50 protein-coding genes and 5 pseudogenes (1 of these 55 running past the window's edge) are annotated in these 56,081 nt (G+C 63.5%); 27 read left to right on the forward strand and 28 right to left on the reverse strand.

From position 1 onward, the window contains the following. Positions 1–273 precede the first annotated feature (273 nt). A complete protein-coding gene (locus tag ACSVIK_RS17595; RefSeq protein ID WP_442445538.1) occupies positions 274–735 on the forward strand; it encodes a BRO-N domain-containing protein in 462 nt (153 codons plus the stop codon). A 49-nt stretch (positions 736–784) separates the two neighbouring features. Here the strand turns inward: ACSVIK_RS17595 and ACSVIK_RS17600 are convergent, their stop codons facing one another. The 10 genes from ACSVIK_RS17600 to ACSVIK_RS17645 form a co-directional block, all read right to left on the reverse strand. Continuing rightward, a complete protein-coding gene (locus ACSVIK_RS17600; RefSeq protein ID WP_442445539.1) occupies positions 785–1,324 on the reverse strand; it encodes a hypothetical protein in 540 nt (179 codons plus the stop codon). Further along, the gene (locus ACSVIK_RS17605; RefSeq protein WP_442445540.1) at positions 1,324–1,836 is read right to left on the reverse strand and encodes a hypothetical protein; all 513 of its coding nucleotides are present in this window, start codon (positions 1,834–1,836) and stop codon (positions 1,324–1,326) included. The genes ACSVIK_RS17600 and ACSVIK_RS17605 overlap by 1 nt, the downstream gene beginning before the upstream one ends. 92 nt (positions 1,837–1,928) lie before the next feature. Next, positions 1,929–2,351, reverse strand: coding sequence for a DUF4952 domain-containing protein (locus tag ACSVIK_RS17610; RefSeq protein WP_442445541.1), 423 nt, complete (start codon positions 2,349–2,351; stop codon positions 1,929–1,931). Between the two features lie 48 nt (positions 2,352–2,399). Further along, on the reverse strand, positions 2,400–3,170 hold the full coding sequence (locus tag ACSVIK_RS17615) for an Imm52 family immunity protein (protein ID WP_442445542.1): 771 nt from the start codon (positions 3,168–3,170) through the stop codon (positions 2,400–2,402). Positions 3,171–3,181: 11 nt separating this feature from the next. Then, positions 3,182–3,757 (reverse strand): Tox-REase-5 domain-containing protein, encoded by a 576-nt coding sequence (locus ACSVIK_RS17620; RefSeq protein ID WP_442445543.1) that lies wholly within the window; start codon positions 3,755–3,757, stop codon positions 3,182–3,184. Between the two features lie 292 nt (positions 3,758–4,049). Next, on the reverse strand, positions 4,050–4,415 hold the full coding sequence (locus tag ACSVIK_RS17625) for a hypothetical protein (RefSeq protein WP_442445544.1): 366 nt from the start codon (positions 4,413–4,415) through the stop codon (positions 4,050–4,052). Further along, positions 4,408–4,920, reverse strand: coding sequence for a DUF4123 domain-containing protein (locus ACSVIK_RS17630; protein WP_442445605.1), 513 nt, complete (start codon positions 4,918–4,920; stop codon positions 4,408–4,410). The genes ACSVIK_RS17625 and ACSVIK_RS17630 overlap by 8 nt, the downstream gene beginning before the upstream one ends. Positions 4,921–4,967: 47 nt before the next feature. After that, positions 4,968–5,369, reverse strand: a complete 402-nt coding sequence (locus tag ACSVIK_RS17635) for a PAAR domain-containing protein (RefSeq protein ID WP_442445545.1) — start codon at positions 5,367–5,369, stop codon at positions 4,968–4,970. Further along, positions 5,366–6,022: a hypothetical protein gene (locus tag ACSVIK_RS17640; RefSeq protein WP_442445546.1), complete on the reverse strand. Its 657-nt coding sequence runs from the start codon at positions 6,020–6,022 to the stop codon at positions 5,366–5,368. Before ACSVIK_RS17640 ends, ACSVIK_RS17635 begins: the two co-directional genes overlap by 4 nt. Before the next feature lie 187 nt (positions 6,023–6,209). After that, a complete protein-coding gene (locus ACSVIK_RS17645) occupies positions 6,210–6,545 on the reverse strand; it encodes a hypothetical protein (protein ID WP_442445606.1) in 336 nt (111 codons plus the stop codon). A gap of 406 nt (positions 6,546–6,951) precedes the next feature. Here ACSVIK_RS17645 and ACSVIK_RS17650 point away from each other — a divergent pair, with 406 nt between their 5' ends. From ACSVIK_RS17650 to ACSVIK_RS17660, 3 genes are all read left to right on the forward strand, one after another. After that, positions 6,952–7,698 carry a substrate-binding periplasmic protein gene (locus ACSVIK_RS17650; protein WP_442445547.1) on the forward strand — a complete coding sequence of 249 codons (747 nt, stop codon included), beginning with the start codon at positions 6,952–6,954 and terminating at the stop codon, positions 7,696–7,698. 112 nt (positions 7,699–7,810) lie between these two features. Then, positions 7,811–8,506 carry a GNAT family N-acetyltransferase gene (locus ACSVIK_RS17655; RefSeq protein WP_442445548.1) on the forward strand — a complete coding sequence of 232 codons (696 nt, stop codon included), beginning with the start codon at positions 7,811–7,813 and terminating at the stop codon, positions 8,504–8,506. Positions 8,507–8,645: 139 nt separating this feature from the next. Continuing rightward, positions 8,646–9,194 carry a hypothetical protein gene (locus ACSVIK_RS17660; protein ID WP_442445549.1) on the forward strand — a complete coding sequence of 183 codons (549 nt, stop codon included), beginning with the start codon at positions 8,646–8,648 and terminating at the stop codon, positions 9,192–9,194. A gap of 37 nt (positions 9,195–9,231) precedes the next feature. Here ACSVIK_RS17660 and ACSVIK_RS17665 read toward each other — a convergent pair whose 3' ends face one another. The 3 genes from ACSVIK_RS17665 to ACSVIK_RS17675 all read right to left on the reverse strand — a co-directional run bounded on the left by ACSVIK_RS17665 (position 9,232) and on the right by ACSVIK_RS17675 (position 10,584). Further along, complete coding sequence (locus ACSVIK_RS17665) at positions 9,232–9,864, reverse strand: hypothetical protein (protein ID WP_442445550.1); 633 nt, start codon at positions 9,862–9,864, stop codon at positions 9,232–9,234. Between the two features lie 205 nt (positions 9,865–10,069). Further along, positions 10,070–10,363 (reverse strand): hypothetical protein, encoded by a 294-nt coding sequence (locus ACSVIK_RS17670; RefSeq protein WP_442445551.1) that lies wholly within the window; start codon positions 10,361–10,363, stop codon positions 10,070–10,072. Next, a complete protein-coding gene (locus ACSVIK_RS17675; protein ID WP_442445552.1) occupies positions 10,360–10,584 on the reverse strand; it encodes an addiction module protein in 225 nt (74 codons plus the stop codon). Before ACSVIK_RS17675 ends, ACSVIK_RS17670 begins: the two co-directional genes overlap by 4 nt. A 230-nt stretch (positions 10,585–10,814) precedes the next feature. Here ACSVIK_RS17675 and ACSVIK_RS17680 point away from each other — a divergent pair, with 230 nt between their 5' ends. From ACSVIK_RS17680 to ACSVIK_RS17690, 3 genes and pseudogenes are all read left to right on the forward strand, one after another. Beyond that, the gene (locus ACSVIK_RS17680; RefSeq protein WP_442445553.1) at positions 10,815–11,672 is read left to right on the forward strand and encodes a DMT family transporter; all 858 of its coding nucleotides are present in this window, start codon (positions 10,815–10,817) and stop codon (positions 11,670–11,672) included. 327 nt (positions 11,673–11,999) lie between these two features. Beyond that, positions 12,000–12,572: pseudogene (locus tag ACSVIK_RS17685) on the forward strand (PAS domain-containing protein); the annotation flags it as partial. 153 nt (positions 12,573–12,725) lie between these two features. Further along, positions 12,726–13,154 (forward strand): annotated as a pseudogene (locus ACSVIK_RS17690) (methyl-accepting chemotaxis protein); the annotation flags it as partial. Between the two features lie 1,101 nt (positions 13,155–14,255). Here the strand turns inward: ACSVIK_RS17690 and ACSVIK_RS17695 are convergent. The 3 genes and pseudogenes from ACSVIK_RS17695 to ACSVIK_RS17705 form a co-directional block, all read right to left on the reverse strand. Beyond that, positions 14,256–14,621 (reverse strand): annotated as a pseudogene (locus ACSVIK_RS17695) (methyl-accepting chemotaxis protein); the annotation flags it as partial. Between the two features lie 555 nt (positions 14,622–15,176). Further along, a pseudogene (locus tag ACSVIK_RS17700) lies at positions 15,177–16,310 on the reverse strand (FIST signal transduction protein); the annotation flags it as partial. Between the two features lie 76 nt (positions 16,311–16,386). Continuing rightward, the gene (locus ACSVIK_RS17705; RefSeq protein WP_442445554.1) at positions 16,387–16,656 is read right to left on the reverse strand and encodes a DUF2798 domain-containing protein; all 270 of its coding nucleotides are present in this window, start codon (positions 16,654–16,656) and stop codon (positions 16,387–16,389) included. Positions 16,657–16,758: 102 nt separating this feature from the next. On the opposite strand from ACSVIK_RS17705, the gene ACSVIK_RS17710 reads away from it, so the two are divergent. The 3 genes from ACSVIK_RS17710 (at position 16,759) to ACSVIK_RS17720 (ending at position 19,181) form a co-directional block, all read left to right on the forward strand. Further along, entirely contained in the window at positions 16,759–17,724 is a 966-nt protein-coding gene (locus tag ACSVIK_RS17710; RefSeq protein ID WP_442445555.1) for a LysR substrate-binding domain-containing protein, read from the forward strand. 111 nt (positions 17,725–17,835) lie between these two features. After that, entirely contained in the window at positions 17,836–18,183 is a 348-nt protein-coding gene (locus ACSVIK_RS17715) for a cupin domain-containing protein (protein ID WP_013716543.1), read from the forward strand. 176 nt (positions 18,184–18,359) lie between these two features. Then, positions 18,360–19,181 (forward strand): HDOD domain-containing protein, encoded by an 822-nt coding sequence (locus tag ACSVIK_RS17720; RefSeq protein WP_442445556.1) that lies wholly within the window; start codon positions 18,360–18,362, stop codon positions 19,179–19,181. A gap of 73 nt (positions 19,182–19,254) precedes the next feature. Here ACSVIK_RS17720 and ACSVIK_RS17725 read toward each other — a convergent pair whose 3' ends face one another. Beyond that, positions 19,255–19,677: a transcriptional regulator gene (locus tag ACSVIK_RS17725; RefSeq protein WP_442445557.1), complete on the reverse strand. Its 423-nt coding sequence runs from the start codon at positions 19,675–19,677 to the stop codon at positions 19,255–19,257. A gap of 119 nt (positions 19,678–19,796) precedes the next feature. On the opposite strand from ACSVIK_RS17725, the gene ACSVIK_RS17730 reads away from it, so the two are divergent. The 5 genes from ACSVIK_RS17730 (at position 19,797) to ACSVIK_RS17750 (ending at position 26,396) form a co-directional block, all read left to right on the forward strand. Next, positions 19,797–20,258 carry a BRO-N domain-containing protein gene (locus ACSVIK_RS17730; protein ID WP_442445558.1) on the forward strand — a complete coding sequence of 154 codons (462 nt, stop codon included), beginning with the start codon at positions 19,797–19,799 and terminating at the stop codon, positions 20,256–20,258. A gap of 113 nt (positions 20,259–20,371) precedes the next feature. After that, positions 20,372–22,522: a type VI secretion system tip protein TssI/VgrG gene (tssI, locus tag ACSVIK_RS17735; RefSeq protein ID WP_442445559.1), complete on the forward strand. Its 2,151-nt coding sequence runs from the start codon at positions 20,372–20,374 to the stop codon at positions 22,520–22,522. 35 nt (positions 22,523–22,557) lie between these two features. Next, complete coding sequence (locus ACSVIK_RS17740; protein WP_442445560.1) at positions 22,558–25,029, forward strand: M23 family metallopeptidase; 2,472 nt, start codon at positions 22,558–22,560, stop codon at positions 25,027–25,029. After that, the gene (locus tag ACSVIK_RS17745) at positions 25,029–25,754 is read left to right on the forward strand and encodes a hypothetical protein (protein WP_442445561.1); all 726 of its coding nucleotides are present in this window, start codon (positions 25,029–25,031) and stop codon (positions 25,752–25,754) included. Before ACSVIK_RS17740 ends, ACSVIK_RS17745 begins: the two co-directional genes overlap by 1 nt. 240 nt (positions 25,755–25,994) lie before the next feature. Then, complete coding sequence (locus tag ACSVIK_RS17750; protein WP_442445562.1) at positions 25,995–26,396, forward strand: hypothetical protein; 402 nt, start codon at positions 25,995–25,997, stop codon at positions 26,394–26,396. A 129-nt stretch (positions 26,397–26,525) separates the two neighbouring features. Here ACSVIK_RS17750 and ACSVIK_RS17755 read toward each other — a convergent pair whose 3' ends face one another. Continuing rightward, on the reverse strand, positions 26,526–27,167 hold the full coding sequence (locus tag ACSVIK_RS17755) for a YecA/YgfB family protein (RefSeq protein ID WP_442445563.1): 642 nt from the start codon (positions 27,165–27,167) through the stop codon (positions 26,526–26,528). Between the two features lie 78 nt (positions 27,168–27,245). Further along, positions 27,246–28,931, reverse strand: coding sequence for a 2-isopropylmalate synthase (gene leuA / locus ACSVIK_RS17760; protein ID WP_442445564.1), 1,686 nt, complete (start codon positions 28,929–28,931; stop codon positions 27,246–27,248). 324 nt (positions 28,932–29,255) lie between these two features. Between leuA and ACSVIK_RS17765 the strand changes: the two genes are divergently transcribed. Then, positions 29,256–30,041 (forward strand): AraC family transcriptional regulator, encoded by a 786-nt coding sequence (locus ACSVIK_RS17765; protein WP_442445565.1) that lies wholly within the window; start codon positions 29,256–29,258, stop codon positions 30,039–30,041. A gap of 28 nt (positions 30,042–30,069) precedes the next feature. Here the strand turns inward: ACSVIK_RS17765 and ACSVIK_RS17770 are convergent, their stop codons facing one another. Genes ACSVIK_RS17770 through ACSVIK_RS17795 form a run of 6 tightly spaced genes read right to left on the reverse strand, consistent with a single transcriptional unit; the run spans position 30,070 to position 41,335 of the window. After that, a complete protein-coding gene (locus tag ACSVIK_RS17770) occupies positions 30,070–31,374 on the reverse strand; it encodes an MFS transporter (protein WP_442445566.1) in 1,305 nt (434 codons plus the stop codon). A gap of 1 nt (position 31,375) precedes the next feature. After that, a complete protein-coding gene (locus ACSVIK_RS17775) occupies positions 31,376–33,373 on the reverse strand; it encodes a TonB-dependent receptor (RefSeq protein WP_442445567.1) in 1,998 nt (665 codons plus the stop codon). 36 nt (positions 33,374–33,409) lie between these two features. Then, entirely contained in the window at positions 33,410–35,152 is a 1,743-nt protein-coding gene (locus ACSVIK_RS17780; RefSeq protein WP_442445568.1) for an ABC transporter ATP-binding protein, read from the reverse strand. Further along, complete coding sequence (locus tag ACSVIK_RS17785) at positions 35,149–36,897, reverse strand: ABC transporter ATP-binding protein (protein ID WP_442445569.1); 1,749 nt, start codon at positions 36,895–36,897, stop codon at positions 35,149–35,151. The genes ACSVIK_RS17780 and ACSVIK_RS17785 overlap by 4 nt, the downstream gene beginning before the upstream one ends. Next, positions 36,894–39,599, reverse strand: a complete 2,706-nt coding sequence (locus ACSVIK_RS17790; protein WP_442445570.1) for an AMP-binding protein — start codon at positions 39,597–39,599, stop codon at positions 36,894–36,896. Before ACSVIK_RS17790 ends, ACSVIK_RS17785 begins: the two co-directional genes overlap by 4 nt. Positions 39,600–39,610: 11 nt before the next feature. Continuing rightward, a complete protein-coding gene (locus ACSVIK_RS17795) occupies positions 39,611–41,335 on the reverse strand; it encodes a CoA transferase (protein WP_442445571.1) in 1,725 nt (574 codons plus the stop codon). 296 nt (positions 41,336–41,631) lie between these two features. On the opposite strand from ACSVIK_RS17795, the gene ACSVIK_RS17800 reads away from it, so the two are divergent. From ACSVIK_RS17800 to ACSVIK_RS17850, 11 genes are all read left to right on the forward strand, one after another. Beyond that, positions 41,632–42,567 (forward strand): helix-turn-helix transcriptional regulator, encoded by a 936-nt coding sequence (locus ACSVIK_RS17800; RefSeq protein WP_442445572.1) that lies wholly within the window; start codon positions 41,632–41,634, stop codon positions 42,565–42,567. 83 nt (positions 42,568–42,650) lie between these two features. Then, positions 42,651–43,709, forward strand: coding sequence for an aminotransferase class I/II-fold pyridoxal phosphate-dependent enzyme (locus ACSVIK_RS17805; RefSeq protein WP_442445573.1), 1,059 nt, complete (start codon positions 42,651–42,653; stop codon positions 43,707–43,709). Positions 43,710–43,711: 2 nt separating this feature from the next. Beyond that, positions 43,712–44,911, forward strand: a complete 1,200-nt coding sequence (moeB, locus tag ACSVIK_RS17810; protein WP_442445574.1) for a molybdopterin-synthase adenylyltransferase MoeB — start codon at positions 43,712–43,714, stop codon at positions 44,909–44,911. Between the two features lie 10 nt (positions 44,912–44,921). Further along, positions 44,922–45,329, forward strand: coding sequence for a Mov34/MPN/PAD-1 family protein (locus tag ACSVIK_RS17815; RefSeq protein ID WP_442445575.1), 408 nt, complete (start codon positions 44,922–44,924; stop codon positions 45,327–45,329). A 30-nt stretch (positions 45,330–45,359) separates the two neighbouring features. After that, positions 45,360–45,653: a MoaD/ThiS family protein gene (locus ACSVIK_RS17820; RefSeq protein ID WP_442445576.1), complete on the forward strand. Its 294-nt coding sequence runs from the start codon at positions 45,360–45,362 to the stop codon at positions 45,651–45,653. 11 nt (positions 45,654–45,664) lie between these two features. Further along, complete coding sequence (locus ACSVIK_RS17825; protein ID WP_442445577.1) at positions 45,665–46,495, forward strand: tryptophan 2,3-dioxygenase; 831 nt, start codon at positions 45,665–45,667, stop codon at positions 46,493–46,495. A gap of 17 nt (positions 46,496–46,512) precedes the next feature. Then, the gene (locus tag ACSVIK_RS17830) at positions 46,513–47,859 is read left to right on the forward strand and encodes an FAD-dependent oxidoreductase (RefSeq protein WP_442445578.1); all 1,347 of its coding nucleotides are present in this window, start codon (positions 46,513–46,515) and stop codon (positions 47,857–47,859) included. Further along, complete coding sequence (locus ACSVIK_RS17835; protein WP_442445579.1) at positions 47,856–48,713, forward strand: alpha/beta hydrolase; 858 nt, start codon at positions 47,856–47,858, stop codon at positions 48,711–48,713. Before ACSVIK_RS17830 ends, ACSVIK_RS17835 begins: the two co-directional genes overlap by 4 nt. Continuing rightward, positions 48,710–49,120 (forward strand): GlcG/HbpS family heme-binding protein, encoded by a 411-nt coding sequence (locus ACSVIK_RS17840; protein WP_442445580.1) that lies wholly within the window; start codon positions 48,710–48,712, stop codon positions 49,118–49,120. The genes ACSVIK_RS17835 and ACSVIK_RS17840 overlap by 4 nt, the downstream gene beginning before the upstream one ends. 158 nt (positions 49,121–49,278) lie before the next feature. Next, complete coding sequence (locus tag ACSVIK_RS17845; protein WP_442445581.1) at positions 49,279–51,288, forward strand: peptidase U32 family protein; 2,010 nt, start codon at positions 49,279–49,281, stop codon at positions 51,286–51,288. An 81-nt stretch (positions 51,289–51,369) separates the two neighbouring features. Then, on the forward strand, positions 51,370–52,578 hold the full coding sequence (locus ACSVIK_RS17850; RefSeq protein WP_442445582.1) for a hypothetical protein: 1,209 nt from the start codon (positions 51,370–51,372) through the stop codon (positions 52,576–52,578). Between the two features lie 2 nt (positions 52,579–52,580). On the opposite strand, the gene ACSVIK_RS17855 is transcribed toward ACSVIK_RS17850, so the two are convergent. The 3 genes and pseudogenes from ACSVIK_RS17855 to ACSVIK_RS17865 all read right to left on the reverse strand — a co-directional run. Continuing rightward, a complete protein-coding gene (locus ACSVIK_RS17855; RefSeq protein WP_442445583.1) occupies positions 52,581–54,635 on the reverse strand; it encodes a patatin-like phospholipase family protein in 2,055 nt (684 codons plus the stop codon). A gap of 276 nt (positions 54,636–54,911) precedes the next feature. Beyond that, on the reverse strand, positions 54,912–55,469 hold the full coding sequence (locus ACSVIK_RS17860) for a methyl-accepting chemotaxis protein (RefSeq protein WP_442445607.1): 558 nt from the start codon (positions 55,467–55,469) through the stop codon (positions 54,912–54,914). Further along, positions 55,449–56,081, reverse strand: a pseudogene (locus tag ACSVIK_RS17865) (PAS domain-containing protein); its annotated part runs 144 nt beyond the window's last position; the annotation flags it as partial. The gene ACSVIK_RS17860 and the pseudogene ACSVIK_RS17865, both read right to left, overlap by 21 nt.

The raw sequence follows: 56,081 nt of genomic DNA on the forward strand, positions 1-56,081 counted from the left end.
TTCATTGAGAAACTCGGGCAACGGGATTGGCCTATTTCACCAGAAACGGGAAGTCTTCTTCAGACTTTCCTTAGGCGGATATAAATGTGAAATTAAGCAAACACCCCGGACGACCGCTGATGGCGGATGAAAAGCGTCATCCAACCTACGCCCCATACGCCATTGACCACCCACAATCACACATCTACCCTGAACCACAGCGCCTAAGAAACGCTTCACGCAGCGGCAAAACTGCTCCCGAAAGCAGCGGTGTATTCCATTGAGGTAATGGATATGCCTACCCAATCCGCATCCTCCGCTATAACCGCCCTTGCCGGCGAAATCCTGATCCCGCAAACCTTCACCCGCCACCGCCGCCAACTACGCGCGCTGCTGATCGAACGGCAATGCTGGTTCTGCGCAATGGATCTTGGCCGGCTGATCGGCCAGCCGCATCTGGACGAACGCGCTATACGCACGCTCGACGCCGACCAGCTACTCGATGCCGTGGTGCTCAACACCCACGGCCAACCGGAGACGACAAGGCTGATCAGCGAATCCGGCGTCTATGCCGCGCTGATCCACTACTACCACCCGGAAAACCGCTGCATCCGCCGCTGGATCACCGCCGACGTGGTGCCGATGCTGCGCGATATCGCACAGCCCGGCGAGCGCCGACCGAGGCGCGAGAATCGCCAGGGGCTGTCATTGCTGCATTGGCAAGGTGATACCTGGATGCCTTATCGGCCAACGTAACCAGCGCCACTCAGAGGGTGGATGGCCACAGGGTCATTCACCTGACGTGCTACTTATCCAGCTCGCGCAGGATATCGGCGCTGGGTATCCGTAAAACGCCCGAGCGATAGGCTTTGAAGCCATAGGCAGTAGCCCGATAGACACAGGGCACTGACTGCCTGGCGCCCAGCAGCTCACGCAGCTCCTGCGCCTGCAAAACGCGCTCGCTACGCCCCTCATTGAGGTTCTCAACGAACATGATCGAGGAGTGAAAGACGAAGGGGGAAACAGCCGGCCCTGCCGCAAGAGAGGAAATCAACCCGCTGGACACATAGCGCCCATCGTCGTATCTGACAGGCGCCTCATCGCTAGTGAGCGCACAAAGCAACAGCCCACCCACCGGAGAGTCTTCGGGTTTGAAAATATTCAGAAGGTCGGCATCAGCAGTAAAACTGACCTGATAGCCATAGGCACTTTGCCTAGAAAAGCCGAGATAACCCAGTTCGGCAGGTGGGATTTGATGATCCTTGGCGCAGCCCAGAAAGAACGGCAACACGGCCAGCCACAAGAACTTGCTTTGCCATCTTGCCTGCTTACGCACTGCCAACATCATTGATCCAGCTCACGCAAGATATCGGTGGTGGGTACCTGAAAGGTTTCAGAGTGATAGGCCTTGGCGCCATAGATGGTCGCCACGTACTGGCAAGGTATGGAGCGCTTGTCTGCAACCAGCGACCGAATTGCTTCGTCACTCAACGCTCGCGTTGTCGTGCCTTCATCGAGGGTCTCGCTGAAAGACAAGGCAGCCACGAATGCAAAGCCATCACCGCCTTCATGCTGGGCATCGTGCTCGACGAAGCCAGAGGCCAACGTCTTCATGAAATGGCCCACCGAAAAATCCACATCATCACCCGGGGCGCAGTACATCATCCCGCCCACGGGCCCCTCTCCTGGCCCAAACAGACTGAGCAAATCGACATTCGAGCTGAACCGCAGATCATAGAATCCAGCGTCGGTTCGAGCACCAATCGACTCATAATTCAGGATGGCAATCGGCTTGCCATGTCCCTTGGCACAACCACTACTCAGAAGTACCAGCCCAATCAGAAATAACCTGAACATCCTGCCGCCTGATGCAGTCAGTAAACCGTCCCCCACCTACGGTGGCTGAAACATTGCCATCTACCGGATTTAACAACTCACTCACGAAACGATCATGGATCTTCAGTCGCCAGAGAAACATTGATGTAGAAATATTTTATCTCTGGCCAAGCGTCACGTTTATTTATAGGCGTTTCCTCAGACCCCATGCCTAGCATGTAACCCTGCCCTGTCGCTTTATCGCGATAAAAATAAGGCGTTGAGTCCCAACCGCAGCAGATGAATTGAAGCGTTGGCAGACCGAAGCTACGGCTCATGTACTGCTCGGCCTCACGTGCATCAGAGCCTTTCACGCGATAGCGGGCGACAAAAGGTTTCCCTTGCGCATCGACATCTTGAGTACACCCTTGAAACTCAACGAAATCAGGTTTATCGCTGAGCTGCGCAAGAAAATCTCCGCAGCGTAGCTCCGCTTTCGCACAACCGGCCAACGCAGATAATACTGCGAAGAAAAGTACAAAAATCAACCGACTCATTCACTTTCTCACAGCCAACTCGTCAAAATATCGCCCTCGCGTCATATATTAATGCCGAAACATTGGTAAATACCCAAGCTCCACCAATTTTGCATCTATATCTCCCACACGCTCATAGTGCTCTCTATTTTTCTCATTCATCACCTCCGAGCTACTGACGATGATACTGCCACGCCCTGGAATGTCGACAACTTCCTCAGCATTTGAAAAATCCGCATTCTTTAGCGGATACGGACAATAACCGATCCAGCCAGCTGTCAACCTCTCAGTGAAAACCCTATACTTCAGGTAATAGTCTTCAGGCGCCACAACCCCCCATTCAATCTCAGGCCAAAATTCCACTGCAGCTCTCATCATTCCCACCAGCACGTCCTTGACGTCAGGCAGAGCCATTACCAAAGCGCCTGCATCTTCAAACTCCATATAGGCAGGCATCATCTCGATATCATGTGCGAAGTAACTAAGAGATAGGCCTCCCTTAAAGATATCTTCCTCGCCATTCCATAGGCTGTATTGTGTTGCACGGCTCATGTCTCCATCCTGATCGTTCACCCAGTCCATTACTTCCTTGCTCAGGTATTCGGGGCTATCGACAACATTGAAGCGCTTCGCTGACTCGGGCGAGTCGCCACAGAGATACCAGTCTTTCAAAATCGGGCTCAAACCGCCTATCGCCTTGAGAAAGGAAACGCTACGTTCAACCTGCTCGTCGCGAGCAACCGATGCAATTCGGGCCTTATTGAACCGCATTCGAAATGTAAATTTCCTGAATGCCTTGGCCTTTTCCCTAAACTCTTCTGAGCTGTAGTAATCACTCATGCTTCTCTCCATTAGGCCCGCAGGCTAGGATTATCTCGATAATATTCATCAAATTCGCGCTGTTCTTGCTGCCTCATCTCGTCATACTCCTCTTTTTCAGGAGTTCCTGGCATTGGATTCCAGTAAGCAAATAGGTTGGGATAACCAGCCTTTTGATACGCAGAGGAACAGTACTCATAGACTATTTTTTGCAAGAAATGCCACTCAACAGTTACGGGCGGTGTAGGCACAGCCTTAGCCGCATGAGCATAGGCCTTGAGAATCAAATCCTTATTGACAGATTTTCTAAACCAGATCTTTGGTGTATTCAAAATAGGCATGAACATAAATGCATAATTCGCCTTCGCCTCCAGCAAGGTGCAGCGGCTCTTATCGAATCCATCCCACCAGGTTCCGCTCCACCACCATTCATGGGGGTACGGAAAGTTGGTCACCCACTGCTGATACTGCGCCGACAGCTCGGACATGCTGTGCCCCTTACCCGCATTGGCAATGGCCATGACACCTTGCTCAGGGGGGCATTCGACGCAGTCCTTGTCCTCGGCCTTGCAGCTATCTTCGCCTTCCCGCGTTTGCTCGCGCGTCATAGGTGGTGCATCGGTCTGTTGCTGGGTCTGTGGCTGCACCTGCGGTTGTGGTAACGGCTGAGGCAACGGCCTGGGCTGTGCTGAGGGGGCGGGCATGGGCCGGGGAGCGGGCGGAGCGACAGGTGCGGGCCTGGCCGGCGGCATCGGTAATCTCGTAGGGGGCACCCTCATCCCCTCTATCGGCAAGCGAAAACCTCCCCGAGGCAGAGGGCCGCGAAACGCCAGTTGATCAGCCGAGCCAGTTCCACCTGACGGTTTGAATGGGTTACTCATGGTCGATCACTCCCTGTTCTCACTTGGCACCGGGCCATTCCTTCAATACGCGCAGATACTGCATGATGCTGTCGTAGTCACGGAAACGCTGATCGGGGCTGTCCGCGACAGGTCGCTGCATCCACTTGATGAATTGTGGATCCTTCTGAAAACCAGGCGTCATCAGGCTGTAGCGCATGAAAAGCTCGACCATCTCGGGATCTTTGATTCCAAAAGCCCAAGCCTCTTCACGCTGCTCTTTGAGATAACGATAAGCAGGCCATTCGCCCACTTCTTTGAGCCAGGCAGGATCATGCTCACGGACTTCGAGCAGTAGTTTTTCAATGACCTCGTCCTCGCGCACCCTCTCCAGGCGTTCGAGTTGCTCCGCTGTGAACTCAAGCATCGCCAACCTCCATGGCTTGGGCGGACGCAAAGGTCAGATAATCGTTTTCCAATGGCTGCCAGACTTGCCAATAAGCGACAGGGCGCATCAGTTCCGCATGCTGCGCTTCGCTGAGTACGCCTTGCAGAGCCCGGCGCACGGTCGGGTTGTAGTAGCGAAACAAGGCTCTTCTGCCATCAGGCAGACGTGTGAACAGGTTGCTGCGCAGATGCTCGGCAAGAGACTCGAAAGGTTTTTCACTCCAAAGCCAGGACACCAGCGGTGAGGTAACGTCCCGACTTATCAACCACTCCAGCAGTTCGTCGCTTCTCGCCTTGTCTTCTGTGAATGCCACCAGAGCCGGGCCAGCGTGCTTGATGCCATCGAGCTCCGTGCCTTCCAGCAGCCACTGCCATTGCAGCGCATCACCTGCGTTGGAGAAACGCTTCCCCAAGGTCAGGTAACTCGACCCATCGACCAAGGCGTAGTGCCTGAGCTGCGGATTGTTGATTCGACGTTGCCGCATCGCTTGATAAAGTCGCTGCGCTTGCCCACGCGCCTGAACGACCGTATTCATTTGGCAGCCCCCAGATTTTCCAGGGGCACGAAGGTCGCGTTGCGCTTGGCGGCCAGCAACAGGCACGGCAAACAAAGGGCCGGCGCCTTGATGACAGGCGGGACGAAGGCCGCACCACCGCCTGACATCCCAATAATGACGGTACCGGAACCACCGACCACCACGTTCCCATGACTTCCTACGGTTCCAATGGTGGTAGCCGGCAAGCCGTTGATCAGTACGTTCGAAACGACATTGCCGGCCAAAGCACTACCACAGGCCGTGCTATCGGTTTGCCGGGCAGCGCTCAGGCCGTCAAAAATCACATCCGGCGAGCCGCTGACGATTGGATTGGTGCCATGCCCTGGCAATGGGCAGGCTGTCGGGTCGCTCACTCGAGCGGCGGGTTTTCCACTCATGACAATGCTCCTTGAAGTTGAATCCTGGTGTGCGACTCGTGCACATCCATGTTCGAGTTGGCAAAACACCAACGACACTCAACTGCATCGAACAACGCGAACTGAGAAGGCGTTTGCTGGGAAGAAAGAGGTGGCGGCATGGCATGTAGGGCTTCATATGTATGCCAACGCATCTCGGCAGCACAGACATCGTCCCACTTGTTGAGCAGGGCGTTGTAATCGCGTAGCCCTACTCGGTCGTAACAGACCTGCAGTTGCTGAGGCAGTTGCTGCCCCCAAGCCAGATAATGCGCTGAAGTCCATTCGCCGATATGCGCCTGAGCCAACCAGCCCATGGGAATCAAGCGCTGCTCCGCCTCTAGCAGACGCCGGCTATGCGCCGCGAACCCACAGCAAATGTGCAGGTTCAACCAGCCCTGGTGATCACGAAGATAGGCATTGGGATCGAAGCATTCGGATAGCAGGCGAGCCTGATATCCCTCTATGCCACAAGAGCGGATAACGATCTCGGCATCCAGACGCGAAACGAAAGCCCAAACGGCATCGCAGCCCTTGAGGCTGTGTACACACGCAATCTGGCCGGTCTGCTCACCTGAGCCATTCCTGAACAAGCCATAGAGCCGAATAGAAGATTTGAACGTGGGAACACTCATCCTGACTCCCTTGCACTATCCTGTGGCGGCTGCTGCGCTCCGTTGCCGATCCTAGGCCAGAGTGTGTTGCACTTGGAGCAGGCATGTCCGGAATGCATGTCACAAAAAATGACGGCATGAGATGCATGGCGCACTTGGCAAGCAGTGTTTGATCAAGGTGGAACAGGTATTCGTGACACAGGGATTCTCAATCTCCTTGGCCACGCCTGCCCCTTGTCGGCTGCTCGACCGAGAACACAACATGGGCGGCGATATCGGCAAGGCTGATGCCCACTTCATCGAAAGCAACCTGCGTCAGCGCCAGCATTCGCGCCTTGTCCGAGCTGGCGAGCGCCCGCGCTCTGTTCGCCTCGCTGTCGAACATCCAGGTCACCACAAGGCTCTGCGGGAATTGCTGGTAGTCCACCTCATGGGTCAACCACTGGAAGCCGACGATCTCACTTTTGGCCGTTTCGCAGGCAGCCGTGAGGGTGCGGATCAGCTCGCGCTCGATGCCTGAGTATTTTCGTTTCGGCGATGCCATAAAGCCCTTCTGAATCCGAGTTCGCTGCAGGGCCATATTACCCGAGGGTTTCAGCGCCATGAGCTACAGTTTCATTTGAACGTCACGGCATGCTGTTTCGTCGAGTCGCTGCAGCGAGACCTGAATACGTTGCCGATGCCGCGGGCAGGCGGAAAGGTATGACGCAGGCCACAGGCTATCCATCTGGCTGCTGCAACCCAGGCGCGCTTGCTGGACAATGCCTGCCCCCGACCGGAACCACCCCGCTTCCTACGAATGACAACTGAGCTCGCTGATGGCCATTGCCCCCGGGGCAGTGGCCGCATCGAGCCAGGCGTGGTGTGAGTGAGATACCAACGAAGCCATTCGGGCGAAGACCAACCAGAGCGTTCGCGTCATGAAAAACAAAGGTCACAAGGAGTTGCCCATGTCCAACAACATAATCTGCCGAGTCATGCTTTCCCTGCTGCCGCTGCTTACTGGCACTGCTCAGGCGTCCGATGTCATTCAGATTCTGACCCAGAATTACCCGCCCTTCAGCATGTCGGCCAATGGCAAGAACTTCGAGCGGGAAGACGGGATAGTGGGGATCGACAAGGAGGTGGTGGTCGAGCTGTTCAAGCGCGCCGAGATTCCCTATCAGATGACGCTGCGGTTCCCATGGGGCCGCTTGCAGGAGATGGCCGAACAGCAACCCGACTTTGCCGTGTATTCGCTCAGCCGTAACGCCGAACGCGAGTCGCGCTTCAAGTGGGTTGGGCCATTGAGCGAGATTCAGTTGGTGCTATTGAAGATGCCAGGCAACCCGATCGAGCTGAACAGCCTCGACGATGCTCGCCAATACAGCATTGGCGCAGTCGCAGGCACTAGCGTCAGCCAGTACCTGGAAGAGCGGAACTTCAGCCTCAAGACCACCCTGAACAACGCCCCCGCCAAGCTTCAAGCCGGTGAGTTCGATCTGTGGGCCACCACCAATCCGGCTGGTGACTATGAGTCCAGGCAGGACGGGGTCGGCAAACTGGAGGTGGCCCTTTCCATCAGCAGCACTCAGCTCTACCTGGCGCTGAACAAGGAAACACCGGATGAAATCGTGCAGAAGCTGCAAAGTACGCTGGATCAGATGCGTCAGGAGGGTTTCATCGATCAGGTAACGGCTCGTTATCTGAGCGAATGATCGAGCGGATCGCGCCGGCGCGCTGCACAGGCCATTGCGCAGGAGCAGGCCCCATGCAGCGCACAGGTTACAATACCCAGCTCACGCCCTTGCCCAGCGGAGCCGCCGCCCGATGTTCACCCTAACCCACCTCAGCAACCCGCCGCCCGAGTCTCTGAAAAACCAGGTGTTGCAGATGGTGGTGGATTACTTCGCTGACCTCAGCGCGGTGCCGCTGCTACCGAGCAACCCGCTGTATCAGCTCTACCAGTACGTGATCGGCTATGAGGTGCATCTGCACCTGCAAAACATGAACGGCGAGGCTGAAGGCCCCGCACAGTTGCTGCTGGCGCTGGACGATGAAGATCCGTCCCGCGTGCTGGGTTTTGCCCTTTACCTGCCAAGCCCCGACGATAGCGCCGCCTGCACCCTCGCCTACCTTGCCGTGCAGGCCGAGCATCGCGGCAAGGGCATTGGCCGGGCGTTACTGCAGCGCGTGCAGGAGCGGCGCCCTCATCTGGAGCTGGCCTGCGTGGCGAGCAAGGTGCCACTGTTCGAGGCCCTGGGCCTGCAGGTGCTGGCCGCCCAAGGCGCGCAGGTGCTGATGAACAGTCGTGACTATCGCTCCAGCGGCATGGTGGCAATCGCCGACCTGGCGCCGGTGTTCGCCTCCACGGAGGTCAGGCAGATTCACACCTATCTGCTCAAGCAGCACGGCCAGCGCGCCATGCAGCAGGCGGAAAAGCAGCGCGACGCGCACCTCGACATGCTCGCTTTGCAAGCCCAACAGCTGGTGGACGAGCGCCTGCCTTCCCGCTCGTTGCACTGAACCGGGCTGGTTCACCGCTCGGCTCTGACGAAACCTGCATCATCGATCCTTCTCAGGCTGCCTGTGAGCCCCTCGAAGCCACTCGCGCATGGCGTTGCGCTATCATCGGCAACCTCACCACCACCAAGAAGGGATTCACATGCTCAAGCGCATCGTTCTATTGGCCAGCGTGGCTGCCGTGCTACAGGGTTGCGGCGTAACCATGCCGCGTTACGAACCCAGTTACGACAACGTGCAATTGCTCAAGCAGCATGCGCCCTTGAGCCGGTTGGATACGCCAAGCGTGATAGCGGACAAAGGGCAGGATTCGATTGCGGTTCGCGCCAACCCTCTACGCAGCCCCGAAGGCTCGTTGAGCAAGCATGTGCAACAGGCGCTGGAGAGTGAACTGCGCCTGGCCGGGCTGCTGGATCCTGCCGCCAAGCGTCATCTGGACGTTCGCCTGCGGGAAAACAGCATGACCGCCGGCATGGGTAGTGGAAATGGTTCGATCCGTGCCGACTTCGAGCTACGCGAGGGCAATACCTCGCTGTATAGCGCCAGCAAGACGGTGACCAGCGTCTGGGATAGCAGCTTCATCGGAGCCATCGCCATTCCATCCGCCGCCAACGCCTACAACCCGCTGGTGCGCAAGCTGCTGGCCGAGTTGTATCAGGACCCGGCCTTCATCGCGGCCTTGAAGGAGTGATGCGAAGGACGGCGCGCCTGGGGCGCGCCGCTGGGTTTCAGCCGCGCATCAGCAGCGAGCGGCCCTGAGCGTACTTGAGCACCTGCTTATCCAGCAGTTGCTTGAGCAGGGCATTGAGCTGACGGCTGAAGCTGTCGCTGACGGCATCGGCCGTGGTGTGGCCCATCATGGGAATGAACACCAGGCCCATCCAGGTACGCACCGAGTCATGGTTCTCGCCCACCTTGAGGGTCTGGCCCTGTTCGTCGATGACCTGCAAGGTCATGGTGTACTCGTCCTTGCCACTGCCCGGGATGATGCCCAGGGTCAGGCCAGTGATGAAGCCACTGACCGCTGCGGCCCCATCCGAGCCGTCGTTGTAGACATCCAGCTTGAGGGTGTAATCACCAGGCTGCTTCTGGAACTGATCGAGGGTATAGCGGCTGAACAGGCCCGAATCACGCAACACGGCTTCGAGGCGCGGCTTGAGCATGTCCCGCGCCTGCGGGACTTCGACCGCCTTGGCGCTGCCGGCCTCGCCACGGTAGAAGTTGAAATCCACGAATACACCAGGGCGCTGCTGATAGTTCGCCATCGAAGGCAGCTTGGTCGCCGCCACCTCCTCACCTGGGAAACTGGCACAACCCGCAAGCGCCAGTACCATCGCCATGCCTATCATCTTCAACTTCATAACTGCTCATCCTTGTTGAATTGAAAAGTGCCGCACTCATGGCAGCGCCGACACTCTATGCAAAGCCAGGGAAAGTGGCAATTGGCCATCCACCATTACTCTCTCCCACGCTCCGGGGGGTAACGCCTCCCCGGATGCTCCAGCATCCAAACTGCTGGCCGCCCGCAGCCTAGAGGCGGTGTGCACACGCAGAGTGTGGCCACTATCAGCGCCTACCCAGCCAGAATTGCGGGCGGCGACGGTGATGAGCGAGGGCCAGTACCTGAAAGCCTTCAGTCGTTTCCCGGTAGAGGATGGATAGGGGAAAACGGCGTAGCGGAGCACTGCGAATGTCCGGCTCGAGTGCAACGCGCCAGGCTCTGGGGGATTCGCCAATCAGTTTGGCCATAGCCTCGAACTCCGCAACGAGAGCCCCACCCAAGCCAGGAATCTTCGATTCGTAATAACCGACCGACTCCAGAAACTCGGCCTCCGCTGCCGGGTGGAAAGAATATTTCATCGAATCAAGGCTTTGGCCTTGTTCATCACGGCATCACCTGGCACCGCCTGCACCGAGCCACTGTCGAGCTCTTCCACGCGCTGTCGTGCTTCAAGCAACCAGTCTGCTCGTAGCTCTTCTTCCGAGGGGGCTTCAAGGCTCAAGACCAGACGCCGAATCAGTTGCGCGCGCTCCTCACGGGAAAGGTGCAGGGCTTCATCTTCGATCTTCTGCAGATCCATGGCATGACCTCTCGCTTGTCTACCGACAAATCTTGGCACGGATGCTTGGCAGGTGCCATGGCCACGCTTCGGATGGTCGCGACACCTCGCCAGGGCAGCAGGTCGCTAACCGCAGTGCTCGGGGCGTTTCTGGGCAGGTTCTCGGTTAGCAGCGCGGCCATCATCGGCCTGACATCTGGCGGCGCTCTGCTCGCCCCAGGCCAGGACAACAGGCCCCCGAGGACACAGGGATGAAAGATTCAGCACGCGGCTTATGGCTCGTCACCAGCGGTATCGTGGTACTCAGCTTCGATGGCCTGCTGGTGCGTCTGGCGCATACCGATGGCTGGAACATTCTGTTCTGGCGCGGCCTGCTGATGTGTCTGGCGCTGGGGGTGTTCTCACTGTCGGCCAGAAGCCGCGCCAGCATCCGCGCACAGCCGTTGCTCAGCGCCACCTCGGCCCTGTTGCTGGCGTTGATCTCGATCTTCTTCGTGCTGGCGATCCTGCATACCCAAGTCGCCAACGTGGTGATCATCCTCTGCACCGCGCCATTGTTCGCGGCGCTGTTCACCCGCTTCTTCCTCGGCGAGCCGGTGGCCTTGCATACCTGGATGGCGATTGGCGTGGCCGCGCTGGGCATTCTGGTGGTGTTCGCCGGCGCCTTCCAGGCAGGCGATCTGGCCGGCAATGGCTATGCCCTGCTGTCCTCGGCAGCGGTGGGCGCCAACCTCACGCTGCTGCGCCGCCACCCGACCCTGGAGCGCATGCCGCTGATCGCCCTCGGTGGCCTGGCCGCCGCACTGATCGCCTGGCCGAAAGCTCAGCCGTTCGGCCTGGAGGCTTCGAGCTACTGGGTGCTGGCGATCATGGGGCTGGTACAGATGCCGCTGGCCACGCTGTTGATCAACAACGCCACACGCTACCTGCCCTCGGCCGAGGTGGCGCTGTTCTACCTGCTGGAAAGCGTGCTGGGTACGTTGTGGGTCTGGTACTTCCTGCAGGAAACGCCGACTCACTCAGCGCTCTACGGCGGCGCGCTGGTGATCGCCACCCTGGTGGTGCATGCTGGCCTGACCTTGCGCCCGCGATCCGCACTGCCGGCCTGAACGTCGCCTCAGGCAGGGTGACTTTGCGAGCCGGAAGCCCGCGCGTGCATGCCTCTCAGGGCGAATTGCACGGCAGCCCATGCAAACCCGAGCAATAATGTACGTCAGTACTAAACTCAGATCTCGGATGGCCGAAACAATGGCTAGGGACATTTCAGCGAGATCACCCTCATGTTCAACACCCGCTTGCAGCAAGAGATACAGGCGCTACGCGAGGATCTGTCCTCGGTAGAGCAGGTACGCGCCAGCCTGGATGGCGAAATGCTTGGCCTCATTCTCGACCCACAAGGTCGAGTCATGCATGCCAATGCCAACTTTCTCAAGGACATGCACTACACGGCCGAACGCTTGCAGGGCCACTCCTTACTGGAGTTGATCCCCGAGCATGTACGCAATCTCGACTTCCATCACCGCGTGCGTCGGGCACTGGAGCGCGGCGAGCACCTGGCCGGCGTCATCCGCCTGCTACGGGGTAACGGCCGCGAAGCCTGGCTTCGCTCGATCCTGCAGCCGGTGCGCAACAGTGCTGGCGGCATCCGCTTCTTCTCCCTCTATGCCAGCGACCTGACCCGCACCATCGAAACCTCGCGTGAGCACGAGAACCTGATCAAGGCACTGCAGCGCTCCACCGCCGTGATCGAGTTCAACCTCGACGGCGAGGTGCTCACCGCTAACCAGCGCTTCCTCGACGCCATGGGCTACAGCCTGGAGCAGATCAAGGGCAAGCATCACCGCATGTTCTGCGATACCAGCGAGGTCAACTCGCCGGCCTATCAACAGTTCTGGGAAAAGCTGCGCCGTGGCGAGTTCGTCGTCGACCGCTTCAAGCGTATCGACAGCCATGGCCGCGACGTCTGGCTGGAGGCCTCCTACAACCCCATCACCGATGCCCATGACCGCCTGTACAAGGTGGTCAAATTCGCCACGGTGGTCACCGATCAGGTGCAGCGCGAAGAGGCCGTGGCGCAGGCCGCCGGCATCGCCTTCGATACCTCCAAGGGCACCGATGCCAGCGCCCGCAACGGAGCCTCGGTGGTGCAGCAAATGCTCGACGCCATGGCCGAACTGGCCGGGCGCATGCAGGAGGCGGCACAGGGCATCGAGGCGCTGGACAAGCAGTCGCAGCTCATCGGCTCCATCGTCAAGAACATCAGCAGCATCGCTGATCAGACCAACCTGCTGGCGCTCAATGCCGCCATCGAGGCGGCACGTGCCGGCGATCAAGGCCGTGGTTTCGCCGTCGTGGCCGACGAAGTACGCCAACTGGCCTCGCGCACCAGCTCGGCCACCGTGGAGATCACTTCGGTGGTCGGGCAGAACCAGCAGTTGGCCGAGCGTGCCGTGGAGATCATCGGTCGAGGCAAGAGCCAGGCCGAACTGGGCCTGGAGCTGTCCAAGCAGGCCGGCCAGGTGATCGAGGAAATCCAGGATGGCGCACGCCGCGTAGTGGCCGCCGTGGAGAGCTTCGCCACCAAGCTGTGAGGCAATGCTGCAGAACAACGGCGCCTGCGGGCCATGCGCCCAAACCCTGCAGGAACGAAGGGGGGCGCCTCGCTTTTATTCGCGATGGGGTTTGGCCCAGTGCCCGCCCCTGATCGCGAATAAATTCGGCTCTTCGCGGAATCTCGGGAAAGTCAGTATTGACGCCGGACTGGCAAGTTTGTGTGAGTGCTTGTTGCTTGTTCAGGCTCTTGTTCCGGATTGCCGCGTTTTTGTTGATGTTTTTGGTTTCGCCCTCCCGGGCGAGTCACTTTTGCGGGCAAAAGTAACCAAAACCCTCCGCCCGGTCATCCGGCCCTGGCTGCGCCAGGGTTCGCTCACTCCATCGCCGCTCCAGAGGCCCGCCGCGGTGGGCCATCCATGGCCCATCGCGGCTCTCGCGACATCCATGTCGCTCGACCTCTTCCACGACGATTCCGTTCGCCCTCCTGGGCGGGCTCTGCACGCGCCTGAACCCGAGGTAACCCAGAAGTAGCACGGAGTGCTTGAACATGGGTCAGCCTTAGGGCTGACCTGAATGCCGGCTGCAAGCCGGCAAGCTGAAACTACACGGATGAAAGTATTGGTTTAACTCGACGACCCAATCGCGACTTCATCGCTACCAGAACACGCCGCGCATGCTCGGAACAACTGTACGTTCAGGCGCGCAAATGCCCCCCTTCAGGAGGCCGAACGTAGACATTGCGCAGGGGGCGAGTGGCATGGATGCCACGAGAGGCGTAATGGGCCAGGGATGGCCCATATACGCCGACCCCGGAGCGGTGCCGGAGTGAGGGAAGTCGAGCGCAGCGAGACCCGGATGGCGGGGGTGCGTTTCTTTTGCTTACTTTTCTTTGCGCATTTCAAAGAAAAGTGAGTCGCCCGAGGGGGCGAAACAAGAAGTTTCTGAATATACCGAAGCGGCGTCCAGAACACCTACCAGCACACAAAATTGCCAGTCCGGTGTCAACCAGGCATTCCCCCTGAAAATGCGATGATCCTTTTATTCGCAATTGGGTTTAGCCCAGTGCCCGGCCCTGATCGCGAATGAATTCGCTCCCGTAGGAACCGGGAAACGGGCTCCTACGGGCGTGGACGACAGCCTCACCCGACAGTGCCGGTCAGCCCCGTCAGGGTATCGGCCAGCTCGCGCGTACGCAGCGAGGTCTGCTCGGTCAGTTGCGCGGAATCACGCAGCGAATCGATCATCCCGCCCAGCGCCGACACCTCGCTCACCTGCTGCTGAATATGCCCGGACACCGCGCTGATGGCCTGGGATAGCTGATCGACGTCGGTGCCGATCTCGGCGGCGTTCTTGTGGGTGATCTGCGCCAGGTTGCGCACCTCGTCGGCCACCACGGCGAAGCCACGGCCCATCTCTCCGGCGCGTGCTGCCTCGATGGCGGCATTGAGCGCCAGCAGGTTGGTCTGCCCGGCGATCTGCTGGATGACCTGGACGATGGACTGGATACGCAGGCTGGAGCTCGCCAGTTCGTCCGCGCTGCGCACCACCGAGGCGCCCTGCTCGCTCAGGCTGCGCACCACGCCCTCGGCCTGCCCGGTGACCTCGCCCTGGCGCGCGATGTTGTCGGTCAGCGCATCCATGCTCTGGTGCAGCTCATGGGCATGCAGATGCAACTGCTCACCGATCTCGCGCTGCCGGGCCTCGGCCGCCTGCAGCACCCGGCCCAGATCGGCGAGCCCCTCGAATACCGGGCGAATGTGCTCGTCGAGCCCCTCGCTGTCGATGCAAATGCCGTAGTCATGGCGTTTGAAGGCATCGATCTGACTGACCACCACCTGGCTGAGCCCAGCCAGCTTCTTCACCTGCCGGCGCAGGAAGAAGGCCTTGAACTCGCCGTAATGGATGGGGAAACGATCGATGTAGTCGTCGCTGAACGCGGTCCCCGGCGGCACCTGGAAGAAAAAGATCGCCGTCAGCGTCTGGTTGAGGTTCAGGCCAAGGATTTCACCGAAGGTGGAAAAGCCGATGACCGGCACCCGACCGAACACCCCTTCCATGCTCCCCAGCTCCGCCGTGTTGTTCAGCCGGCGCAGGATGCAGTCGTTGAGCAGGCCGATCAGCGGTGTACCGCCCTTGCCGCGCAGGAACTGCTCGAAGTCGCGCCGCGTGCTCTCCACCAATGGCGTGCGTTTGACCAATACCAGCTCCTCGCCCGGCGCCACGTCGCAGAACAGGTGCACCACCTCCTGCTGCAGATCGATGCGTGCGATAGAGCGCACGAACAGCTCGCCGCCGACGCGAATGGCAAAGGAATAATTGGCCAGTTTGCTCTCCAACTCCTGTGGCTGACAGTGCAACTCGGCGCACAGGGCGGCGACCATGCTGAGGATATTGCCGCGCGCATCGACCACCTGGCGGATGCTGCGCGCCTCCAATGAGGCAGTCAGCACGCTCAGGCTGATGGACGTGGGCTCGAAGTTCTGGCTCTTGAACACACCGAAGCGCACGTTGGGCGCGCTCTTGAGAAAGACCACCAGAGCATGGTTTTCGTAGCGGCGCTGACCGTCGTGCAGGAAGGTCTGACGGAAGTCACCCTTGCCCCCGGCCGAGCCACCGACGAACAGACAGGGGAAGCGCCCGGATTCGTACAGCGCCTCCATGAAGAACGACTCGGAGGCCGACAGGCCGTCGAACAGCACGTAGGCTAGGGTGTCGCGGGCATCGATCGGCGTCTTCACCTGCAGCGCCTGCAGAGAACGGGTCAGTTTGGCGATGCGCTCGCGCAGCGGCATGTGCGCCCCGCCCGCGCGGATGTCCTGGCTTTCCAGCGGCACGCTGACCACCTCGGCACTGGCCACCACCCGACTGTCGAACAAGGCCAGCACCACCCGATCCCATTGCTCGCCGGTGTCGCAATACAGACGGCCTCCGCCACCGCACAGCTCGCCGGCACTGCTGGTCAGGCTCAGGGGCACACCAGGAAAGCGTTCAGTGATCTGCCGTGCGATGCGTTCGATATCCAGATGCGGGGACACATAGCCGGTGATGAAGCTGGGGCGTATCCGCACCGCTGCCAGCGCGGCGGCAAGTTCGGCCGCTCGGCAGCCGATGGGAACGGCAGCCCCCTGCGGGGCTTGGGTGAACTTTTCACGCTGGAAGAGACCCATGGGCGCCTCTCTCGTTGGCCTTATCATGGCTTTCAGACTAGTAGCAAAATGGCGCCAACGCTCTCGTTCTTTGGGCGTAAAAATGCCGCATCCCAGCAGGCTCTCAGGGCGCCCGCACAGTCAGGCTCACCAGCCTGATCACGATGGGCCGCACCAGCATCACGCAGACGAAGGCCACCGGCATCGCCAGGCTATAGGCACTGAGCACCGCCTGCAGATAACCCTGGCCCAGGCCACGGTTGGCAGCGGTGATCACCAGCGACATGAGCATGGCCATGATGCCCGACATGAAAAAGGCGAAGGCCACCGGCATGGCGCGGGCGGGCAACTTCCAGCTACGCGTGGCGGCTGGTGTGAGGTCGAGATCTGACATGTTGAAACTCCCGGTTGGTTGAGGGTGTTGGCACTCTAGCGACGAAGGCGATTGCGGCGGTAGAGGCCGCCAGGTAAGTTGAATATCAAGTTCAACTTACGAATGGCCATCCCATTGGAAAGTAAAAGCACGGACACCCTGCGCGGTCTGGAAAGCTTCGTGAAGGCCGTGGAGAGCGGCAGCATCGCCGCGGGTGCACGCCTGCTGGGCATCAGCGCGGCAGCCGCGAGCCAGAACATCGCCCGCCTGGAGCAGAGCCTGGGCGTGCGCCTGCTGACCCGTACCACGCGCCGCCTGGCGCTCACCGATGCCGGCGCGTCGTACTTCGAGCGCGTGCAGGGCGCATTGCAGGAGCTGGAACTGGCCCGCGCCGCCGTCGCCGACCTGCAGGACGAACCGCGCGGTCTGCTGCGCATCGCCGCCAGCGCCGCCTTCGGCCGTCACGTGCTGGCTCCGCTGATTCCGGGTTTCATGGCGCGACACCCACGCATTCGCTGCGAACTGCTGACCACCGATGGCAGCGTCGACCATATCCAGGAGGGCGTGAATCTCAGCATTCACATTCAGCAGCAGCTACAGGACGGCCTGGTAGCCCGGCGCATCGCCACCGCGCAGACCCGCTTCTGCGCGGCCCCGGCCTATCTGCAGCGCGCCGGGCGCCCCAGCGAGCCGGAGGAGCTGCGCGATCACGACTGCCTGTTGTTTCGCATCCCCTACGATGGGCGCTTCCTGCGCTGGGGCTTCGTCCGCGAAGGCGTGCACTTCGAGCCCCAGGTTCGCGTCAGCATGAGCAGCAACGACATCGACGCCCTCGCCCAATGCGCCGCGGCCGGTGGCGGCATCACCCGGCTGGCGTCCTTCGTCGCCGATCCCTACCTGGCCCGCGGCGAACTGGTGGAGCTGTTCTCCTCGTCCACCCCCACCCATGGCCGGGCAACCAGCGCCCCATTGGATTACTACCTGTGCGTGCGCGACCGCTACGAGCTGACGCCCAAGGTGCGCCTGTTCATGGACTACCTGCAGCAACACCTGCCTGCCGAGCTCAAACCACGCGGCGGAGCCAGCTGACCAGGCGGCAGCACAGCGCAAACGGCTAGCCAGAGGTCGAGCCCAGACAATTTCCCCGTGCCCACGCAGCCTATGGTGAAGGCCCTTTTTCATTCGCACCGGGAGCCAGACATGGCCAACAAACCGATCACCGTCCTGCGCGACACCCAGCCGATGCCTGTCGTCGACGCCTGCAAATGGGAGCGCATCGAAGGTGACCCGCACACCGTCAACCTCAACGCCTACACCTCCGATGACGGCAGCAAGATCATGGGCACCTGGATCTGCACCCCCGGCAAGTGGCGCGTCGAGTACGTGAAGTGGGAGTACTGCCACTTCCAGGAAGGCTACTGCATCATCACCCCGGACGGCATGGAGCCGATCCACCTCAAGGCCGGCGATATCTTCGTGGTCGAACCGGGCATGAAAGGCACCTGGGAAGTGGTGGAAACGGTGCGCAAGTACTTCGTCTTCGCCTGACCCCCTGGCGGGTGCCGAGGCCATCGCCCCGGCCCCCGCTGGACGGCAGCGGACTGCCACCTCCCCGTCTGATCGACAACCTTCTCTGCCTCTGAACGACGCCTCGAGACTGGCATGCGCGTGGGGCCTGACTATGCTCAAAGCATTGTCCACAGCGCGTCCGAGCGGAGTCATTCATGAATATCGAAAGCCTGTTTGCCGAACTGCACAGCCTGCCCAGCATTCCCAAGGTGGCACAGGAGCTGATCCAGCAATTCGACAACCCCACCTCCAACCTGGAAAGCGTGGCACGCAACATCGAGCGCGACCCGGTGATCGCCGCCAAGGTGCTGCGCCTGGCCAACTCGGCGCGCTTTCGCGGTGCCCGCGAAGCCACCAGCGTCGAGGATGCGGCCATGCGTCTGGGCTTCAACACCCTGCGCACCCTGGTGATGGCCTCGGCGGTCACCGGCGCCTTCAAGGTGGACACCGGCTTCGACCTCAAGAGCTTCTGGATCCACAGCTTCCGCGTGGCGAGCATCGCCCGCACCCTGGCCAAGCAGCTCAAGCTCGATGCCGACGCCGCCTTCACCTGCGGCATGATGCACAACATCGGTGAATTGCTGATCCAGGCCGGCGCGCCGGACTTCGCCCGCAAGCTCAACAGCCAACCACAGCGCGAAGCGGCCGCCCACGCCGCCGAGGAAACCCTGCAACTGGGCTTCGGCTACCCCGAAGTAGGCGCCGAGCTGGCGCGCCGCTGGCAACTGCCCAAACTGATCCAGAACGCCATCGCCTATCAGGCCCGCCCCAACGCCGCACCGGACGATGGCCGTTACGCGCGCCTGGTGGCCCAGGCCGTGGCAGTCGGCGAAGCGCTGGAGGCGGAGGGTCTCAGCGAAAAGGCCCAGCAGAGTCTGGAAGGCCCGCTGTTCGAGGAAGTCGATCTCGCCGCCCTGTTCGCCGCCCTGCCCGCCGTACTGGAAGCGGACAAGGCCTTCGCCGAATTGCTGAGCTGAAGGTTTTTTGCTGCTGTAGGAGCGAAAGGAGGCGCCTAGCCTTCATTCGCGCCTACACAGGTTTGCAGAACGCTCAGCCCTTGCCGCCAGGCTTCTTCCCGCTATCGGCCTTGGCCGCAACGGCCAGGGCCATGACCACCTCGCGCGCCACCTTGCGCTGCACGGGCGGCAGCGCCAGAAAGGCCTCGATGACCTCACGCTCCTGATAGTGCTTGGGATCCTCCCAGCGGCCGCGCTGCTCGCGCACGGCCAGCGCGGCCTGTTCACCGAAGCGCAGCACCTGCGGCTCGATGCGCAGCCACTCGGCCAGCACCTGCAACTTCTCCTGAGAGGGAATGGCCTCGCCGCGCAACCAGCGCGACACCGCCTGAAAGGTCACGGAGCGCCCCCAGTAGCGTGAGTTGAACTCACGTTCGAGCACGGCTGGGCGATCAGGATAGCCGGCTGCAAGCATGGCACTGCGCAGGCGTTGGGCGAATTCGATTTTCTCGGTCATGGACGCGGACGTTAAATTCCGCTTCCATGCTTGATTGAACAGTCAGTTGTATTTTAAATGAAATTCATGGTTTCATCGCCCTTTGACAGGCTGTTGTACCACGCACTAGGGAGGGCGCCATGACCAGTCCGATCCACCCGGTTTTCGAAGACATCCGCTTCACCGTGCAGCGCGCGGCCGATGGTCGCTTCTGGTTCGCCGCGCAGCCCGTCTGCCAGGCCCTGGAACTGAGCGACGAGGATGCCGCCCTGCTGCTGCACTGCCGCCCGGAGGGCATCCTGTTCGGCAACGAGGAAACGCCCCAGGCCATGATCGACCTGGAAAACCTGCTGCGCCTGAGCCTCAACGGCTCCAACGCACGTAGCAGGCGCCTGTTCGCCTGGCTCTGCCAGAGCCTGCTGCCCTACCTGTTCAGCAGCGCCAACCTGCCCAGCTACCGCCAATTGGACATGGCCGACAAACGCCTGCGCGCCCTCAAGTGGCACCACGACTGGTGGTTGTCGATGGACGATGTGATGCAGGTATTCGGCAGCCGGCCGGAGTTGCTGACAGCGCATGGCAGTGAGCTATTGCGCACTTGATCGAAACGACCGCTAGCGTGACCCACATCATGCTATCGCCCCGCCAGCATTGAATCGCCGCCTCGCTGCGTGCAGTCTGCATGGCACTCACTTCACGGAGGAAGGATGACGGCATGTTCAACCCGGCCAACGAAACCCATTTCAGCCTGAACATCGAGGGTGTCGAGCACGACCTGCAGGTGCTCGAATTCAGCGGGCGAGAGGCCGTCAGCCAGCTCTACCGCTTCGACGTGGAACTGATCAGCGAGCGCCCCGACCTCGACCTCAAGGCCCTGCTGCAGCAGCGCGCCTACCTCGCCTTCAGCCCCAACGGCGACGGTATCCACGGCATCATCCACCGCGCCGAGCAGGGCGAATCCGGCAAACGCCTGACCCGCTACCGCCTGAGCCTCGTGCCGCAGCTCAAGCTGCTCGAATACCGCATCAACCAGCGCATCTTCCAGCATCTGAGCGTGCCGCAGATCGTCGCCCAGGTGCTCGAAGAACACGGCATCGTCCAGGGCCGCTACGAATTCCAGCTCGGCCCCACCGTCTACCCCGAACGCGACTACTGCGTGCAATACGACGAGAGCGACCTGCACTTCGTCCAGCGCCTGTGCGAAGAGGAAGGCATCCACTACCACTTCCGCCACAGCGAAAGCGGCCATGTGCTGGTGTTCGGCGACGACCAGAGCGCCTTCGCCAAGCTCGGCCGGCCCACGCCCTACATCCAGGACAGCGGCATGACCGCCGACGACCCGGTGCTCAAGCGCCTGGCCCTGCGCCTGGAAACCCGCACCCGCCGCACCACCCGCCGCGACTACGACTTCGAGCAACCGCGCCTGTTGCTGGAGGCCACCTACCAGGGCGAAAAAGCCGGCGAGCTCGACCACTTGCCCGCCCTGGAAGACTACGACTACCCTGGCCGCTACACTGATCGCACCCGCGGCAAGCACCTGGCCAAACGTGCCCTGGAACGCCACCGCAGCGACTACCAGCAACTGCAAGGCAAGAGCGACCAACCGCGCCTGGTCAGCGGTCACCTGCTGGAAATCTCCGAACACCCACAACGCGAATGGAACGCTCTGTGGTTGCTCACCGAAGTGATCCACGAAGGCAAGCAACCGCAGGTGTTGGAAGAGTCCATCACCAGTGATTCAGCCCTGCGCCGAACGGCTCCCTCGCCCCTTTGGGGAGAGGGCTGGGGAGACGACTACAGGGATGTAGGAGGTAGAGCGACGCAGGATGCCAAAGCCGAGGGGGACAAGAGCGACACCGACTTTCACCAAGGCTACCGCAACCGCTTCCTCGCCACCCCCTGGGACGTGCCCTTCCGCCCGCCGCTGAAACACCCCAAACCCAAGGTACTGGGCAGCCAGACCGCCGTGGTCACCGGCCCTGCCGGCGAGGAAATCCACTGCGACCAGTATGGCCGGGTGAAGGTGCAATTCTTCTGGGATCGTGAAGGCCAGGCCGACGACAAGACAAGCTGCTGGCTGCGCGTCAGCTCCAGCTGGGCGGGTGATCGCTACGGCGCCATCACCATTCCGCGCATTGGTATGGAAGTGCTGGTCACCTTCCTCGAAGGTGATCCCGACCAACCGCTGGTCACCGGCTGCCTGTATCACGCCGAACACGTGGTGCCCTACGACCTGCCGGCGAACAAGACCCGCAGCGTGTTCAAGACCCTCAGCAGCCCCGGCGGTGGTGGCTACAACGAACTGCGCATCGAGGATCGCAAGGGCGCCGAGCAGATCTACCTGCACGCCCAGCGCGACTGGGACGAAAACATCGAGCACGACCAGAAGATCCGCGTCGGCAATGAACGCCACGACACCGTGGAGAAAAACAGCTACACCGAACTGCTGGCCGAGGAACACCTCACCGTCACCGCCGAGCGCAAGGTGGAAGTCAAACCGCAGGATCACCTGACCGTGGGCACCGACCAGCACATCAAGCTGGGCACCGCGCAACTGACCAAGGCAGGCCGTGAGATCCATCTGAAGGCCGGGCAGAAAATGGTCATCGAGGCAGGCATCGAACTGACCATCAAAGCCGGTGGCAGCTTTATCAAACTCGACCCCGGCGGCATCACCATCAGCGGCCCGCTGGCCAGGCTCAATGCCGGTGGCTCGCCGGGCAAGGGCTCGGGCATCAAGATCAAACCGCCCGTACTGCCAGGCGCGGCGGATAGCGACAAGGCGGGGAGTTTGTTGGAGCAGGCGTTGGCGAATGAGTCTGTAGAGCCCAAAAAACTAGTCAAGGACTATCCGTTCTCGCTCTGAGTCGAGACGAACACCAAAGGACTTAGGTAAGCGTTATGTTGATTAGCCCTCCATTTCTCCCAGCCTCTATAGACGGCGAGAGCGACGAAGCCTACGTCAACCGTGCCATGCAGGGTGGAATCCCCGGTGACGGAGGCTTCCCGTTGAGCTTCGATTTGAATTGGCATGGCGGTATCCACTTGACCGCCCCACAGGAAGGAACCACGCATCTTCCCGTCAGAGCAATAGCAGACGGCACCCTGGTTTACGTCCGCCAGCCAACGGACGAGGCTTCTGCTCCAGCGGATCATGGGCTGCGCTACCGCGATCAATGGACCGACAACGGCTGTATCGTGCTCAAGCACGAGACGGAGATCGGTGAGGGAGCCGGCGCCTCTGTAGTCTTCTACTCCATCTACATGCACCTCGCGCAAATCACTCTCGCGAGTCCGACCAAAGGAGCCAAGGTTTACCGCAAGGATGAGCTGGGAAAAGCCGGGCGAATCTATGGCCAGAATCACCGCATTCATTTTGAAATCATTGCCGATCAGAGCCAGATCGCGAAGCTCGTAGGGCGTAACGAGCGCCTGCTCGATCATCAGTCCGGCAATGGCCGAACCGATAGCTGTTGGGGAGACATGTATTTCTTCATTCCCCCCGAAGTGCTTGTCTACGAAGCGGCCCCCACTAATCGGCTACAAAGCGAAAACAGCGCCCCCGTTGCCTATCGTTGTCCTGCCATGCCTACCGGAGCAGCTCCTGTGGTGGAGGGCGGGTCTGCTGAAGGAAGAACAGAGTCCACGCCGCTGATTCAAGGCTATGAGTGGGCCGTCGCCTCACAACTACAGGAAGGCATTTTCGTGCGTATGCGCTACGAGCGTGGTCAATGCACACTGACCTCCTTCCTCGTTTCGGGAGAAGAAATCGGCAGCCACCAGGAAGAGACCGATTACGAATACAACCTTTACAGAACTGCAACCAGTCTTTATCCACAGCGCCCCAGTGCCGGGTATGAGCTGCTCCGCTTCGGGCGAGTATTGGGGCCGGACATCTTGCAACCCGCAGAGGCCGCACATTGGCGCCAGATAGCACTACCCAGTCGCACAGGAGAGCCAGAAACAGGTTGGGTAAACCTCAACGCAACGACAGTCGCAAAGTTCAGCGATGCGGACTTCCCACATTGGCAAGGCTGGCAACTGATCGACGATGACACCGACTCCGATAGTCATTGCCAGTCACCATTCATCCGCCGTTTGCTGCGCCTGGATGATGGCAAGGTGGTCTCTGATCAGGTCGATGCAGTGAGCATCGCATTATCACCTACTTATGCAGGAATGTCGGAAGAAGAAAAGCTAAAGCTGTCGGAGCGCTATGAACGTGAGCGTGTACAGAACGAAGCTGCCTTGCGAGACGCGGTTGCGCAAAAACAACTCAAGCGCCTTATCTGCAAGTTTCCGAGTGAATGGGTCAAGAATGATTTCGACACTCGTTATGACTGGCTTAAAAAGGTAGCGCCAGGTGGCCCGGTGCCCGAAGAAAGTTACAATCGTTTACGCAACCATCATCAAGAGTTGGCGTTTTGGGAAGTTGCAGCGTTAGAAGGAATTGAAGCCAAGCATTGGCATTTTCCGCCAAGAGAGTTTGTTAGGCACTTTAGAAAGTGTGGCTGGCTGAGCCGGAACGAGTTGATTCAACTACTCCCAACGAACTCTTTAAGGAGAGCTAATATTTGGCAGTGGGAAGATGTTAGCCTAGGCAGCGCCTATACATTGCTGCACCCCTCTAGTGAAAGTGCCAAAACGCGAAGAAATGATCTAAATAAAGCAATGCAGAAATATCTGATCACGACACCAGTTCGCCAGAGTTGTTTCTTTGGTAATGCAACGCAAGAAACTCAGTGGTATCAGAAATTTCACGAAAACAGTCCGTACTGGTATAAGCCGTGGGATGGAAGAGGTTTTCTGCAACTGACTCATGCAGCAAACTACATAGAATACTGGGGCTTCCGCGGAATTCCTGTAACTCAGCAAGTAAAAAACACACTAAGAGATCATACAGAAACAGCAAAAAACAATCGCCCCATAAACAATGGGCAGCGATCAATGTATGATCCAACAAACTCTCTGAGTGACGCATCGACAGCTATACCCCAAGAGATAATTAACAGAAGAAACTCAGTAAAGGAATCATTCGATGCAGCTAATAGTGCTGGGGCTTACTGGTCTTGGTCTGGCGCTGCTAAACAAGCTGATAGCTATTTTAATACGCCTGCAAGCAACATCAGAGCTGTGAACACAAACCATGGAACAAAACACTACTACGAAAACCCTGCATTCGGAAGAGTCGCCGCAACAGTTAACATCGGATCTCCCTCGACAAATTATTCTTCAATATGGGGAGTCCAAGCAAGATTTATGGCTTTTGCTAATGCACAAGTAATTCTAATGGACTGGCTATACTTCACACACGCAGATGGTACGGTTCACCCTACGCCGCAAGACTTTGTATATCGCCGAGCGCCTGAATAATGAAACTCAATATCTTGTCAAAAAATATATTTCAAATTGCTTTTTTTACTTCAACCACCACATTAGCTTTTGCTGGCGGTGAAATAATAGGCAATGGTTCTGGAGAGTCTTTAAGCGCCAGCGGCCCAAAAAACATTCAGGTAAATTTATTTGAATGTAAATTCACTATCAACCTAGAGCGCAACCAACACATAGTATTCAATGACCCTGATATCATAATTTACGAGAATGACTCGAATGCCAATGCAAAGCCCCCTGCCCACCTCTGGCAGGCAGAAACGACATCAGGATATAACTGGCAATTCAAGCTTGATGGCGCTCCTGACACATACTGGTTTGGGAGTATGTGCGCTGACACAGCTGAGTTTCCTGAAGAGTTCATTGACAAAAAAACAGAAGAATCACCCCCAGGGCTAGATCTAATAAGAGAAAGCAATGAGACACATTGCCCGGCAAAATATATGGATGACGCTTGGCACCCAAGCCCCTATGCAACTAATTTTCACAACTATATCTTCCAAGATATGGCTGGAGAAAATTGGAATGGATTCGCGATGGGATTGAAGTCCAGTGATGATAAAAAAATTACCTCTCTAAAATTTTGTTTAGTTCATAAGAATAAGGTTCTAGTTGGCGCATCAGAAAGTGATACTCCTTTATCTATCCCCAAGGATGACTTCCAGAAACTAATTCTAACTTTGTCAGGAATTAAATTTATTGATTAACTTATCTAGTCTTTATTCAGGAAAAAGGCAGAGGCTTTTGCATCAGCACACATTACTGCTTCGGCAGTTGAAGGCGATTGAGTGCTACCTCGCCAGGCCTGCCCTGCATGTCTCATTGCAGCAGTTTTATAAGCTCAAGAAGAGACAGGGAGATTGAGCCCCTTACAAATAACTCAGCCACTAGAACCCAGACATTACTACCAATGGATTTTCAATCCACCCCCTACATGGAGCGTATGCATGAAAAAACAAAACCTTCTATTCATATTGACTTTTTTCGTGATCGCCTTGGTTGCCATCACGTTTTTTGGTGTATCCGACGTACTAGGTATCATCCTCACTAGCTGTATTGGAGGTTTGATGTCTTCCTTGATTACAGGCCGTCGCAAAGTCTATGACTGGGAAGCTTTCGGAAACCTCAAAGTCGTACTGTTACCTTCCACCATCTCCGCTGCCATTATGGCTGTTTTACTAGCGGCCAAATTCTATATATTGACAATGGCCGTTGGAATCACAGGTTCGCCATACGAGGTTTATCAAATCAACTTCTTCAGGGTTGTTCTGATCACCTGGTCTCTCTCTTTCGTATCCCTAGCGCTGACTCTGATGGCTCACGACAAACTTGGCGGTGACAGAAGCTGAGTGCAGCAGCCATTCCTTCCGGTACGGGGCCACTCATTCCCCATGTCATCAATCCAGGAAAAAACAGTGTCCTGCTCAGCTTGTCCGTCATCGGTGAATGCGCGCCTGATATGAGCAGGCTCGCTGAACTCACATGCAGCACTGCTTGTATTTCTTGCCACTGCCGCAGGTGCAGGGGTCGTTGCGCCCGACCTTGGCCTGTTCGCGGCGTACCGGCAGCAGCGGATCCAGGTTCTGCTGCCAGTACTGGTACAGCTCGACGGCGGCCGGCTCGATCATCGCCGTGCAGGCGTCGTATTCGGCATCGGACATGGCCTTGAGCGCCTCGCGGCCGCTTTCGTCGCCGTGCAGGATGATCAGATTCAAGGCCACGGCAACCGGGTCCGGCAGTACCGCATCCAGCCAGCCGGCCACCGCGGCGCCGCGCAGGTAGCCCGCGCACCATTCGGAGACGATCAGCTTCTCGCCCTTGCCGTTGTCGTCGGCGAGGAAGATCGCTTCGTATTCGTCGGGCTCCTCGGCAAGCATGTAGGCCGCCTCGCTCATCAGCTCGACGGCCAGCTTCATGAAGCGCTCGCCCTCCTTGTCGCTGGGCCACTGCGGCGGCTGGTCGGCCCAGATGGCCGAGTACCAGACGGCCGGCGCGACCTGGCGCGGGGCGGAAACGATGGCCGCGAAGAAGCCGTCCAGCTCACTGGCGGACAGGATCGAGTGATCGTTGCCGTACTTGAGCAGCCATTGATCGAGCTTCTCCAAGCCTCTGTTGTCCATCGCCATGTCCCCCTGAAAAAGGGCGCTACTTTCCCACAGATGGCCAGCGACAAACAGCCTGAGCTGAGCGACTGGCAGTCAGCCCCGGCGGCTCTGCAGCGACTGCAGGGCAGGCGCGAAGCGCGACACCGCCGCCAGCAGCGCCTGTAACGAGGCGCGCAGCAGGTTGCCGTCACGACCCGCGCCGAAACGCGAACCCGGCTGCCCCGGCCAACTGACTTCTACCAGCGCCAGCGCGCAGGCATCGGCGCCGCCCCCCAGGCTGTGCTCCTGGTAGTCGTCGATACGCAGCGGCAAATCCAGCGCGGCTACCGCAGCGGCCAGCGGGCCATTGCCTTCGCCACGCAGGCTCAGCCGTTGGCCGACCACCTCGACATCCAGCTCGATCACCTGGCGCTCCCCAGAGTCCTGCAGGCGGTGACCAATGTAGGCCAGTGCGCCGCCCGATCGCGCCGGGGCCAGGTAAGTGCACTGGTAGAGTTGCCACAGCTCGGTGCTGGACAGCTCGGTTTCGCTGCTGTCGGCCTGTTTCTGCACGATGGCGCTGAATTCCACCTGCTGGCGGCGCGGCATCTGCACGCCATGATCGCGCTGCAGCAGGTAGGCGATGCCGCCTTTGCCGGACTGGCTGTTGACCCGCACGATGCTGTCATAGGTGCGGCCCAGATCCTGCGGGTCGATCGGCAGGTACGGCACCTGCCAGAAGCCCTGCGGATCCTGCGCGGCGAAGCCCTTGGCGATGGCGTCCTGGTGCGAGCCGGAAAACGCGGTGAACACCAGATCACCGACATAGGGGTGACGCGGGTGGATCGGCAAGCCGGTGCAGGCCTCGGCCACCCGTGCCACGCCGGCGATATCGGAGAAATCCAGGCCGGGGTCGATGCCCTGGGTGTAGAGGTTAAGCGCCAGGGTCACCAGATCGAGGTTGCCACTGCGTTCGCCATTGCCGAACAGGCAACCCTCGACCCGTTGCGCGCCGGCCAACAGCGCCTGCTCGGCACAGGCCACGCCGGTGCCGCGATCATTGTGCGGGTGCACCGACAGCACCACGTGCTCGCGCCGCGCCAGGCGCCGGTGCATCCACTCGATCTGGTCGGCGAAGACGTTGGCGGTGCTGACCTCGACGGTGGTCGGCAGGTTGATGATGATGGGCCGCGAGGGGCCGGCGTCCCAGGCCTTGATGGCGGCGTTGCAGATGCGCAGCGACACCTCCAGCTCGGCCATGCAGAAGGTTTCCGGCGAATACTGCAACACCCATTCGGTCTCGGGATAGGCCGCCGTCAGCGTCTTGAACAGCTGGATATGGCGCACCACCAGTGCTTCGACCTCATCCACCGAGAGCTTGAACACCACCTCACGCCACAGCGGCGCGATAGCGTTGTACAGATGCACGATCACTCGCCGCGCGCCGGCCACGGCCTGCACGGTCTGCTCGATCAGGTCTTCACGCAGTTGGCTCATCACCATGGGGGTAACGTCGTCGGGAATACCGCCCTCGTCGATCAACTGACGGATGATCTCGAAGTCGGTGCGTGAAGCGGCGGGAAAACCCACCTCGATTTCCTTGAAGCCCAGGCGCACCAGCTCGTCGAACAAACGCAACTTGCGCTCGCGGTTCATTGGCTCGAACAACGCCTGGTTGCCGTCGCGCAGGTCGGTGGAGAGCCAGATCGGCGCCTGCTGCAAGCGCTGCTGCGGCCAACGGCGGTCAGCCAGGGCGACGGGGGGAAACGCGCGGTACTTGGTGTGCGGATTGCGCAACATGACAAAGCCTCGATGGGGATACGGAGAACGGCGCGATCTCCCCTGCCTGCATGACAGGCTGTTCGAGGCCGGGATCGGGGGAGATCAGCGGCGCGTGACAGTCACGCACCGGGTCGGATCCCGGCCTGGGCTCAGGCGTAGTGCGCGTAGGTCAGCAAGCGAGGTCATGGTGGCGCCTCCGTGAAGTGAGCGCTCAGACTAATGCCTACCACCTCGACCACCTCACGCCAAATGGCCGTTCATTGTCGTGAAATGGACAATCTGCCGAGGCGGCGCTAGGGTGGCCGCCTGTCCTCTACAGAATCTGCCCTCGCCAAATCCGCCATGGTCGATCACACCGAACTGCCCTACGAATCGATGGCCATGCCGGTCACCGGCGTGGCCATCGACTACCCCAGCGGCCATCGGGTACCGCCGCACAGCCACCCACGCGCGCAACTGATCTACGCCATCGAGGGCGTGCTGGTAGTCGATACTCCGGCCGGGCGCTGGGTCACTCCGCCGACCCGTGGCGTGTGGCTGCAGGCCGGCTGCGAGCACAGCCTGCAGATGCGCGGGGTCACCCGCGTGCGCAGCCTGTTCGTCAACCCCGATGCGGCGCCAGGCCTGCCCATCGACAACTGCGTGATCGACGTCAGCCCGCTGCTGCGCGAGCTGATCCAGGCCGCCACCCTGGTGCCTGCGCAATACTGCGCCGATAGCCGCGACGGCCGCCTGATGCGCTTTCTGCTGGATGAGCTGAGCAGTCTGCCGGTGCTGCCGCTGCACCTGCCCTGGCCGGACGACGCGCGCATCGCCCGAGTGTGCCGGAGCCTGGCAGACAACCCGGCGCAAAACGAGCCAGCCGAACACTGGGCGGCGCAACTGGCGATGAGCAGCAAGACCTTTCACCGCCATTTCCAGCGCAGCACCGGCATCACCTTCGGCCGCTGGCGCCAGCAAGCGCGCCTGCTGCTTTCGCTGGAGGCCCTGGCGCAAGGGCTGCCGGTGCTGCAGGTGGCGCTGCAGCATGGCTACGACAGCCAGAGCGCCTTCGCCGCGGCCTTCCGCCGCCAGTTCGGCGTGCCGCCCTCGGCCTTCTATCGCCAGGCCAGCCGAGTGGCGGACTGAGCAGCACCGCCAGCCAGCAAGACCAACCTCATGGCCGTGACGCGCCGGGCGCGGCAACCTCGCAACCTGGGCCAGCGCGCCGTTCAGGCTCGGCGGCGCCACTGTCTGGATCTGCATCAGTCAGTGATTGCAGTGCGACGAAACGCCGACTCCAGGCCCAGACCCCGAGCATGCAGAGGATCAGCCCCACCAGCATGCCCGGGTAGCCCAGGCGGTCGAGCAGGATGCCGGCGAGCATCGGCACCAGGGTGCGGGTGAGCACGAACAGGCTCGATTGCAGGCCGTAGTCCACGGCGCTCAGCCCGGCGCGGGTGTGGTTCATCATCATGCCGAACAGCAGGCCAGCCGCTGCGCCCATGACCAGGGCGAGCAACAGGGTACAGGCCACCAGCCAGGCCACGCCGGCCTGGCTGATCACCGCGCCGGCCAGAGCGCCGAGCGCCGCGACCCCGACTAGCGCACAAGCCGGCAGGGCATGCTGCAGCCCCTTGCGTCGGGCCAGGTAGCCACCGAGTGCGCTACCAACGGCCCCCAGCACGCCGCCGAGCACACCGGCAATCAGCGCCACCTGCTCCGGTGGCAGCCCCTGATCGAGCAGCAGGGGCTTGAGGTAGACCCAGGCTGCGCCGATGAAGGGGAAATAGAGCATCAGCATCACCACCCAGCGGCGCCGCTCGGCGCTGCCGAAATAGGCCAGCCACTGGCCGACGCCGACCCGGCTGGCCTGGGCGGTATCCGCTGCGGCGAGGATCGCCCGGGGGATCAGGCACAGGCCCAGAGCGGCCAGCAGCAGACCAGCGCTGAGCACCCAGAACGGCAAAGCCCAACCGGCACGCGTATGCAACATCAGCATCACACCACCACCCACCACGGCACCCAGGGAACTGGCTGCAGAGCGGATGGAGCCGGCCCGCAGGCGTTCGTCCGCTGGCAGGCAACGAATCGCCAGGGCGTTGACGGGTGCGTCAGCCCAGGTGCCAAGCAGGCTCGCCAGCATGGCCAGGGCGAACAGTGGGGCAAAACCGCCCTGTTCGATGCCCAGGCAGGCCAGACCGAGCAGACTCGCAGCGTAGCCGGCCATCAGCGCCAGGCTCCAGCGCCGGTAGCCCACGGCGCCCCGCGCCCAGCGATCCACCGGAGCGCCGAGCACGAACTTGAGCACCGCGGGCAGCCCGGCCAGTTGGAACAGACCGATTTCCGTGCCGCTCCAGCCGTGCTGGCGCATCACCAGCGGCAGGCCGAGGTAGAGGTAAATGACCGGCGCCGTCATGGCGAAGTTGACCCAGCCGAGCAGCAATTGCAGGGGCCAGTGAGAAGGGGTCGAGCGAGCCATGTCAGAGCTTCCAGGTCACGCGCACCCCGAGTTCACGGGGTGGGCTGTAGACGGTGACGAAACCGTTCTGGTAGCCGACGGCGTCGTATTCGCGATCGGCCAGGTTGTTCACGTAGCCGCTCAGTTCCCACTGCTCGTAGCGCACGCCTGCACTGAGGTTGACCAGGGCATAGCCCGTGCGCTCGTACTGGTTGGCGGCATCCAGATATACCTTGCCGCTACCGGTCAGGTTGCCCTGCACGTACCAGCCTTCGGGGTCGTCGTAGCGCAGGCCCAGGTAGCCGGTGAGGTCGGGAGCGAAGGGGTTGTGATGGCCGTCGTAGTTGGCGCTGCCATCGCGGAAGCGGTCGAAGCGCGTGTGGTTCCAGGCCACCCCGGTCTGCACGCTCCAGCGCGCGCTGAGCAGGTATTCGGCATCCAGATCCAGGCCCCTGGAGGTGGCGCTGGCGGCACTGGTGATGTACTGCACGCCCGGAAGCGGCATCTGCATCACCTGCATGTCACTGATATCCATGTAGTAGGCCGCCAACGAGTAGCGCAGGCGCTCGTCGAGCACGCGACCTTTGACGCCCAGCTCGTAGGACCAGACCTCCTCCGGCTCGAACGCCGCGTAATGAGTGGCGGCGGAGAGCACGTTGAAGCCGCCGTTGCGCACACCCTTGCTGGCGCTGAGGTAGACCTGATTCTGCTCGGCGAAGGCGTACTGCAGCGCCACCTTCGGCGAGAACGAGGACCACTGCTTGGACTGGTTGGCGTCATTGCGCGGGTCTATGCCCACCCGGTAGCGCTCCACCCGCGCGCCCAGCGAGAGAGTCCAGTCCGGCGTCAGGTGCAGGTTCCAGTGGCTGAAGGCGGCCAGCGTGCGGCTGTTTTGATCAAGGCGCAGTTCCTGCACGAAGGGGCCACGCTGGCTGACGTTGCGCAGGTCGTTGTCGCTGCTGTCGACGTAAACCCCGGCCAGCCAGTCGGCGATGCCCCACTGCCCTTCCAGGCGCAGTTCCTGGGACAGGGTGCGCAGGCGCAGATCGCGAGCCAGCATCGAGAGACTGGCCGCAAGGAAGTCGGTGTCCTGCTGGATGCGGTCATGGAAGTCGTTGTAGGCGGTGATGGAGCGCAGCCTCAGGCTGTCGCTCAACTCGTGGCCGATGTTGAGCGACAGGGTCTGGCCCCAGGAGCGGTTCCAGCTATCTGTACCCGAGGCCACATGAGCGCGCCGCGCCGTGGGCGCGCCCCACAGCGAGGCATCGTCGTCATAGGCCTGGCGCGTGTAGCGCAGCACCAGGTCGGTGCCATCCTGGGGCACCAGGCGCAGGCCGGCATTGAGGTTGTAGCGCTCGCGATCATCGGCCCGCTTGCCATCGGTATCGTTATGGATGAAGCCATCCTGGCGCTGCCACTCGCCGGACAGGCTGCCGAACAGGCGCTCGTCCACCAGTGGGCTACTCAGGGCGAAGCGCGTGGCGCGCTTGTCGCGGCTACCCGCTTCGGCCGAGACGCTGGCCCGCGCCAGTTCGTCCATCGGCTTGCTGTACACCGCGATCACCCCGGCTTCGGCATTGCGCCCATAGAGGGTCGACTGCGGCCCACGCAGCACCTCGATGCGGTCGACATCGACGAAGCGGTTCTCGAAGCCCTGGGCGGTCAGGGTCGGCACGTCGTCCACCAGCATCAGGGTGGAGGTGGACAGGGCATTGAAGTTGGCGGTCAGGCCACGCATCACCGGGGAGTTGATGCCCGATTGGCCAAAGGGCTGGAACGACAGCCCCGGCACCCGCCCCTCCAGTTGCTCGAAGCCGCTGATGTGCTCGTCCTCCAGGGTCTGCCCGTCGATCACCTTGACGCTGGCCGGCACCTCATCGAGGCTGCGCTCGACCTTCTCGGCATTGACGCTGACCTCCGGCAAGCTCAGCACCTGAGCGGCCTGGAGCAGCGGGCTGGAGAGCAACAGCGCAGTGCTGAGCCAGGTGCGAGTGTGGCAACGACGACTACTTCTTTTCATGGTGGATCTTCCTTGCTGGGCGCTGGGCGCCGATGGTTACTGAGTGGGTTGAGCCAGCAGCCGCGCGTAAGCGTCGCAGCGTGCCAACAGTGCCGTGTGGGTGCCCTGGTCCTGCACCTGGCCGTCTTCGAGCAGTACCACCCGGTCGGCCTGGGCGATGCTGCTGGGGCGGTGGGCGATGAGCAGCAGCGTGCGTTGCCCGCGCAGGTTCAGCAGGGCCTGCTGCAAGGCGTGCTCGCTGTGGGCGTCGAGGCTGGAGGAGGCTTCGTCCATGACCAGCAGCGGCGCCCGCGAGAGCAATGCGCGAGCGATGGCGATGCGTTGCCGCTGGCCGCCGGAAAGGCGTGCCCCACCCTCCCCGCAGCGGGTCTGATAGCCCTCCGGCAGGGCCTGGATGAAGTCGTGGGCCTGGGCCTGACGCGCAGCGTTCTCGATTTCCTCGACGCTGGCGTCGGGACGCGCCAGACGCAGATTGCCCTCGATGCTGTCGTCGAACAGGTAGGCGTCCTGGCCAACCCAGGCAACGCTCTGGCGCAGGTCGGCCAGGGGCATGTCGCGCACGTCCACACCACCGACCCGGATCGCCCCGCCTTCGACGTCGTAGAAGCGCATCAGCAAATTGGCGCAGGTGGTCTTGCCGGCGCCGGAGGCCCCCACCAGCGCCACCATTTCACCGGGGCGTACCTGGAAGTCGACGCCCAGCAGGATCGGCCGATCGCCATGGCTGAAACGCACCTGGTGAAATTCCAGGCTCGAACCCTGGGCTTGGCTCTGACCGTTATCCTGCACCCGCGCCGGCTGGCGCAGCAGCCCCAGCACACGCCCGGCACTGGCGCGCACCGCGCCGAGCTGGCCGGCCTCACGGGCTACGTCGGCCATGGGTAGCAGGGCCGCACCCACCAGCATCACTGCCAGGGGCACCTGGGCCAGTTGCAGCAGGCCAAGCTGCAACAGCCAGGCGCTGCCGAACACCGCGCTCAGCAGCGCCAAGGCCTGGATCAGCTCGATCACACCCTGCTCGGCGCCGCTGCGCAGGGCGTAGCGGCGCTGCTCCAGGCGCAACCGCGCGAGCAGGCGAGCCAGGCGGGCACGCCAGGCACCTTCCTGGTTGAACAGAAGAATCTCCCGGCGCGCCTCGATTCCTTCCAGCACCTCGGCATTGAGCCCGGCCAGAGCCTGGCTCATTGCCTGGCCCTGACGCAGGGCCCGGCCACCCAACCAGAACGGCACGCTGGCCAGGGCCAGGAGGAACGGCAGCAAGGCCAGGGTCAGCCAGGGCTGGATCCAGGCCAGCGCCAGCAGGGCCGCCAGGGGCACCAGCACCGCGCCGATGGCATCGGTCAGGGTGTGGGCGAAGAAATGTTCCAGGGCCTGGGCGTCGTGCAGCGCCACGTTGGCCTGCTCGCCCCGGCGCACGCCGGCCTGGGTATCCGGGGCGGCACGCTCCAGCCCCTCGTAGCTGCCGACCTGCAGCGTCTCGATCAGGTGGAAGGCGAACACATGGGAAACATGCGCCTGCCACCAGCGCCCGCCGGCACCGGCCAGCGCACAGGCGAGCATCGCCAGCGCCACCGGTTGCCAGAGGCTGGCCGGCGCGCCGGTAAGCGCCAGGCCGGTCAGCCAGCCACCGAGAGCCAGGCTGCCCACCAGGCCAACCTGGGCCACCAAGGTGGCGAGCAGGGTTTGCGCCAGCAGCGCGGGTTGGCCAGCCGACAGCCGCAGCAGGTCGCTCCAGCGGCTGCCTGCGCCGGCGTGGATTGCACGGGGGTTGCCTTTCATGCGAGGGCTCCTTGGCGTTGGGGCTGGGCTTCGTGTTCGTGCTGCAGGGCCCAGAGGCGTGCGTACAGACCATTGCGCGCCAGCAGGCTGCGGTGGTCGCCGCTCTCCACCAAGCGCCCCTGATCCAGCACCAGGATGCGGTCGGCATGGCGAACGGTGGCCAGGCGGTGGGCGATCACCAGCAGCGAGCGCTGCCCACGCAGGCGCTCGATGGCCGCACCGATATGGGCCTCGCTGGCCACGTCGACGTTGGCGGTGGCCTCGTCGAGCAGCAGGATCGGCGAGCCCTTGAGCCAGGCACGAGCAATCGCCACGCGCTGGCGCTGGCCACCGGAAAGCCGGTTGCCGCCTTCACCCACCGGCGTCGCCAGGCCCTGTTCCAGGCTGGCCACCCAGGGCTCCAGCGAGGCCAGGCGGCAGGCTTCGGCCAGGGCCTCGGAGCTGGCGTGCGGCGCGCCCATGCGCAGGTTGTCCTCCAGGCTGCCGTGCAGTAGCACGCTGTGCTGGAATACCCCGCTGACGCGCTGGTAGAGATCGGTCGAGCACAACTGAGCGATGTCCACACCGCCCAGGGTGACGCAGCCTGCCTCAGGGGTGATGAAGCGCAGCAGCAGCGCCGCCAGGGTGGACTTGCCCGCCCCGGACGGCCCGACCACGGCCACGCACTGACCGGGTTCCAGGGTGAAGCTGAGATCCCGCAGGGCCGGCGTGTCGCTGCCGGGCCAACGGAAGGTGACGCCCTGGAACACCAGATCGCTGGATGTCGGCAGCGGCTCGGGCCGGATCGGTTCCGGCACCGGCGGCTGCGCTGCCAGCAGCTCATCCACTGGAGCGGCAGCGGCGTTGCCCGACCAGGCGACATGAAAGGTCTTGTCCAGCTTCTCCAGCGTGCGAAAGGCTTCCCGGGCCAGCAGCACCGTGGCCAACAGGGCGAAGGCCGACAGCTCGCCGGCGCGGGCCTGCGCGACGCTGAGCAGCGTGACCAGGGCCAGGCCACCGAGGCTGAGCAGTCCGGTGGCGCCGTTGCGCATGAGAATGCCGTGCAGCACGGCCATCGCCTGCTGGCGCAACGCCTGGGCCTGCTGGCGCAACGCATCGCGGCGACGATCCTGGGCGTTGAACGCCTTGAGCGTGGTGACCCCGCGCAGGCTGTCGAGCAGGTGCGCCGAAAAGCGCCCGATGCTGGCGAACAGGCCGCCGGCCGAGGGCCGCCGCCAGCGCAGCCAGAGGCGGTCGACCACCGGCAGCGACAGGGCACCGAGCGCCGCGACCAGGGCCGAGCGCGGATCGAACTGGGCCATCAACAGCAAGAGCCCGCCGCCGCCCAACGCGGCGCCGAGCACCGCCGGGACATAACGGCTGTAGTAGGCCTGCAGGGCCTCGACGTTATGGATCAGGGTGGTGCTCAGTTCGGCGCTGTCGCGCTCACCGGCCGCCTGCCCGCTGACCCGCAGCACCTGCGGCAGCAGAGGCTCGCGCAAGTGTTGCCGGGCCAGCGCGGCGGCCCGCATGGTCAGCACCTCGGCACCACCGTTGAGGGCGATGCGCAGCAAGGTCAGGCCGAGGAAGGCGCCCAGCGGCGGCCACAGGGACGCCAGTGGCCGGCCATCGAACAGCCCGGCCAGGGCCCAGGCCAGGCACAGTGCCAGGCCAGCGTTGCACGCGCTGAGCGCGAGCTGGCCGCAAGCGGCCAGGGCAATCGCCGGGCGCAGCGGCCGCGAGAGGTTCCACAGCACGCGTTTCATGCGTCCTCCCCGGCGTTGCCGCGTACCGCCCAGATGCGCTGGATCGGCAGGCCGCGCAGGGGCGCGGACTCGATCTGCTGCCAGCCCTGCTCCTGCAGCAGGCGCTGCACCCAGGCCAAGGCATGGCAGTCGCCGGCCTCGGTCAGGCTGAGCATCTGCGCCGCGAACAGGCGCGGGATGGCCTCCTGCTGCGCTGGGGCATCGGAACGCATGAAGCCGGCGATCAGCAGCCGCCCGCCAGGTTTCAACCAGGCCTGCAGGCGGCCCAGCAGGCGTCGGCACTCGGCCTCGTCGAAATGGTGCAGCACCTGGCTGAGGATGATCAGATCCACCGGCTCGCCCGGCTCCACGGTGAAGATGTCAGCCCCGATGAAGCGCGTACGCTCGCGCACCCCGAAGGCCTCGGCGGTATGCCAGAACAACTCGGCGCTGGCCGGCCAGTCCACCCCGCACAGGCTCAGCGCCGGGCATTCGGCGGCCAGGGTGAAGCCATAAGTGCCGTTGCCACAGGCCAGGTCCAACACGCGCGGCTCGTCGCGCTGAGCAAGCCAGGGCAGTACCTGCTGCGCCAGGCGCTGGGCGGTGACCCGCGCGGTGTTGGCAATGCCCTGGGAGAACTCGCCCCAGTAGGGGTGGTTGGCGGCCTCCAGGCTCTGCGGCAGCACGCTGCCACCGGCCACCACCGCCTCCTTGAAGTGGCGGAAGGCGTCCCACATCAGGTCGGCGCTGTAGACCTGGGCCAAGCCGCCCACGTAGTGCGGCGAACTGCGCCGCAGAAAGCGCTCGGCCAGCTCGCCGAGACGGTAGTAGGCCTGCCCCGGCTCCTGTGCGAGCAGCCCGAGGCCGGCCAGGGCGTCGAGCAGGATGCGCGTGCCGCGCTCGCTGGCACCGATGCGTACGGCCAGGGCGCGGGCACTGGCGCCCTCGCCCAGGTGGTCGAACACCTGCAGTTCGATGGCGGCGCGCAGCACCCCGGCCCGTTCGACGCCCATCAGCAGGTCGATCACCGGCTGCGCCGAAATGGCCGGGCGCGGCGCCTGCAGGCTCTGCAGCAGCGCGGCCTGGTCGACCTTGCCGGACGGTGCCAGAGGCAGTTCCGCCACGCAGGACAGGGCATCGGGCTGTTGGTAGGGCTGCGCGCCCACCTCGTCGTCGAGAAAACCGCGCAACTGCGCCAGGGTCAAAGGCGGCTGCCCGGCCTTCATCACCACGAAAGCGTGCATGCGCGTGGCGCCATCCGCCTGCGGGGCATTGAGCACCACGCACTGGGCGATGGCCGGGTGCTCGCGCAGCAGGTGCGCCACCTCCACCAGGTTGACCTTGTGCCCGCCGCGCATCAGGGTGTCGGCGCGGCGCCCAACGATGCGCAGTCGGCCTTCGCCGTCCACCAGGCCACGGTCGCCCAGGCGCACCCAGCCCTCGGCATGGCGATACTGGCGATCCAGCTCCGGGGCGCGGTAGTAGCACATCGGCGTCATCGGCCCACGGGCCCAGATTTCACCCGCCTCGCCCACAGCGCACTCGCGCGCCTGCTCGTCACGGATGCTCAGGCTGACCACCGCCGGGTCGGGCCGCCCGACGGTCTGCACGGTCACCTCGGGGGCATCGTCCAGGGCCGTGTGGCAGGCCACGCCGTCCGCCGAGCCGTAGGACTGCACCAGGGCGCAGCCGAAGTGGCGGCGCACGCCGGCCAGGGTCTGCGCGCTGAGGGCCGAGCCGCCACTGACGATGGCCTGCAGCGAGGTGAAATCCAGTGCCTGCTCCGCTGGGGCTTGCAGCAGGGGGCTGGCCAGCAACATGTCCACCATGTTGGGCCCGGCGAACAGGTGGGTGACGCGCTGCTGGTCGATCAGGCGCAGCACGGCGTCCGCCTCGAAGCGGTCGAGACAGATCAGCGCACCGCCCAGCGACGCCAGGGTACAGGGCGTGCCCAGCGAACCGAACGGCGAAGCCAGCGGCACGGCGAACAGCGCGCGCATGGTCTCGGGCTGACTGGCCAGGCCGTTGAGGTAGGCGCTCTGCCCACCGACCAGGGCATTGTGGGAATAGAGCACCAGCTTGGGCTCGGATTCGGAACCCGAGGAGGCAATCAGCCGGGCGCCGGCATCGGCATCCACCCTCAGGTTTTCGCTGTTCCAGGCCGGCCCTTCCCAGCACTGATCCAGATCCGCCCAGCCCGGGTAACGCTCGCCATGCACCAGCACATGGGCCAGCGCCGGTAACTCGGGGCGCAGGCTGTCGACCAGCGCGGCGTAGTCGGTTTCGCCCACCTGGCGTTTGCAGATCAACACACGCGCGGCGGACTTGCCGAGCATGGCCAGGGTGTCGCGCTTGCGCCGCCCCATGGGGTACGGCAGCACGATGCCGCCCAGAGCGGCCACGGCCAGATCCACCGCGCAGGCGCGCCAGCCATTGGGCAGGTTCACCGCCACCACCACGCCCGGCCCCACCCCTAGCTGGTGCAGAGCCTGGGCCAGGCTGAGGCTGCGCGCGCGCAACTGGGCGAAGCTCAGGCTCGCCGCGCCCTCGGTCACAGCAACCGCCAGCGGGCGCGCCCGGGCGATGTCGAGGAAGGACTCGAACAGGCTCTTGCCCGGGTAGATGCCCTCGGCACGCCATTGCGCACGGAGGCTGGCGGGAACGCAATCCGGGGCTTGGTAGGCCTCGATGGACTGCAGGGTGGACAGGGGTTCGTTGAGCATGGGTGTCGACCTCAGTTGATGATCCAGGGGCTGGCGCTGCGCAGGCCGTATTCGTCACGGCTCAGGGCACCGGCCAACCAGGGGTGAGCGCCGACATCGGCGGCGCAGCGGGAGATACGGCTGGCGGGGATGCCCCGCTCGGCCAGGTGAGCCAGGGCGGCGGCGCTGGCCAGGTGCGCGAGGCCGTCGACTTCGCGCGGGCTGCCGCCGTCGAGCAGCAGTTGGCCGTCGGCGCAACCGAGTACCAGGCCCGCAGGGGCGTTGGCGGACGCCAGCAAGAGGCCTGCCGCCCCTGCCATGCTCGAATCGAGAGCACTGCTGCGGCCATGGACGTGGCGCTGGTAGAGCGCGGCGACCACGCCCTCGGCCAGCGCCGCACCACCCAGCACATCCACCAGGGTGAGCAGCGCTCCGGCCGGCCGGTCGTGCTGCTGGATGCACGCGGCCAGGCCGCTGTGGGCCTGAATCATGAAATCGGTGCCTAGCGGGTCGTCCGCTGCGGGGTGGCGGCCGCTACCGGAAGCCGAGGCATAGACCAGACCGGGGGCATGCCGGCGCAGCACCTCGGGCGTCAGCCCCAGGCGTTCCGCGCGCCCTGGCGCCCAGTTGTGCAGGAAGGCGTCGCAGCCGCCGAGTAGTTGCCCCAGGCGCGCCCGCCCCGCTTCGCTGCGCAGATCCACTTCGAGCCAGGCCTTGCCGCGGTTGATCGCCTGGAAATGCACGGACAGGCCACCCACCAGCGGCGCCATGCCGCGCATCGGGTCACCGCCTGGTGGCTCGATGCGCGTGATCTGCATGCCCAGCTCGCGCAGCAGGTGGCCTGCCAGCGGGCCCTGAATCAGGCGGCAGGCTTCCAGCCCGGCCAACCCGGCCAGGGGCTGTGCTGCGCCAGACGCGGCAGGCGCCAGAACGCTGGCTGGCAGCGGCTCGTCGAAGGCCCAGGGGCCGTCGGGCTGGCTCGGTGCAGGCGCAAGACGCAGGGCACAGAGGCTCACCCCGGCGTCACGGGCCAGACAGCCCAGATCCGCCAGACGATGGCGCGCACAGGCCTGGAACAAGGCGGGCGGCAGCCACGCCGTGGCTGTGGTGTAGCGTTGCATGAACGGCGGCCAGGCAGCGGCGATGTCGACCATGGGCACGCCCAGGCCCTCCCAGAAACGACGCCAGGCCTCCGGGTCGAGGGCCTCCAGCTCGAAGCGCACGCCGTCGCCGCTAGTGAAGGGCGGGCGCAGCCAATCGTGCGCTCCCGGCACGGGCAACACCTGCCCGGCATCGTCCATCGCCAGGTACTGAGCCATCGCCAATACCCCGGCACCGCCCAGACTGAGGTGCACGGCCTGGCTGCCACTGCCACGGCACTGCCCCAACAGGGCCGCCACCCCAGCGCTGCACGCCAGGGAAGCCGTCAGCACCGACAGGTAATCCACGCCCAAGGCGAATACCCCACCGGCACTGCGCGCATGCCAGCCCGTCAGACCGCAGGCGGCCTGGGCCAACACCTCGCTCGCCGGCTGAGAGCCCGAGGGCCAGCCGCGCACATGCAGGCTCACCTGGGCACCGCCAGCGCCCTCCAGCCTGGCCACCAGTTGGCCGTCCTGGCTGCGCTCACCCTCCAGTTGGCGTACCTGCACACCCAACCGGCGCATGCGCAAGGCCAATGCTTCGCGGGTGGCCTGCAGCCCTTGCGGGGCCTCGGCCAACCACAGGCTCACGCCATTCAAGGGCCGTATCGCCATCGACTGCTCCTTCTGCTGCTTTCTGGCTACTGCTGGGCCTGTCATCGGTGAGCCGCGCCGGCCCTCTCAGAGCGCCACGACGATTCGATGAAGGTCATGGAGAGCGATCATACTTTCTTGCCTAATGATAATAATTCGCATTACATATGCTATCCGGCGATTTTCATATGCAGGTTCGCCGAGGCGGTTCTTTAGCCGCTTTGGCTGTGCTCTGATGAATCGGCGGTTCCAGTCACGGTCGGTGATGACTGAGTGCGTGCGGGGCATGCACACGAGTGAATAAGGAGCAATCTGCGATGAACGCTTTGGCACAACCCAAGCTGGCCAGCGCCCAGCAGCTCAAGGAGTGGACCCGTCAGCAGACGGCATCGGCCCAGGGGCAGACGCTGATCGAACGCCTGGACTGTGAGGCCGGCTTTTCCCTGGTGCGTTCGCGAGTGTCCTCGGGGCGCATCCTGCGCGAGGCCTGCGAACACGATGGCAACGACCGTACCCTGGTCATTACCTTCGGGCTCTCCGGCCAGTCCGAATTTCTCGACCGGGCCGGCAACGTCCTGCCCTTCGCGGCGAACCACACCACCGTCTCGGTGTTCCAGGCCGGCACCGGTGAACGCCGCTACGCGGCCAGCGAACCCATCCAGCAACTGCGTCTGGTGGTGTCGGAATCGACGCTGGCCCGTTACATCGGCCCCGAGCGCTGTGGGCGCCTGCTGGGCAAGGCCCTGCACCACAATGAAAGCTTCCGCCAGATCGCCCACGCCGGCAGTTGTGCCAGCGAGCATCTGCGCTTCTTCAGGAACCCGCGGGTCGGCGAACATGATGGCCTGCGCCAGCGCATCCACGCCCTCAGTCTGCTGGCCGAGCAGCTCAACCTGCTGGCCCCTGCCACCGCTCAGGTCGAGCGTGTGAGCAGCCGTGATCTGGATGCGATGGAGCGCATCGAGGCCTATATGCGCGCCAACCTGGGCCAGCCGCTGAGCAATGCCTGCCTGTGCACCGCGCTGGGCATCAGCGAGTACAAGCTCAAGGAGTGTTTCCGCCAGGCCTATGGCACCAGCCCCGCCCACCACCTGCTGGAGATGCGCATGCAGCGGGCGCAGGAAATGCTCGCAGCCGGTTACCGGGTTTCGGAGACGGCCTATCAGGTGGGCTACCAGCACCCGAACAACTTCAGTGCCGCCTTCATCAAATTCTTCGGTTACACCCCGAAGTCGGTGCGAAGCGGCCGTTAGCCCCAAGCAGGCTGTTTTTAACGACGGCCAGGCAACGCAGGTAGTTTTTCAACAGCCTGCTAACCCCAACCCAGGGATCTGACATGAACAACCCATCCAACGTCCGCCACATGGCGGACGCAGGGGCCGCTTGCGCCTTGCAAACGCCCCTGTGCCTCAACCTCAACGAGTCGCCTTACGGCGTGCCGGCGGCCGCCCTGCAGGCGGCGAGCCAGGCCATCGCCCAGTCCTCGCGCTACCAGTTCGAGCAGGTGGAGGCGCTGCGCCAGGCCCTGGCCCAACGGCACGCAGTACCGCTGGATTGGGTCTCGCTGTACCCCGGCTCCAACCGCGCCCTGCACTATGCCACCCTGGCCTTCACCGGCAGTGACGCGCCCCTGGTGGTGGCAGTGCCGGGCTACCCGGTGCCGGAACAGGCCGCACGCCTGCACGAGCGGCCGGTGCGCCGGGTGCCGCTGCTGGAGAACGGCGCACATGACCTCCAGGCCATGCTTTCGGCCAGCGCCGGCGGGCTGATCTACATCGCCAACCCGAACAACCCCACTGGCACCATCACGGCGCAACCGGCCCTGCTGGAACTGCTGCAAAGGGCCGGCGCTCAGGCCGAGTCGCCGGTGGTGCTGATCGACGAGGCCTACCTGGAGTTCAGCGACGAGCCCTCGATGGTCCCGGCCATCAGCGCCCACCCGGGCCTGATCGTCACCCGCACCTTCTCCAAGCTTCACGGCCTGGCCGGTTTGCGCCTGGGCTACGCCATCGCCCAGCCGGCACTGCTCGAGCGCATCCACACCCAGCCGGCCCACGACGTGCCGGTGCCGGCGGTCGCCGCCGCCCAGGCCTGCCTGCTCGACGAGGCAGAATGCGCCCGGCGCAAGGCCGCCAATGCTGCCGAGCGCGAGGCCTTCTGCGCCTGGCTGGAACGTCAGGGCCTGCGCTACAGCCCGTCGCACAGCAACTGCGTGCTGATCGACTGCCAGCGCCCGGCGGCGCAGGTGATCGCCACCCTGGCCGCAGACGGCATCCGCGTCGGCCGCCCCTGGCCCGGCCTGGAACAGCAGCTACGCGTCACCCTGGGTACCTCCGACGAAATGACCCGGCTCAGGCAAGCGCTGAGCCAGGCCCTCGACCTGCCATGGAGCTGAACATGACCGCTTTCACCCCCGCCGCCCTGCCCCGCACCCTCGGCCCGCTGATCCGCGAGCAGGCCCCGCTCAGCGCGGAGGAGCGCGCCCGTTACAGCCGCCACATCCTGCTACCCGAATTCGGCCTGGCCGGCCAGCAGCGCCTGAAGAACGCCCGCGTGCTGGTCATCGGCGCCGGTGGCCTGGGCTCGCCCACCCTGCTCTACCTGGCGGCAGCCGGGGTCGGCACCCTGGGCATCGTCGACTTCGACCGGGTCGACGCCTCCAATCTGCAGCGCCAGGTAATCCACCGCATGGACAGCCTCGGTGAGCTGAAGACCGAGAGCGCCCGGCGCACCCTCGCCGCACTCAACCCGCATGTCCAAGTGAACCTGCACGACCTGCGCCTGGACAACGACAACGCCGTGGCCTTGTTCCAGGGCTACGACCTGATCATCGACGGCGCCGACAACTTCGCCACCCGTTACCTGGCCAACGATGCCTGCGTCCTGGCGGGCAAGCCCTATGTCTGGGGCTCCATCTACCGCTTCGAGGGCCAGGCCAGCGTGTTCTGGGAAGACGCCCCCGGCGGCGGGCTGAACTACCGCGACCTCTACCCCGAACCGCCACCGCCGGAGCTGGCGCCGTCCTGCTCGGAGGGCGGGGTGCTCGGCGTGCTCTGCGCCGCCGTGGCCTCGGTGATGGGCACCGAAGCCATCAAACTGCTCACTGGCATCGGCGAATCGCTGCTGGGCACGCTGATGGTCTACGACGCCCTGCGCATGCGTTACCGCTACCTGCCCCTGCAACGCGACCCGCAGCGCCAGCCCATCACCGCCCTGCAGGACTACCCGCAGCTCTGCGGCCTCGGCCAACCCGCGCAACCACCGGCGCAGGTGCCGCTGATCAGCGCCCTCGAACTCCAGGGCCTGCTCGGCAGCGATCAGCCGCCGCTGCTGATCGACGTGCGTGAGCCCAGCGAGTGGGACATCGTGCATATCCAAGGCGCGCATTTGCTGCCCAAGGCCCATGCCCTGGCCAGCCTCGGCCAGGGACCTATCGCTGACCACGAGCAGCCCTACGTCATCTATTGCAAGGGCGGCGCCCGCTCCCGCGAGGTGGTCGAGGCGATGCTCGCCGCCGGCTACCGCAACGTGCGCAACCTGCAGGGCGGCGTGCTCGCCTGGGTAGGCGACGTTGCCCCCGACCAGCCCCGCTACTGAGAACGGTCCGATGCTCAGCCTGCCCACCGCCCTGCGCGATGCCATCGCCCATCAGGCCCGCACGGAACACCCGCTGGAATGTTGCGGGCTGATCGCCGCCATCCCCGGCCAGCCGCAAAGCATGCGCCTGGTCCCGATGCACAACGCCGCCCAGGCCGAGGACTTCTTCAGCTTCGAGCCGCTGCAGCAACTGCGTATCTGGCGCGAAATGAACGCCCGCGGCGAAGTGCCCCTGGTGCTCTACCACTCCCACACCGCGTCGCGGCCCTACCCCAGCGACACCGATGTGGAGTACGCCGCCGCCTTTCCCGAGGTGTTCCACCTTATCGTCAGCACCGATCCCCGCTTCGACCTGTCGATGCGCTGCTACCGCATCGAGGACGGCCGAATCCTGGAACAGGCGCTGGCTTTCGACTGATCGTTTGGCCCCCGACCACGAGGAACCGACATGTCCATCACCATCCACATCCCCACCACCCTGCGCGACCTCACCGCCGGCGCCGCTCAGGTCATCGCCGAGGGCAGCAACCTGAGCGAAGTCATCGACGACCTGGAGCGTCGCTGGCCAGGCCTGGAGCAACGCCTGCTGAAGAACCGCACCCTGGTGCGTTTCATGAACCTGTACGTCAACGACCAGGACGTGCGCTTCAACGGCGGCCTGGATGCCCGTGTCGCTCCCGGCGACGAAATCACCATCCTGCCTGCCGTTGCCGGCGGCCAGCAGCGCCGCAACCCGGCATAGGAGCGGCCGCCATGGGATGCCCCTATTCCGGCGCCAGGGCCAGCCTGGCCAGCAGCGGCGACGGCCGCTACAGCGACTACCTGAGCCTGCAGCACATCCTGCACAACCAGGTGCCGCGCTCGCAGGTGCCCGACGAGTTGCTGTTCATCATCCAGCACCAGACCGCCGAACTGTGGATGAAGCTCATGCTCCACGAGCTCACCCTCGCCACCCAGCACCTCGGTCGGCAGGATCTGCCCAGCACCTTCAAGGCGCTGACCCGGGTGCAACGGGTGATGGAGCACCTGATCCATGCCTGGAACGTGCTCGCCACCCTCAGCCCCAACGACTTCCTGGCCATGCGCCCAGCGCTGGGCAGTGCTTCCGGGCACCAGTCGGTGCAGTTCCGCGAGATCGAATTCATCCTCGGCAACAAGTGCGCCCGCCACCTGGAGGACCATGCCCAGGATCCGGCCGCCCTGATCGCCCTGCAGGCCCGCCTGCTGGCGCCCTCGCTCTATGACCAGGTGATCCGCCTGCTCGCCGCGCGCGGCCTGGGCATCGAACCAGCCCGCCTGCAGATAGCGGCCGACGAGCCCACCCGCTATGACGCCTCGGTGGAAGCGGCCTGGTTGGTGGTCTACCGCAACCCCGAAGCGCACCGCGAGCTGTACGAACTGGCCGAGCAACTGGTGGCACTGGAAGACAGCGTCAGGCACTGGCGCTTCCGCCATATCGGCATCGTCGAGCGGGTCATCGGCCGTCGCCAGGGCACTGGCGGCAGCAGCGGCGCCGACTACCTGCGCAAGACCCTCGACGCCGTGCTGTTTCCCGAACTGTGGAACCTGCGCACCATCCTCTGAACCCTGGAGCTTGTCCGATGGCTGAACACCGCACCGCCCTGATCGTCGGCGGCGGCCTCACCGGCCCCCTGCTGGCCTGCCTGCTGCAACGCCAGGGCTGGCAGACCCACGTCCTCGAACGCCGCCCCGACCCGCGCCGACACAGCACCTCGGCGGGCCGCTCGATCAACCTGGCTCTGGCCGAGCGCGGCCTGCAGGCACTGCGCCAGGCCGGCCTGGATGCCGCCGTGCTGGCCGGCGCGGTGGCCATGCACGGGCGGCGAGTCCATGCGCCAGGCTCGCCGGAGCAGTTCCACGCCTACAGCAGCCGCCCCCAGGACGCCATCTGGTCGATCCAGCGCGGCCGCTTCAACCAACTGCTGCTCGATGCGGCGCAGGCAGCCGGCGTGCAACTGCATTTCGACACGGTGCTGCAGCAGGTCGACTGGACGCGCCACGAGGTCATCGCCGCCGGTCAGCGCTGGCCCTTCAACCTGCTGGTGGGCGCCGATGGGGCGGACTCCGGCGTGCGCCGGGCCATGGCCGAAGAAGCCCCTCTGGGCGAACGCCGCGAACAGCAGCCACATGGCTACAAGGAACTGAACATTCCCGCCTCCGGGCGCCTGCTGGCCGATGCCCTGCACATCTGGCCACGCGGCGGGCATATGTGCATCGCCCTGCCCAATATCGACGGCAGCTTCACCAGCACGCTGTTCCTGCCCCACGACGACGGCAGCACCGACTGTTTCGCCCAACTGGCGGATGGCCCCAGTGCGCGCCGCTGGTTCGACAGCCATTACCGCGACCTGTCCGCCGAACTGCCGACCCTGGAGGCGGACTTCGAGCGCAACCCCATCGGCCAGCTCGGCACCCTCTGGCTGGAACGCTGGCACGCTCGGGGCTGCGCCGTGCTGGTGGGCGATGCGGCCCACCCGATGGTGCCGTTCCACGGCCAGGGCATGAACTGCGGCCTGGAAGACGTGCTGGCCCTGGCTCGTCACCTGAGCTCACCTCGCCCACTGCAAGCAGCCCTGCAGGCCTACGCCGACGAACGCCGGCCCAACGCCAACGCGATCCAGGCCATGGCCCTGGAGAACTACGTGGAAATGCGCGAGCGGGTGAGCGCGGCGGATTACCTGTTGGAGCGCCAGCTCGCCAGTTGGCTGCACACCCGGCACCCGGATCGTTTCGTGCCGCGCTACAGCATGGTCACCTTCAGTAGCCTGCCCTACGCCACCGCCTTCGCCCGCGGCAACGTGCAGGCCCGTCTGCTCAAGGAGGCCGTGCAGGGTTGCGAAGGCTTCGAGCAGATCGACCTGGGCAAGGTCGAGCGCCGCTTGCTCGAACAGCTCGAGCCCCTGCAAGCGCTGGTGGGTGCCGCATGACCCGCGACCCCTTCGGCCTGCACCTGCCGCTGGCGCTGCGCGAGCGAGCCTATTCGCCGAGCAGCCTCGCCCCCGCGTTCGCCGAAACGCTGCAGCGCTACCGCGAGCAAAGTCAGGCCGCCGTGGCCCGTTGCGGCCCCGTCGAGGTGCAGCCCTACGGCCCATCTCAGCGGGAGAAGATCCTCCTGCTGCGCGCGCCGCAGCCGGCCAGGGCCACGCTGGTGTACGTGCATGGGGGTTACTGGCAGGAGCTGAGCGCCGAGGACTCGCTGTTCCCCGCCCCCGGCCTGCATGCCCAGGGCTACGACCTGGCGGCGGTCGGCTATAGCCTGGCCCCCGAGGCCAGCCTGGAACGCATCGTCGAACAGGTCGCCAACGCCCTGCGCCATCTGCGAGCGCGGCTCCAGGCTCAGAGCCACGCACCGCGCCTGATCCTCGCCGGCAGCTCGGCCGGGGCACACCTGGTGGCCATGATGCTCAGCCAGCCCTGGGAAGGGCCACCGCCCTTCCAGGGCGCCCTGCTGATCAGCGGCATCTACGAGTTGGCGCCGCTGATCGGCACCTACATCGACCAGCCCCTGCAACTCACGGCGCAGCGCGCCGGCCATCTCAGCCCGCTGCACCGCGAGCCCACCTGCAAAGTACCGGTGGCCCTGGCCTGGGGCGAGCATGAAACCGACGCCTTCGTGCAGCAGAGTCACGCCATGACCGACCACCTGGCCCGTCACCTGCCGGTCACGGCAAGCCAGACCTGCGCAGGGCGCGACCATTTCGACATTCTCTTCGACCTGGCCGAGCCCGACAGTAGCCTCGGCCGTTGCCTCGGCAGCCTCAAACCGGAGCCCATAGGATGAACCAACGCCCCTGCCTCAACGATCAGGCTATCCAGGCCATGGCCCAGGCCGCCCGTACCTTCGCCAGGCAGCAGCAGTGGCCCGTCACGGTGGCCATCGTCGACGACGGCGGCCACCTGCTGCATCTGCAACGCCTGGCAGACGCCAGCCCCATGAGCGTGGAAATGGCCATCGCCAAGGCCCGTACCGCAGCGCTGACCCGGCGACCGACGCAGTTCTACGAGGATCTGATCCTCGGCCAGGGCCGCCTGTCCTTTCTCGCCACGCCAATGACCGGCCTGCTCGAAGGGGGCCTGCCGATAAAGGTTGGCGACAGCGTGGTCGGCGCCATCGCCGTGTCGGGCGTCACCTCGGCCCAGGACAGCCAGGTGGCCCAAGCCGGAATCGACGCGCTGGCGAGGGGGTGAAGCGCTGAGCGCGCGCAACGGGAAAGTCTCGCTACTCTCCGTTTGGGCGAAGCATTTCCGGCATCTGGCGCAGGTGCGCTCATCGGGACGGGTGCCGATACCACGGGCTGCCGCTACAATGCGCCCCTTGCCCGTGTCGCCTGATAAAGAAAAACGCCATGTCCTTGCCCAAGAACCACCTGGAACTGCTCAGCCCTGCCCGCGATGTCGAGATCGCCCGCGAGGCCATTCTGCATGGCGCCGACGCCGTCTATATCGGCGGCCCCAGCTTCGGCGCGCGGCATAACGCCTGCAACGAGGTGAGCGATATCGCCGGGCTGGTGGAGTTCGCCCGTCGCTATCACGCGCGGGTGTTCACCACGATCAACACCATCCTGCATGACGACGAGCTGGAGCCAGCCCGCAAGCTGATCCACCAGCTCTACGATGCCGGCGTGGATGCGCTGATCGTGCAGGACATGGGGGTGATGGAGCTGGACATTCCGCCCATCGAGCTGCACGCCAGCACCCAGACCGATATCCGCACCCTGGCGCGGGCCAAGTTTCTCGACCAGGCCGGTTTCTCCCAACTGGTACTGGCCCGCGAGCTGAACCTGCAGGAAATCCGCGCCATCAGTGACGCCACCGACGCGGCCATCGAGTTCTTTATCCACGGTGCGCTGTGCGTGGCCTTCTCCGGTCAGTGCAACATTTCCCATGCGCAGACCGGGCGCAGCGCCAACCGTGGCGACTGCTCGCAGGCCTGCCGCCTGCCCTACACCCTCAAGGATGAAAAAGGCGGCGTGATCGCCTACGAGAAACACCTGCTGTCGATGAAAGACAACAACCAGAGCGCCAACCTGCGCGCCCTGGTGGAGGCCGGCGTGCGCTCGTTCAAGATCGAGGGCCGCTACAAGGATGTGGCCTACGTGAAGAACATCACCGCCCATTACCGCCGCGAGCTGGACGCCATCCTCGAAGATCGCCCGGATCTGGCCCGCGCTTCCAGCGGTCGCACCGCGCACTTCTTCGTGCCCGACCCGGACAAGACCTTTCACCGTGGCAGCACCGACTACTTCGTCACCGAGCGCAAGGTGGACATCGGCGCCTTCGACTCGCCCACCTTCACCGGCCTGCCGGTCGGGCATGTGGAGAAGGTGAACAAGCGCGATCTGATCGCCGTCACCCATGAGCCGCTGTCCAATGGCGACGGTCTCAACGTGCTGGTCAAGCGCGAGGTGGTGGGTTTCCGCGCCAACATCTGCGAACTCAAGGGTGAGTTCGAGGAAGACGGCGAGAAGCGCTATCGCTACCGCGTCGAGCCCAACGAAATGCCCGAGGGCCTGTTCCGCCTGCGCCCGAATCACCCTTTGAGCCGCAACCTCGACCACAACTGGCAGCAAGCGCTGCAGCGCACCAGCGCCGAGCGTCGCATCGGCCTGAGCTGGAAGGCCGTGTTGCGTGAAGACGCCCTGACGCTCACCGCCACCAGCGAGGAAGGCATCAGCGTCGAGGTGGCCCTGCCCGGCCCCTTCGGCGCCGCCAACAAGCCGGAACAGGCGCTGGACGGCCTGCGCGACCTGCTCACCCAGCTCGGCACCACCATCTACCATGCCCAGGGCGTGACCCTCCATGCACCACAGGCGTTCTTCGTGCCCAACTCGCAGCTCAAGGCGCTGCGCCGCGAGGCCATCGACAAGCTGACCGAAGCGCGCGTCGCCGCTCACCCGCGCGGCCGCCGCAAGGCCGAGAACGACCCGGCACCGGTGTACCCGGAGTCGCATCTGTCGTTCCTCTACAACGTCTACAACCAGAAGGCCCGCGACTTCTACCACCGCCACGGCGTGCAACTGATCGACGCGGCCTACGAGGCCCACGAAGAAGAAGGCGAAGTGCCGGTGATGATCACCAAGCACTGCCTGCGCTTCTCCTTCAACCTGTGCCCCAAGCAGGCCAAGGGGGTCACCGGCGTACGCACCAAGGTGGCACCGATGCAGCTCGTCCACGGAGACGAGGTGCTGACCCTGAAGTTCGACTGCAAGCCGTGCGAGATGCACGTGATCGGCAAGATGAAGGGGCACATTCTCGACCTGCCGCAACCGGGTAGCGCCGCCACCCAGGTGGTCGGCCAGATCAGCCCGGACGACCTGCTCAAGACCATTCGCAAACCCAGCGGTTATTCGCACTGAGTCACGGCATGCCCCCGTGCCCTTGCGGCGGCATGTCCCTTGAATGGGCACCCTCGTCCCCTTGCCTACTGGAGTCCACGATTGACCGCGATAATCGTGCTGACGCTACTGCTGGTGGCGGCCCTGCTGTTCTGGCCGCGCGTCGCCACGGCACCGATGTGGCGCGCCACCGTGACCCCATTGGCGTCGATCATCGGCAGTGGCTTTCTCATCCTCGGCCCGGTGATGCTGGTCAATTTCGGCAGTTGGGGGCCGCTGGCGATGCTCGCCCTGTGCGCCCTGGGCTATGCCTTCGGCAGCGCCATGCGCTTCAACATCCGCTACCTGGGTGACGAACCACAGGGCCGTAGCACACCACTGCAGGATCTCGGCGAGCAGGCGTCATCCTGGGTGCTGGCCTTCGCCTATTTCATCTCGGTGGCTTATTACCTCAACCTGTTCGGCGCCTTCGCCGCGCGCATAGTCGAGGTGCGTGGCGGCACGCTGCCCAAGGTCATCACCACGGTGATCTACCTGCTGATCCTGGCCGCCGGCTACTGGCGTGGCTTCAACGTGATGGAGCGCATGGAGAAGTTCTCCGTGAGCCTGAAACTGGCGATCATCGCCAGCCTGCTCGCCGGCCTCGCCGTGCATACCGCGCAGCAGGACGTGGCCAGTGTGTTGACCTACAGCCCGGCCAGCACGCAGGGCACGCTGGCGTTGCAACTGTTGCTGGGGCTGATCGTCACCGTGCAGGGCTTCGAGACCTCGCGTTACCTCGGCCAGCACTACGACGCCGCGATGCGCGTACGCTCGATGCGCCACGCGCAATGGCTCGCCAGCGCCATCTACCTGCTTTATGCAGCGTTGCTGACGCTGAGTTTCCACCCGCAGAAGATGGCGCTGGACGAAACCGCGATCATCGACCTGATGGGCGTGGTCGCCCTGGTGTTGCCGCCCTTGCTGATCGCCGCCGCCCTCAGCGCCCAGTTCAGCGCCGCCGTGGCCGACACCAGCGCCTCCGGCGGGCTGATCAACGAACTCAGTGGCCAACGCCTGCGCGCCCGCCACGGCTACGTGCTGCTGACCCTGACCGGCCTGCTGCTGACCTGGCTGTTCGATGTGTTCGAGATCATCAGCCATGCCTCACGCGCCTTCGCCCTGTACTACGGCGCACAGTCATTGCTGGCCGCTGCGCGTGCCGCTCAGCAACCACCCGGCCTCAGGCGCAGTCTGCAGGTGGTCGGTTTTGCCCTGCTCGGTTTGATCGGCCTGGCAGCGGTGGTGCTGAGCGTCCCCGTCGAGGGCTGAATCTAGAGCTCATCCTCGGCCAGATCGATCTCCAGCTTGCCTTTGGCCATCTCCGTCAACTTGCGCAGCAACGCCAGCCTGCGCATCAGGTGTGGCCGCCGCTCGTCGATGCTGTAGGTCTGGCGCCCGCCTTTGGTCGTGGGCCCGCGCCAGAGTTTGTCGGCATGACGATCGAGAAACCTGAGTACCTGTTGCCTGTCCAGCGCGCTCTCCACCACCAGCCCATCGACGGTACGCAGGTCATAGGCCGGCGAATAGAGCGCCGCCAGCAACTTGAGCTCGCCTTCATCGAAGCGGTGCGGCTCGCTGCCCTTGAGATGGGTCAGTTGATCGCGCTTCAGCAGTTCGCTGAGCAGGGTGAAACGGATCATATCCTCGACGCTGCCTTTGCCCTGCAACGACCAAAGCAGACGTATCAAGCCCTTTACCAGGGGCGCTCGCATCTGCTGCGCGAGCAGGCGCGGCACCAGCGCATTGGCGCGCACCATGGCCCTGCTGACCATCTCCTCGACCTCGCTGCGCAGCACACGAGGCCAGGGCAGCGCTTCGATCTCCGCCGTTGCCGCCCCGAGCAAGGGAATCAGCGGTCGCGAGGTGATTCCGGCCGGGCTGCAGGCAAAGTCCTTCTGGCGTGACTCATCCAGGCCCTGGTAGCCCTGCTGCACGATCCGATAGCCCTCGGGCAAGGCAAAGTACTGCGCCAGAAAGCGCTGACAGTTGAGCCGACCGAGCTGGTAGTCGTGGGCGCGAAAGCGCTCGCTGAGAAACCCGCCGAAGCCACCCAGCAGGCCACAGGCAATGCCGTAACGTTGCGCGTTGCCATCCTTGTCGTAGCGACGCGGGGCGATCAGGAAACGGCTGTAGGAAAGCTCCATGGCCGCGACGATCTCGTCCAGCTTGCAGCGCGCCTGGTTCTTCAGCGCCGGCAGGATCTTGCCGATGACCGACATGAGGCTCAGATCCAGCGCATCGGTCAGCGGGTAATCATCGGCTTCGGGAAAGGGGTCGATCATGATCACCGCGCGATCCACACGCTTGCCGTTGTCCTCATCGCGTGGATTAGGCAGCGGTGGCTTCTCCATCAGGCTCCAACGGGCCATCTCGAAGGGCTCGTTGTTCAGCACGCCGCCATCGACCGTGACATAGGGGATGGGCTGGTTGTTCGGGCTCTTCAATTGTTCGGGGAAACTCGGCTCCAAGTGCGCCGAGCCACCCGAACTGTACAGGCTTGCCAGCGGCCAACTGCGCTGTAGGTGTTGCGCGTAGGTCTGCCCGGCGATGCTGCGAGCACTCAAGCCCACGGGGAAGGCGCCGGAGCCCAGTGCCGCGGTGGCATAGTCCTGCCATGGCTGCGCAAGCTTTTCCTGCATACCCTGCAGATCCTTCACGGACAAGGATTGTGGCTGCTCGTTATCGGCCCAGATACTGGTCACCGGCGTGCTGCCGAGACCTTCGAGCCGGTAATGTACCCGATCCGCATGCAGCCGCATCGGATAGCCCGGCTGTCCCTGTGCCCCCCCTTGGAAGTGCACTTCATAGGGCACCCCACGCAGGTTGGTATGGGTCATGAACAGGTGCAGGCCTGCTGCGATATAGGGCCTTGGTGGGGCGACCTGGCCAATCCCGAGAAAGGTCTTGTCGACGATGCCATCGAGCACGCTGCTGTCGAGCAATGACTGCACCGGGCCGCCACGCTTCAAGTCAGCGAGCCCCAGCAGATCCGGCCCGCCACTCGGTGCGACGAAACTGGGCAAGCGTACCCAGGCCTGATACAGGCGCGGCAGGGTGTAATCGACCCGGCCCATGCCGTCGTAATGCTGCCAGCCGGGCTGGAAGCCCTCGGCCAGTGCCGGCAAGGCCAGCGCTCCGGTCATGGCCCCGGCCGAAGCACCGGAGATCACCGTCAGCACCACCTGATGATCGGGCACCGCCTCGCCCCGCTCTTTGGCCTGCTGCCACTCGTCCAGTGCCTGCAGCAGAAAATCCAGCACCCCGGCGCTATAAGTCCCTGCCGAGATGGCCCCAGCCATCGTGATACCGATACGGAACTGTTCCATGGTCTATCCCCTCCCCGCTCTCCATGCAGCCATACAGGCTCACGACCTGGCCGCGACGGATGAAGGATAGCCAGTATTTCGCCATTTTTTGCCATCACACAGTCACTAGGCGCGGACCACTGACAAAATCATGGCGCCCGGGTAAAAATCCAGACCAAAGATCAGGCGGGGGCAACAGCGTCTGTCGCCTTGTGTACGGAGCGCGGCAGACCCCAAGCGGGTCAGGGCATTGCAGCATGGCAATACAGCCCATGCCGCTCATGCCTGGTCAAACAGTCATTGCAACTGACTGGCGAAGCGTTCCACGGCGCTCAGCACCTGCTTGGCGCCCTGGCGGATTTCCAGCATCACGTCTCCGGCCTGGTTGGCCAGCTCCAGCCCCATCTCGGCCTGCGTGCGACTGCTGGCCATGTTGCTCACGGCGGCGTCCACCAGCTTCTGGTTGTCCTGCACCACGCCGACGATTTCCTCGGTGGCCTTGCTGGTGCGGCTGGCGAGCTGGCGAACCTCGTCGGCCACCACGGCGAAACCGCGGCCCTGCTCACCCGCCCGCGCCGCCTCGATGGCGGCGTTGAGCGCCAACAGGTTGGTCTGCTGAGCGATACCGCCAATGGTCTGCACCATGGTGCTGATCAGGATCGACTGCTTGCCAAGCGCCTCGATGCCCTCGCCGGCCGCGGTCATTTCCTGGGAAATGCGCTGCATGGTCTGCACCGTCTCAGTCACCACCTGGGCGCCGCGCTGGGCATTGCTGTCGGTCTGCTGAGAGATGCCATAGGCCGTCTCGGCGGCGTCATTGACCTCCTGCTCACGATGAACCTGGTCGGTGATCACCGTGGCGAACTTGACCACCTTGTACAAGCGATTCTGCGTATCGTGCACCGGGTTGTAGGTGGCTTCCAACCAGATCTCGCGACCATGGCTGTCCACGCGCTTGAAGCGCCCGGCGACGAACTCGCCACGGTTGAGCCGCTCCCAGAACTGGGCGTACTCAGCGGAAGAGACCTCCTGCGGCTCGCAGAACATGCGGTGATGCTTGCCCTGAATCTGCTGCAGGCTGTAGCCCACGGCGCCAAGGAACTGCTCGTTGGCCTTGAGTACATGGCCCTTGAGGTCGAACTCGATCACCGCAGTCGAGCGTAACAGCGCATTGATGAAGTCTTCGTTCTCGCGCGCCTTGTTCATGCTCTCGGTGATCTCGCTGCCGATGCACTGCACACGCTGCACGACGCCGCGCTCGTCGGCCAGCGGCATCCATGAGGCCTGTACCCAGACCAACGAGCCATCGCTACGCAGGAAGCGATAGCGATCACTCACCGAATGACCAGAGGTGATCGCTGCACCCAGATCCTTGTAGCACGGCAAGTCCTTGACGTAGGCCGGCACGAGGTCGCTCAGCGGGCGTCCCTTGAGTTGCTCGAGGGAATAGCCGATGAAGCGGGCGAA

This window comes from Pseudomonas sp. NCHU5216, from assembly GCF_052156495.1.
Lineage (GTDB): Bacteria > Pseudomonadota > Gammaproteobacteria > Pseudomonadales > Pseudomonadaceae > Aquipseudomonas.

Bases quoted from the DNA above. Each gene is read 5' to 3' on its own strand.
- ACSVIK_RS17595 (WP_442445538.1), top strand. From the start codon at position 274: ATGCCTACCCAATCCGCATCCTCCGCTATAACCGCCCTTGCCGGCGAA.
- ACSVIK_RS17600 (WP_442445539.1), bottom strand. From the start codon at position 1,324: ATGTTGGCAGTGCGTAAGCAGGCAAGATGGCAAAGCAAGTTCTTGTGG.
- ACSVIK_RS17605 (WP_442445540.1), bottom strand. From the start codon at position 1,836: ATGTTCAGGTTATTTCTGATTGGGCTGGTACTTCTGAGTAGTGGTTGT.
- ACSVIK_RS17610 (WP_442445541.1), bottom strand. From the start codon at position 2,351: ATGAGTCGGTTGATTTTTGTACTTTTCTTCGCAGTATTATCTGCGTTG.
- ACSVIK_RS17615 (WP_442445542.1), bottom strand. From the start codon at position 3,170: ATGAGTGATTACTACAGCTCAGAAGAGTTTAGGGAAAAGGCCAAGGCA.
- ACSVIK_RS17620 (WP_442445543.1), bottom strand. From the start codon at position 3,757: ATGACGCGCGAGCAAACGCGGGAAGGCGAAGATAGCTGCAAGGCCGAG.
- ACSVIK_RS17625 (WP_442445544.1), bottom strand. From the start codon at position 4,415: ATGCTTGAGTTCACAGCGGAGCAACTCGAACGCCTGGAGAGGGTGCGC.
- ACSVIK_RS17630 (WP_442445605.1), bottom strand. From the start codon at position 4,920: ATGCGGCAACGTCGAATCAACAATCCGCAGCTCAGGCACTACGCCTTG.
- ACSVIK_RS17635 (WP_442445545.1), bottom strand. From the start codon at position 5,369: ATGAGTGGAAAACCCGCCGCTCGAGTGAGCGACCCGACAGCCTGCCCA.
- ACSVIK_RS17640 (WP_442445546.1), bottom strand. From the start codon at position 6,022: ATGAGTGTTCCCACGTTCAAATCTTCTATTCGGCTCTATGGCTTGTTC.
- ACSVIK_RS17645 (WP_442445606.1), bottom strand. From the start codon at position 6,545: ATGGCATCGCCGAAACGAAAATACTCAGGCATCGAGCGCGAGCTGATC.
- ACSVIK_RS17650 (WP_442445547.1), top strand. From the start codon at position 6,952: ATGTCCAACAACATAATCTGCCGAGTCATGCTTTCCCTGCTGCCGCTG.
- ACSVIK_RS17655 (WP_442445548.1), top strand. From the start codon at position 7,811: ATGTTCACCCTAACCCACCTCAGCAACCCGCCGCCCGAGTCTCTGAAA.
- ACSVIK_RS17660 (WP_442445549.1), top strand. From the start codon at position 8,646: ATGCTCAAGCGCATCGTTCTATTGGCCAGCGTGGCTGCCGTGCTACAG.
- ACSVIK_RS17665 (WP_442445550.1), bottom strand. From the start codon at position 9,864: ATGAAGTTGAAGATGATAGGCATGGCGATGGTACTGGCGCTTGCGGGT.
- ACSVIK_RS17670 (WP_442445551.1), bottom strand. From the start codon at position 10,363: ATGAAATATTCTTTCCACCCGGCAGCGGAGGCCGAGTTTCTGGAGTCG.
- ACSVIK_RS17675 (WP_442445552.1), bottom strand. From the start codon at position 10,584: ATGGATCTGCAGAAGATCGAAGATGAAGCCCTGCACCTTTCCCGTGAG.
- ACSVIK_RS17680 (WP_442445553.1), top strand. From the start codon at position 10,815: ATGAAAGATTCAGCACGCGGCTTATGGCTCGTCACCAGCGGTATCGTG.
- ACSVIK_RS17705 (WP_442445554.1), bottom strand. From the start codon at position 16,656: ATGTCAGATCTCGACCTCACACCAGCCGCCACGCGTAGCTGGAAGTTG.
- ACSVIK_RS17710 (WP_442445555.1), top strand. From the start codon at position 16,759: ATGGCCATCCCATTGGAAAGTAAAAGCACGGACACCCTGCGCGGTCTG.
- ACSVIK_RS17715 (WP_013716543.1), top strand. From the start codon at position 17,836: ATGGCCAACAAACCGATCACCGTCCTGCGCGACACCCAGCCGATGCCT.
- ACSVIK_RS17720 (WP_442445556.1), top strand. From the start codon at position 18,360: ATGAATATCGAAAGCCTGTTTGCCGAACTGCACAGCCTGCCCAGCATT.
- ACSVIK_RS17725 (WP_442445557.1), bottom strand. From the start codon at position 19,677: ATGACCGAGAAAATCGAATTCGCCCAACGCCTGCGCAGTGCCATGCTT.
- ACSVIK_RS17730 (WP_442445558.1), top strand. From the start codon at position 19,797: ATGACCAGTCCGATCCACCCGGTTTTCGAAGACATCCGCTTCACCGTG.
- tssI (WP_442445559.1), top strand. From the start codon at position 20,372: ATGTTCAACCCGGCCAACGAAACCCATTTCAGCCTGAACATCGAGGGT.
- ACSVIK_RS17740 (WP_442445560.1), top strand. From the start codon at position 22,558: ATGTTGATTAGCCCTCCATTTCTCCCAGCCTCTATAGACGGCGAGAGC.
- ACSVIK_RS17745 (WP_442445561.1), top strand. From the start codon at position 25,029: ATGAAACTCAATATCTTGTCAAAAAATATATTTCAAATTGCTTTTTTT.
- ACSVIK_RS17750 (WP_442445562.1), top strand. From the start codon at position 25,995: ATGAAAAAACAAAACCTTCTATTCATATTGACTTTTTTCGTGATCGCC.
- ACSVIK_RS17755 (WP_442445563.1), bottom strand. From the start codon at position 27,167: ATGGACAACAGAGGCTTGGAGAAGCTCGATCAATGGCTGCTCAAGTAC.
- leuA (WP_442445564.1), bottom strand. From the start codon at position 28,931: ATGTTGCGCAATCCGCACACCAAGTACCGCGCGTTTCCCCCCGTCGCC.
- ACSVIK_RS17765 (WP_442445565.1), top strand. From the start codon at position 29,256: ATGGTCGATCACACCGAACTGCCCTACGAATCGATGGCCATGCCGGTC.
- ACSVIK_RS17770 (WP_442445566.1), bottom strand. From the start codon at position 31,374: ATGGCTCGCTCGACCCCTTCTCACTGGCCCCTGCAATTGCTGCTCGGC.
- ACSVIK_RS17775 (WP_442445567.1), bottom strand. From the start codon at position 33,373: ATGAAAAGAAGTAGTCGTCGTTGCCACACTCGCACCTGGCTCAGCACT.
- ACSVIK_RS17780 (WP_442445568.1), bottom strand. From the start codon at position 35,152: ATGAAAGGCAACCCCCGTGCAATCCACGCCGGCGCAGGCAGCCGCTGG.
- ACSVIK_RS17785 (WP_442445569.1), bottom strand. From the start codon at position 36,897: ATGAAACGCGTGCTGTGGAACCTCTCGCGGCCGCTGCGCCCGGCGATT.
- ACSVIK_RS17790 (WP_442445570.1), bottom strand. From the start codon at position 39,599: ATGCTCAACGAACCCCTGTCCACCCTGCAGTCCATCGAGGCCTACCAA.
- ACSVIK_RS17795 (WP_442445571.1), bottom strand. From the start codon at position 41,335: ATGGCGATACGGCCCTTGAATGGCGTGAGCCTGTGGTTGGCCGAGGCC.
- ACSVIK_RS17800 (WP_442445572.1), top strand. From the start codon at position 41,632: ATGAACGCTTTGGCACAACCCAAGCTGGCCAGCGCCCAGCAGCTCAAG.
- ACSVIK_RS17805 (WP_442445573.1), top strand. From the start codon at position 42,651: ATGAACAACCCATCCAACGTCCGCCACATGGCGGACGCAGGGGCCGCT.
- moeB (WP_442445574.1), top strand. From the start codon at position 43,712: ATGACCGCTTTCACCCCCGCCGCCCTGCCCCGCACCCTCGGCCCGCTG.
- ACSVIK_RS17815 (WP_442445575.1), top strand. From the start codon at position 44,922: ATGCTCAGCCTGCCCACCGCCCTGCGCGATGCCATCGCCCATCAGGCC.
- ACSVIK_RS17820 (WP_442445576.1), top strand. From the start codon at position 45,360: ATGTCCATCACCATCCACATCCCCACCACCCTGCGCGACCTCACCGCC.
- ACSVIK_RS17825 (WP_442445577.1), top strand. From the start codon at position 45,665: ATGGGATGCCCCTATTCCGGCGCCAGGGCCAGCCTGGCCAGCAGCGGC.
- ACSVIK_RS17830 (WP_442445578.1), top strand. From the start codon at position 46,513: ATGGCTGAACACCGCACCGCCCTGATCGTCGGCGGCGGCCTCACCGGC.
- ACSVIK_RS17835 (WP_442445579.1), top strand. From the start codon at position 47,856: ATGACCCGCGACCCCTTCGGCCTGCACCTGCCGCTGGCGCTGCGCGAG.
- ACSVIK_RS17840 (WP_442445580.1), top strand. From the start codon at position 48,710: ATGAACCAACGCCCCTGCCTCAACGATCAGGCTATCCAGGCCATGGCC.
- ACSVIK_RS17845 (WP_442445581.1), top strand. From the start codon at position 49,279: ATGTCCTTGCCCAAGAACCACCTGGAACTGCTCAGCCCTGCCCGCGAT.
- ACSVIK_RS17855 (WP_442445583.1), bottom strand. From the start codon at position 54,635: ATGGAACAGTTCCGTATCGGTATCACGATGGCTGGGGCCATCTCGGCA.